This window comes from Amycolatopsis acidiphila, assembly GCF_021391495.1.
In the GTDB taxonomy this organism is placed as follows: Bacteria; Actinomycetota; Actinomycetes; order Mycobacteriales; family Pseudonocardiaceae; genus Amycolatopsis_E; species Amycolatopsis_E acidiphila.
Map to the genome: position 1 here is coordinate 336,663 of NZ_CP090063.1, position 53,839 is coordinate 390,501.

Consider the following 53,839-nt stretch of genomic DNA (forward strand, 5'->3'; position numbering starts at 1 on the left):
CTGCTGCGTGCGCAGCCGAACAACTACAGCGAGATCCTCGCCGCGTCGCCGTTGCCGGCGTCGCATCGCGTGCTGCGTCAGGCGATGGCGGTGCTGGACGGCTCGCCCGAGTACTCCCACACCGAGTGTTCGCTGGCCCGCAAGCTCGCGGTCAGCGCCCGCTCGTTGGACGCCGCCTTCAGGTCCTACCTCCACACCTCCCTGCCCGGGCACCTCTTCCACGTCCGCCTCCGCCGGGCGTTCGTCGACCTGCTCGAAGCCCAGCCCGGCCAGGTCACGGTCGATCAGGTGGCGCGGCGGTGGGGCTTCACGCCCGAGGGCTTCCGCAGGTGCTACCAACGCGAGTTCGGCGAGTCGCCAGAGGAGACGCTGCACCGGTGATGTCAAGCCGTTGACCTCCTGTTGCACCAGCTCTAGGCTGACGAATGAAACAGCCGTTCCAATGACAGAGAACATGAGACGATGGCTGAAGAAACCCAGGAGGGCGACGCCCTGCTCGGCCCGCACATCCTGCACATCCAATCCGGACATGAGCTCGCCCGGCGTCAGAGCCCGGGCCCGAGCGGTCGTCTGCTCGCGGGCAAGCTCGCAGCCGACTGCCAGGCCTCACTCGAGCTACTGCAACCACAGTCCGACTACGTGGTGCTCGTCGTGCTCACCGAGCGTGTCGTCGTCCGGCACGGTGACGCGTACCTCGAAGCCGGCAACGGCTCGCTGCTGGCCGCCGCCCCGCACCAGCGGCTCAGCATCGAGTTCGGTCCCGATTCGCTCGTACGCGTGGTGCGCATCGACCCCGCCTTCGTACACGCGCGGCTCGCGCCGCGGCTGGCCTTCCCGCCGGAGGGCCTGGTGTCGTTCGCGCCGGTGGTGACGTCGTTGCGTGGCGCCAACGACACGGTGACCAAGAGCCTCCTGCGATTCCTGACCGGCGCTCCGGGGCGGTTCACCGAACGCTCGGAGGAGGTCTTCGTCGACTGGCTGCTGCACCACCAGCAGCACACGTATTCCGGGCGGTCGCGTGACCGCGTGGAACGCGATGAGGTGGCCGCGTACGTCCAGCTGCTGATGGACAACTATCCCTTCGTCGGAAGGATGGAGTACTACGCGCGGGCCGCGGGAGTCACGCTTCGGGACCTGATCGCCGCCTTCCGGGAATCCGGCTGCCTGCCGCATGAATACCTGCGCTCGGTGCGTCTCGACTGCGTCCGCCGGCTCCTCGAGAGCGGCGAGTGCTCGTCGGTTCGCAAAGCCGTGACGGACTGCGGTTTTCGCGAGAACGTCCAGTTCCACAGGTGGTACTTCCAGCAATACGGCGAATCGCCGTGGGAAACGCTACGCCGGGCAAGATCGGAGTGATGAGTGCTGAGGGTTCCCGACGTCCTGGTCAGTGTCCGGCACAAGGGGTTTCCGGCCGCGGCGGTCGGCCACCCGGCAAGCGAGGTCTCCGCCGCGCTCGATGACTTCCTCACGCCTGTCCTCGTGGTGAAGGACAGCGCACTCCGGCACAACCTCGCGACGATGGCGCGCTTCTGCGAAGACCACGCGCTGTCGCTGTCGCCTCATGTGAAGACCACGATGTCGCCGGAGATCGCCGCCGCGCAGCTCGAGCACGGCGCCTGGGCGCTCACCCTCGCGACGCCCAGCCAGGTCAGGATCTTCCGAAGCCTTGGCGCGCAACGCATCGTCCTCGCCAACGAGCTCGTCGACCCGGCGGCGATCGACTGGATCGCCGCGGAGATGGCTGCCGACCCGGAGTTCACCTGCTATTGCTACGTCGACTCCCTCGACGGGGTCGACATCCTGGAAAAGGAGCTGGGACAACGGGAACGTCGCCGTGCGTTCCCGGTCATCCTGGAGCTCGGCGTGCCCGGCGGGCGGGCCGGCGCACGGGATCTCGACCAGCTGCGACTGATCGCCGAGCGTGTGACGGCCTCGGCGCAACTGCGGCTCGCGGGGGTCGGCGGCTTCGAAGGGGTCATCGGTGGTGCGCTCGACGCCAAGCTCCTGGCGGAGGTTCGCGCCTACCTGCGTCGGCTGCGTGACGCGGCCGACGAACTGTCGCACGAGGGCGAGTTCATCATCACCGTCGGCGGTAGTGCGTTCCCCGAGCTGGTGGCCGACGAGCTCGGACCGTCCTGGCAGCGAGGCCGCCCGATCCGCGTCGTGCTGCGCAGCGGCTGTTACGTCACCCACGACTCGCTGGCGTACCAGCAGTTCCGCGACCTGTTGGCGACCGAGTACCAGTCGTTGGCCCTGCGGCCCAGCCTGGAGCTGTGGGGGCGCGTGCTGTCCACTCCGGAACCCGGACTGGCCATTCTCGACTTCGGCAAGCGGGACACGGGTGTGGACGCGGGCTTTCCCGTGCCGCTGCACCGGATCCGCCGCGGGTCGACGGTGCTGGAACAGGCGCCACCGGGCGAGCTGACAGCGTCGAACGATCAGCACGCCTACTTCCGCGGCGAGCTGGAGGTGGGCGACCGGGTCGGGTTCGGCATCTCCCACCCGTGCACCACCTTCGACAAGTGGCAGCTGATCCCCGTCGTCGACGACTCGTACGTCCTTTGTGGAACGGTGCAGACGCTGTTCTAGCGCTCGCTGCTGTCGGACTCGGGCCACCACTGGTCGAGGATCTCCATCCGTGCGTCCAGGAGCGACGGGTCGCGCAGGTCGATGATGTGCACGCCGTTCCAGCGGCGGAACCCGATGCCCTCGAGCATTGCCCCGGCGCGCACGCTTGCCAGCTCCGCCGCCACCCGGTCGCCGGGGCAGGGGAACTCCAGCGGCGACACCCGGCTCGCGCCGATCCGGGCGTTGGGGGCGAGGATGCGCAGCGCGCTCGCGACCAGTGCGGCGCCCAGGCCGTGCCCGCGCCAGCCCTCGACCAGCTCGACCCGGCGCAGGATGACCATCCGCGGTGGCCCGGGGGAGATCTGCTTGTCCAGCTCGGGGTGCAGCTTGCCCTCGTCGGGGTCGATGACGGTCTCGGCGATGAACTCCAGTGCCCATTCGCCGAGCACGACCGAGTCGAGCAGGTTGCGTTCCTTGGTCAGGTCGGCGATGACCAGGGAGATGTCCCCGACGTGCCGCAGCTCCTCGGGGCACACGTCGAGCGGGGAGATGTCGGCGGAGGCGTGCCACTGTTCGGGTTGTTCGTCCTCGTCGTCGATCTGCCACCAGAACCGGCGATGCGACAGGTTCAACTCGATCGACAACGGGTTCGCGGGAAGGTCGGGGACCATGGCTCGTTCACCGGACCCGAGGTGCAGTTGCACGTGCATATGCATGGTCGCGGATTCCGGTCACCCGGAACGTCTTAATCGCGTTCGGGCCGTCAGTCAATGGGCGCCGACCGTGTGCCATCCCTGTCACGATAACGACAGAACGTGAATCACTGGTACCGCCAGAGGTTTGACGTAGCCGCGAGCAGGGATTTTGAAAGTCATCTCGTGTTCCTTCGCATGGCCCGTGGTTCACCTCGCGAACCGGCGCGGCGAGCAGAAATACCCGAACGGGTGAGGGTGGGTTTTTCACTGCGGACGCCCGCGCCGGTCGGCTATGTAAGTTCCTTTCGACCTGATTGTCACGACCAGCCCCCGATAACGGAGAAGACGGGTCGCATGCCGGGCCGTTCCCAGCGACACCCCGTATTCCTGCGCGAGTCTGCGCTCGGAGGGCAGCGGTGTATTCGGGGCCAATTCCCCCGCGTCGATTCGAGCGGCGATGTGCTCGGCCATCATTTCGTAGACGTAACCCGGGGTGTCGCCGGGATCGAACTTGGGAACGATCACGTGGCGAAGGTAGAACCGCCTTGAACAGCGAAAATAGCGTGGGTGAGCCGTCCTGCGGTAGGGCGCGACAATGCGCGTACGAGCAAGGCTGTGGACACCTTCCCGAATAGTCGGAGGCGTCACTCTAGCGGGTCATGGATACAAGCCCCGAAGCCGTGAATACGGAAATCGTTCAGCGTTCGGATGCCGGTTGTCCGCGCAGGATCTCGACGCGTTCGGAACCCGGCCAGCCGTTGACCCAGCTGGACCCGAGGACCTGCTTCGCGGATTTCTTCAACGGCGCCAGCAGGCGGGAAACCTCGCGATAGGACTTCGCCATCGCGCCGGCGCACACGACCGTCGCCAAGGAGATGGTGGCGGGCATGCCGTCGGCGCTCCACGGCGTATCCAGAAGTGTGTCGGCGACCGTGGTGATTTCGTCGATGTCACAGGCGATCAGGAAGTCGTCACCACCGACGTGACTGACTGTGACACTGCGGAGCTTCGTGGCGAGATCGGACAGCGCGCGCCCGAGCGAGCGGATCAGGTCGTCACCCGCCGCGAACCCCGCGGTGTCGTTGACGCGCTTGAAGGAGTCGACGTCGAGCCACGCCACGACGAAGGGATGCCCGCCCGCGAGGCGCCGGGTCACCTCGCGGGCGACGGTGTCGCTGCCCGGCAGCCGAGTCAACGGGTTGAGCGCCGCGGCCTCCTCGATCTTCACCTCGGCGACACCGCGCACCAGTTCGTGCACGAGGACGACGCCGACGCAGCGGCCCTGCGCGTCGACGACGATGACGTCGTCCCCGGTGCGGTCCAGCTCGGCGTCGGTGACCAGGTCGAGCAGTTCGAGCGCGCCGGCGCCGACCCGGATCGTGCGCGGTGGGTCGGCGAGCCGGGCCGCGGGGCGGTTGGCGTGCAGCGCGTGGCCGAAGGGGCCGGTCATCTCCAGCAGGAACCGCGCGCGGTCGATCGACCAGACCGGCCGGTTCCCGTCGTCCACCCCGACGATCCCGGTCGGCGCGTCGTGGTCGAGCAACACGTTGCGGGCCTGGTCGCAGGTGGCGTCCTCCGGCAGCGTCCGCGGCGGGTGCAGGAAGTCGTCGACGCGTGGGCCGGCAGCGGACATCCGGACCGGGCCGGGGTCGACGCTGGTCAGTCCCATCGCGGGCACGCCGCCCTCGCGCGCGGGCGCGAACAGGTTGCCCTGCACGATCCGGATGCCCAGCTGCCGCACGGTGGCCAGCTGCTCCTCGGTCTCGATGCCCGTCGCGACGAGCCGGATACCGGTGCGGGCCGCGAAATGACAGAGGGCTTCGACGAGCGCGACCGCCGGCTGGTCGCCGGGCAGCCGGTGCAGGGTGGTGCGGTCCAGCTTGATCAGGTCCGGGCGCGCGTCGGCGAGGAGGTTCAGCGGGATGTCGCCGTGGCCGACGTTGTCGAAGGCGATGCGGAATCCCAGCTCGGCGAACCGGCGGACGCCGGCGAGCAGGGCCTTGGCGGGCACGCCGTGGAAGGGCGCGCCGATCTCGAGGACGACTTCGCGAGCCCGCCGACCTGTCGTGGCCAGCGCCGCGAGCAGAGAGTCGAGCACCAGCTGCGGAGCGGCTGCCGACGCGGCGGTCAGGTTGAGGTGGAGCGGGAGCAGGGTTTCGTAGGTGGCCCCCTCGGTCACGGCGCGGGCGGCGAGCGCGGCGTCGACCTTGATGAGACGCCCTTTGCGCATCGCGTAACGCAGCAGCTCCTGAACCTTGCCCGAGGCCGGGCGGGCCAGCGCCTCGATACCGGTGATACCGCCTGTATGCAGGCTGTACACGGGCTGGAAAGCGAAGCTTACCGGCTCGACCGCGACTTCCACGTGCAGATTTTCGCCTGTCGCGGAGCTGTTTCCGCCAACCGTGGCTCGATAGTTACATATGAATAACACTCAGATAAATATTGTGGCACAGGTCACCTTCGGTAAAGGCGGCACTGACACCGGTCCAACTGGCCCCTACCGCCCGGATGAGTGGACAGCCAGGCTCGAGGGGTTGGGCTGTCACCGGGGCGAGGAGACCGCATGCCGTCTTTCATGGAGCCGTTCCGCATCAAGGCCGTCGAGCCGATCCCGTTTCCGACGCCGGGCGAGCGCCGCGAAGCGCTGGCCACCGCCGGGTACAACCTCTTCCGGGTGCCCGCGCGGCAGATCACGATCGACCTGCTGACCGACTCCGGGACCGCGGCGATGTCGGCGGCCCAGTGGTCCGCGCTGCTGTCCGGTGACGAGTCCTACGCGGGCGCGCGCTCGTTCGAACGGTTCGAAGCGGTCGTGCGGGAGCTGACCGGATACCCCGAGGTGCTGCCGGTGCACCAGGGGCGCGCCGCGGAGCGGATCGTGCTCGGCAACGTACTGGGCCTCGGCGACATCTCGGTGAGCAACACGCATTTCGACAGCACGCGCGCGAGCGTCGAGGCCGTCGGCGCGGAAGCCGTCGACCTGCCGGTGCCGGCGTACGAAGGCGTGCCCAACCCGTTCGGTGGCGACATCGACCTGGACGCACTGGCGGAACTGCTGACCGGGCGGTCCGGACAGCGGATCCGGTGCGTCGTGCTGACCGTCACCAACAACGCCAACGGCGGCCAGCCGGTGTCGCTGCTCAACATCGCCGGTACCCGCAAGCTCTGTGACACCCATGGCATCCCGCTGTACCTCGACGCCTCGCGCTTCGCCGAGAACGCGTACCTCATTACCGAGCGCGAAGCGGGCTACACGGACTCGACGCCGCGAGAGATCGCGCGGACCATGTTCGACCTCGCCGACGGCTGCTGGGCCAGCCTCAAGAAGGACGGCATCGCCAACATCGGCGGCCTGATCGCGCTTCGTGATCCGGAACTGGCGCGCCGCTGCGTCGAGCAGGTCATCGCCTTCGAGGGGTTTCCGACCTACGGCGGGCTCGCCGGACGTGACCTCGACGCGCTGGCGCAAGGCCTGATCGAGGTCACCGAGCCGGACTACCTGCGCTACCGGGCCGAGAGCGCGCGCTGGTTCGGCGAGCAGCTCGGGCTCGCGGGCCTGCCGGTGCTGCAGCCGACCGGCTGCCACGCGGTCTACGTCGACGCGGGCCTGCTGCTCGACCACATCCCGCCGCACCAGCTGCCGGCCACCGCGTTCGCCAACGAGCTGTACCTGGCGGGCGCGGTGCGGGTGTGCGAGCTGGGCACCCTGGTGTTCGGCAGGCCAGGGGATACCGGCGGCCCGGACATCCCGGCGCCACGCGAGCTTGTCCGCTTCGCCCTGCCACGCCGCGTCTACACCGCCAGTCATCTCGAGTACGTCGTCGACGTCGCCGAGGACGTCCGGTCGAAGTCGGCCCAGCTGCGCGGCTACCGGATCGTGCGGCAGGGGGGCGCGTTGCGGCAGTTCACGGCCGCGCTCGAACCGGTGTAAAAGGCCCCCGGCGTATTTGTCCGCTAACCCGCTGCAAGTTGCAGTCAGCAAACTCCACCCGTTTGTCGGTAGTGTTTTGGTCCCTAAAGACCGAAAGTATGACCCTGGAGGTGTGTGGGAGTCGACATCGCCAAGACCCTGATCGAACCGACTGCCCGGGACAATGACAGCCTTACCCCTGGAAAATTACAAACTCTTCGAGTCGAGAGACGTGGACGAGACCCGGGACGAGGTAGGAAAGATCTTCTGCCCGCACCGGCTCGACGTCGTGGGGCCGAAACCGGAACTGCATGCACGGATGCATTGCCGGCGAATGCGCAATATTGCGGTAACGTATGTCTCATACGGCTGGGATGTGCGCGTGAACCCCGGCGAGCTCGATTCGTTCTTCGCGATTCTCGTGCCGACTGCCGGAAGAGGCACTTTTCAGTGTGGTTTCGAACAGATTCAAGCACTGCCGCAACAGAAGATTGCGATCGCGTCGGCGACCGAGCCACTGCACATGCGGTTGTCGGCGGACTGCGGCCAGCTGGTGGTCCGGGTGGAACGGGCGGCCGTCGAGGCGCGGCTGTCGGAGATGATCGACGGCGCCCTGCGTGAGCCCGTCCGCTTCCAGCTCGGCATGGACGTCGCCGGCGGCTACGCGCGTAGCTGGTTCGACGCGCTCAGTTACGGCGTCACCGACCTCGGCCGCCCCGAGACCATGCTCGCGCACCCGCTCGGCATGGAGCAGTTCGAGCAGAACATCATCACCGGGCTGCTGCTCGCCCAGCCGCACAACTACACCGCGATGCTCAACGGGGACGACCGGCCCGTGCCGTCGCGGCTGCTCGGCATCGCCGTCGACCTGATGGAGGGGCACCCCGAGTGGGCGCACACGCCCGCGAGTCTCGCCCGTCAGGCCGGGGTCAGCGTGCGCGCACTGCAGAAGGCCTTCCGCGAGCAACTCGACAGCTCGCCGAGCGAATATCTCCGAGGCGTCCGGCTACAGCGGGTGCACGACGAGCTCTGCGCGGCCCAGTACGACGTGACCACCGTCGGCGAGATCGCGAGCAAGTGGGGGATGGCGCACCACGGCCGGTTCGCCGCCGTCTACCGGGAGCGGTTCGGCGAGTCGCCGAAGCAGACGCTGAGCCGGCAGCATGCACGAAAAGGATAAGAGTGTTCGTGAAACGGATCGTCGGCCATGGGGCCGGCTTCTAACGTCAAGCCCATGCTGACCCGCGAAAATGCCGCGGGGTCTCGTGTCAGATCCAGCGACAGCATGCCGATCGGACGCCTCATCCGGTCGGTTCGCCGCGAGCACGGGCTCACCCAATACGGCCTGGCGGAGGCGCTGGCCACGGTTTCGGAGAATGACAGCCTGAGTCGCGACGAGGTTGCCCGCTGGGAACGCGGCAAGCGCGTTCCCGGCCCGTATTGGCAGCAGTGGCTCAGTGCTGTGCTGGAAATCTCGCCGGACCGGCTGCGCTCCTCCGCGCGGCTCGCCAGGGAACTGAGGTGGCGGTAACTGAAATTGGCCCCCTGATTTTCTTTTCACTTCCGGGCACACTTTCTCCAGCGGGGAGAAGTATTATTTCCGGGAGTGGGAGTAAATGGGTAAAGCACTGGTGACCCTGGTCAATCCGAATCTGGTACATCCACCGATCACGCCTTATGCGCTGGATATCCTCACCACCTCGCTGGAATCCGACGGCTTCGATGTCGAGGTGGTCGACCTGACCTTCCGGCGAGACGACTGGTGGGCCGTGCTGCGTGAGTACTTCGCCGAGCGGGAACCGCTGCTGGTGGGTGTCACGGTGCGGAACACGGACACGATCTACGCGCAGCAACAAAGAGTCTTTCTCGATGATCACCGGGCGATCATCGCCGAGATCAAGGCGTTGACCGGTGCGCCGGTCGTGGCAGGCGGTGTCGGCTTCTCGTCGATGCCGTTCGCCCTGCTGGACTTCTTCGACATTCCCTTCGGCGTCAAGGGCCCAGGCGAGAACATCATCGTGCGGCTGGCGAACGCGCTGTTGTCCGGTGAGTCCCCGGAAACGGTGCCGGGACTGCTGCTGAACCGCGGCGGCGGACAGGTGGAGAGAATGGCGCTTCCGGCCGCGGTCCGGCGCGGAAAGCCGACGTTCAGCCCCTTGAACACGATGACGAGATACACCCGCAGATCCGGCGTGGCGCTCAAAGTGGACAATCTGCGCTATTACCGCGGCGGTGGTCTCGGCAATATCCTGACGAAGAACGGCTGCGCCTACGCCTGCGCGCACTGCGTCGAGCCGGACGCGAAGGGCACGCACTTCACCCGCCGGGCGGTCGACGCCGTCGTGGACGAGATGGAGCTGCTCTGTGCGCAAGGTGTATACGACCTGCATACGACGGACAGCGAGTTCAACCTGGCGATCGCGCACAGCAAGGCGGTGCTCGCGGAGGTGATCCGGCGCCGGGACACCGACCCGGCCTCACCGCTGCGGCAGCTGCGGCTGTGGATCTACGCGCAGCCGACCCCGTTCGACGAGGAGTTGCTGGACCTGCTCGTGCAGGCCGGTTGCGCGGGCATCAACCTCGCGCCCGACCACGTCAGCGAGGACCTGCTCGACGACTGGAAGGTCACCGGCCGCGGCCGTCGCTACTACTCCTTCGAAGACGTGCGCCGCGTCGTCGGGCTCACCAAGCAGTACGACCTGCCCGTCATGGTCGAGGTGCTGCTCGGGATGCCGGGGGAGACCCTCGAGACGATGACGGAGGCGGTGCGGGAGACCCTGGCCCTGGACGTCACCGTGGCGGGCTACAGCCTGGGCATCCGCGCCTTCCCGTACTCGCCGTTGGGCATCCAGCTGGCGCAGCAGTGCGACGGCAGGCAGACGGTGCCCGGTTTGCAGTCGGACACCGCTACCGAGCCGATCATCCTCAAGCCGCGTACCCAGTGCGCGAGCGTCGTCGAGTACGAGCGGCAGTTCGTGTTCGACAGCGCGGGCCGCTTCCGGCCGGTCTACTACCTCTCGCCGCTGCTGCCCGAGGACCCCGAGACGCTCGCCGCGCCGAACGGCCGCTGGGCGAGGAGTGTGCAGCTGTTGTGGGACCTCGTGCCGGAGTCGGAGTACTACCGAGTCATGCTGCCGACGCTGCCGGGCATCACCGAGGACGACAACAACTACGCCGACAACCCCTTCCTGCTGAAGCTCATCCAGCTCGGCTACACCGGCGCGTTCTGGTCCCACTGGCCGCAACGCCACGAGATCATGCACGGCGCCGCCTGAGCACCACGCACAGTAGTGAGATCTCGATTTCAATACAGGTATTCGCATGAGCGCAAGCTTTGTGTAGTGTCACCCGAGGTTGCCAAGGCAGCATGGTCACCTTCGGGTGGCCCCGGCTGCGCCGGTCGGCCGCTTCAGCGTCGAAGGGGTCGGCCGGCGAGGCCGGTTCTTCTGTCCACTTCGGACACTCATCCGCGGGTGTGGCGAGCGCCCAGCTGGGTAGCCACAAGGCATGAGATACCTCAGCGAGTTGCCATACACCCGTGAGGACTACGAGCGTGGCCTGCGGGAACAGGCCGCCACCAGGCGTGCGCGCGTGTCGCCCCGGCTGGTTCTCGACGTTGCCGTGGTCGCGGCGTGCATCGCCCTCGCCATCGTCTTCGGGGCGTTCGAGCTGTGGTGGGGCGCGGTGCTGCTGTCGGTCGTCGCCGTCGGCTGTCTGCTCGACTTCGTCCTGATCGCCGGGCCGAAACATCACCGCTGGCGTGTGCTCACGACCGAGCTGGGTATCCGGGAGCCATGACGCGGACGCGGGCGTTCCCGGACCGGCGTGCGGCTGGCCTGCGCCTGGGCGCCGAGCTGCGCCGGCGCGAGTGGCACGACCCGCTGGTGCTGGGCCTCGCCCGTGGTGGCGTCGTCGTCGCGCACGCCGTCGCGGAGACGCTCGACGCGCCGCTGGACGTGGCCGTCGCACGCAAGATCGGCGCGCCGGGGCATCCGGAGTTCGGCGTCGGCGCGGTCACCGCGACCGGCGACGCCACCTTCGACGCCCGTACGTTGCACGCGCTGCGCCTGCGCCCCGAGGACCTGCGGGAGGCCCGCGAGTCGGAGCAGGCGGAAGCGCGCCGACGGGAACAGGTCTACCTGCGCGGCCGCGACCCCGAGTCGCGCACCGGCCGGGACATCATCCTGGTCGACGACGGTCTCGCGACCGGCGTGACGGCACGGGCGGCCGCGCACGCGATCCGCGGGGACCAGCCGCGTTCGCTCGCCTTCGCCGCGCCTGTCTGCGCCCCGGAGGCGGCGGCCGGCCTGAAAGCCGACGTCGACGAAGTCGTGTGCCTCCTGGCGCCGGACGATCTCCGCGCGATCGGCGAGTGGTATGTCGACTTCGCCCAGACCTCCGACGAAGAAGTCGTCGACCTGCTCGGAAGTGGGCCAGCGTGACCGTTCCCCTTGTCATCGACGTCGGTGGCGAGTCCCTTCCCGGCGACCTCACGATACCGGCCGATGCCGTCGGGATCATCGTGTTCGCACACGGCTCCGGCAGTTCGCGGCACAGCCCACGCAACATCGCGGTCGCGCGCACCCTGCAGGACTACCGCTTCGGCACGCTGCTGTTCGACCTGCTCACCGAGGGCGAGGACGACCGGCGGTTCGACGTCGACCTGCTCACCCGGCGCCTGCTGCACGTGCTGGACGACCTGACCCGGCGCGACTCGACGGCGAACCTGCCGGTCGGCCTGTTCGGCGCGAGCACGGGCGCGGCCGCGGCGGTCGGGGCGGCCGCGGCGTGGCCGGAGGAGGTGCGGGCGGTCGTCGCCCGCGGCGGCAGGCCGGACCTTGCCGCGGCCGCCCTGCCGCGGGTGACCGCCCCGACGCTGATGATCGTCGGCGGCAAGGATCCCGAGGTGCAGCGGCTCAACGAGGAGGCGGCCGCGAGAATGGGCGGGCCCGCGGAGGTCCGGATCGTGCCCGGGGCGACGCACCTGTTCGAGGAGCAGGGCACGCTCGAGGCGGCCGCCGAAATGGCGGCGACCTGGTTCACCACGCATCTCATCTGAGGCCGACGAAGTCCGCCATCTGGAAGCACGTGTACATGAAGAAGGCGTCCGCGGGGTCCGCGCTGCCCACGTACTGCCCGAACAGCTCGAAGTTGATCGCGCCGAAGAGTTGCGTCCAGGCGATGAGCAGGCGGCTCATGTCGGCGGGCGACAGCTCGGCCTCGATCGTCTCGACGAGCCCCCGCGCCTGTTCCTGCAGCTTCTCGGGCACTGGCGGGCCCGTGAAGGCCGGCCGGAGCACGCCCGAAGTGGCGACGCCGACCAGGGCCAGCGCCACGCGCGCGGCCGGGCCGACGGTGTCCTGCGGGGCCTGGTAGCCGGGAATCGGCGAGCCATAGATCAGCGCGTATTCGTGCGGGTGTGCCAGCGCCCAGTTCCGTGCCGCCTGCCAGAGGAGCTGCCAGCGGGAACGCGGGTCCTCGCCGGTGTCGTCCGCCTTCTCCACCGCCTCGCCGATGGCGTTGTACGCGTCGATGATCAGCGCGGTGAGCAGGTGGTCGCGGCTGGGGAAGTAGCGGTAGAGCGCGGACGACACCATGCCGAGCTCTCGTGCGACGGCCCGTAGGGAGAGCCCGTGCGCGCCGACCTCGCCCAGCTGGCGCCGAGCCTCGTCCTTGATCTCCTGCGTCAGCTCGGCCCGGGCGCGGTCGCGGGCGGTCTTGATGGCGGCCATGCGAGACAGTCTGCCACGCTTTGAGAGCGCCGGACAAATTCGAGATCACGGCTCTTGACTTGGTGCGCACCGAGGTGTTCTCTGATCTCAGTTGAGAGCAGTGCTCTCCCAAGTCGAGGAGATCCGATGGACGAGGTCCGCTACATCCAGCCCCGCAAGGCCGAGCAACTGCTGCACGCCACGGTGCAGTGGTTGACCAGGCACGGCATGAGCCTGATGGGCAGCCGAGTGCTCTACGTCCGCGGCCGGAAGAGTGGCGAGCTGCGGTCGAACCCGGTCAACCTCATGGTTTTCGAGGGCAGCCAGTACCTCGTCGCGCCGCGCGGCACCACGCAGTGGGTGCGCAACCTTCGCGTTGCCGGCGAAGGCGAGTTACGGGTGGGCCGCCGGGTCGAGCGCTTCGAGCCCGTCGAGCTCGGTGACGACGAGAAGCCCGTTCTGCTGCGCGAGTACCTCAAGCGCTGGAAGTGGGAGGTCGGCATGTTCTTCGACGGCGTCGACGCCACCGCCTCGGACGAGAAGCTGCGCGAGATCGCGCCGGGCTACCCGGTGTTCCGCATCCTGCCGGCACGGTGAACGCCTTCAACGGCCGCTACCGCAGGAACCTCCGCAGTTCCTCGACGACCACCGCCGGCTGTTCCTCCGCCACGAAATGTCCGCACTCCGCGACCTCCACGCCGCGGGCGTCGGCCGCGTGGTCACGCCAGATGTCGAGCGTCGGCAGGGTGCCGAGAAGACCGGCCTGGCCCCACAACGCCAGCACCGGCATTGCCAGCTTCTCCCCGGCGGACGCGTCGTCGTGCGCGGCGTCGTCGGGGAAGGAGGCGCGGTAGTCGTCGAAGCCTGCCCGGAGCGCACCCGGCGCGGAGAACGCCTCGATGTACACCGGCGCCGCGTCGAGGCCCTGGCGTTGATAGGTCCAGCGTTCGAAGAAGTAGCCGAGATACGCCGCGATGTTGTGCCCCGCCAGCAACTCCGGCAGATCCGGCTGCAGGTGGAACAGCCAGTGCCAGTAAGCCCCCGCGGCCCCGGCGTCGAGCCGTCGCCACATCTCCCGCGTGGGAATGATGTCCAGCACCGCGAGCCTCGCGACCTCGTCAGGGCGATCGAGCGCCCAGCGGTGCGCGACGCGGCCACCACGGTCGTGCCCGACTACGCTGACCCGCTCGAAACCCAGCTGCCGCACCAGTTCCGACACGTCAGTGGCCATCGTGCGCTTGTCGTAGCCGTGGCGGGGCTTGTCGGTCAGGCCGTATCCCCGCAGGTCCGGTGCGATGACCGTGTAGGTCTCGGCCAGTGCGCCGAACACCTTGTGCCAGCAGTACGAGGTCTGCGGCCAACCGTGCAGGAGCACTACCGGCGGCCCCTCGCCGGCCCGCCGGTAGTGCATCCGTATTCCGTTGACCGTCGCCATGAAGGAGTCCATGGCTCGTTTCTAGTCCTGCCGGTCAGTGCCCGCCGTGGCCCGAACCTCCCGGGTGCAGGTGGAACTTCGCGACCTCGGGCGGGTGCACGACGAACGGCCGCATCATGCCCTCGTCCTCGTGGTCGAGGATGTGGCAGTGGTACATGAACTCGCCGGTCGCCCCCTCGAAGTGCCCGGCGACCGTCACCCACTCACCGGCCTGGACCTGGAAGGTGTCCTTCCAGCCCTCCTCGTACTTCTCGATCGGCCGCCCGTCCGGCGGCGCCTCCAGCGGCGCGGTAGTACCGCCGGCCGCCACGTCGAAACCGGCCACGTTGCCCTGCACCAGCGGGAACTGCTTCCGCGTCAGCAGTTGGAACTGCGTCAGGTGGATGTGGATCGGGTGGGTGGGACCGCCGAGGTGGATCAGGTTCCAGATGGCCCACCGGCCGTGGTCGATGAAGAACGTGGTCGTGTCGTCGAACAGGCTCGCGACCTTCTCGAACGTCCGCACCGCGCCGGTCGAGGGGTCCTTGAGCTGCAGGATCCCCGGTGCGGGCAGCGTGGGCGGCGCCTCGGTGAGTTCGCGCAGCTCCCACATCTGCGGATGCGCCTCACCCGCCGTGCCCGGCGGTACCAGCCCGACGAACACGTGGTCGTGGTCCTCGGGCACCGTCGTGCCGTGCTGCAGCCGGACGTACGACCTCGAGAGCCGCTCCGGCAGCCGGAACGGGTCGTGCCGCGCCGAGTCCTCGACCCGGAACTCCAGCAGGTCCGGCTCGGTCGGGCCCGGCACGCTCGTGTCCGTCAGCCGTAACCGCTTGCCTGCGAAGCGGCTGAAGTCGATCAGCACGTCCGCCCGCTCGGCCGGGGCGAGCGTCAGGCCCGCCGTGGGCAGTTCGGCCGGCGCCGGCAGCAGGCCGCCGTCGGTGCCGATGATCCGGACTGCCTCGTTGTGCTTCACGCCCGCCTCGTCGACCAGGTTGAGCTGGTAGAAGCGCGCGTTGGACGCATTGAGCACGCGGAACCGGTACCAGCGCGTGTCCACTTCGAGGTGCGGCCAGATGACCCCGTTGACGAGGTTGAACGGACCGGTGAACGGGATCGGCGCCCCGCTGGGCGCGACGGCGATCTTGTACAGCAGCCGGCCGGTGAGCGCGCCGGTGACCGGATCGGTGTCGAGGTTGCGGTCACACAGGATCAGCGGGATCTCATGCCTGCCGTGTGGCAGGTCGAGCGCGTCCTCCTCGGCGTCTCGGATCAGGTACATCCCGGCCAGGCCCGCGTGGACGTTGAAGCGGGTCACGGCCATGGCGTGGTCGTGGTACCACATCGTCGTCGACTGCTGGCCGTTCGGATACTCGGTCAGCTGCGCGTGATCCTGCAGGATCGCATTGTGCGCCCAGCCGTCGTTGCCGCCGTTCGTCATCGCGCCGTGCAGGTGCACCACCTGCCACGCAGGCAAGTCGGCCACGCCGTCGATGATCGAGAAGCCGGGCAGCAGGTTGCCCTGGGCGTCGCGGTAGCCGCCGGGCACGTTGCCCGGCGCCTGCGCGATCGGCCCCTGCACGGCGACCAGCGGCATGCGGCCGTCGACGTCGTTGGTCCACGCGACCCGCAACCGCTTGCCGCTGCGGACTTCGATGGTCGGTCCGGGAAACTCCCCCTCGTAGGCCCAGACCTCCGTCTCGGGCAGTTGCGAGTGCAGCCGGACCTGCGTGCGGCGGGCCCGGACGGTGATCTCCTCCTGGCGCCACCACAGATGCGGTCCGATGACCGACGGGATGCGCAGCGGGTCGAGGAACTTGGTGAGACCGAAGTCAGGTGCGGTGACCTGCGTCGGCTGGACGATGACCTCAGTCATCGGTGTCCTCCCTGTTTTTTCACGCAGGGGAGTACCTGTTGCCACGCAACGATTTGCTCCCCCGCCCCCAGTGCGGCCGCCGGGAAGCGGCCGTATTCGGCAAGAGGCGGTCCGCCGCCGCCCAGATACGTGGGGCGGGCTATCCGGCGTGATCGGTGAAGTCGACGAGGACGAGCGCCTGGTCGTCGTGCCGCTTCGGGCGAGGCCAGCGATCACCGTCCGGATCACTGCTCTCGGCTTCCCGTACCGCTTCCAGAACGGCGAGCAGGCCGCGCTCGCGGGCAGTGGTCAGGACGTGCGGCCAGTCGAAGAGGCCGTAGTCGTCGATCCCGACGGACACGCCGTCCGACGCCAGGACCACCGCGTCCAGCGCGGTCCGCGGCCAGCTGCGGCACAGGGCGTATGAGGCCGCCGCGGGATCGGCCTCGGCCACCCAGAACCCCTCCGGCTGGTTGCGCAACGCCTGGACCTCGGCGGTCGTGTTGAGCTGTCCTGCGCCGCGCAGCAGGGCGAGGCGGTCGTCGGTGAGCGGGTCGGCGCCGGCGGGGCCGAACGCGACGATCGGGCTGTCGGCGAGCACAAGTCCATCTACGTGGTCACTGCTCCACCGGAGCATGGCGACTGTGCTCGACGGCGACGCTGCCACGCGCAGGTCGTGCGTTCCCGCGACGGTCGCGATGGCGTCGGCCAGCAACAGCCTCAGGTCCCCGTCCGGCTTCGCCCGCAGTGCGCCGGCCAGTTCCTCCGCGAGCAACCCCGCGTACCAGCCTCCCGAGGGCAGCTCGGGACTCGGCGAGGTGGCGCCGTCCAGCAGTACGACCGCCTGGTCGAGGACGACCACGTGATCCTCGGTGGGCCTGGGCTTCCCGTCGACGCCGACGCCTGCCTGCTCGGCGACCTTGATCGTGGGCACGTCGTGAGCGTACGTCCGTCAACCAAGGTTGACATGGCGATAGTGTCAACGTAAGTTGACACTATGACTGAGGCAACCGACCTGGCCGCCCGCGCGGGCGATCGCGACCCCCGGGTGGGGCTGCGGGCCGTCGCCGCCCTGCGCCGGCTGCTGGAGCAACTCGAGGCCGTGCAGGTGCGCAGCGCGCGTGTGCAGGGCTGGTCCTGGCAGGAGATCGCCGCCGAGCTCGGGGTGAGCCGGCAGGCCGTGCACAAGAAACACGGAGGCAACTGATGTTCGAGAGGTTCACCGGGGATGCCCGCGAGGTCGTCGTCGAGGCGCAGCGCGACGCGGCGGAAGTCGGCGCTGCCGAGATCACGTCCCTGCACCTGCTGGCCGCGATGATGCGGGCGCCGGAGAGCAAGGCGTCACGGCTGCTGACCAGCCTCGGCGTGTCGGTCGACGACGTCGCCGCCGAGGCGGGTCGCGTCCGTCGCCGCGGCGGTATCAGCGAGGCCGACGCCGAGGCGCTGGGCGAGTTCGGCATCGATGTCGAACGGATCATCGACCGGATCGAGGAGGTCCACGGCCCGTCGGCACTGGCGGGTACCGGCCGGAGCGCGAAACGCAAGCACATCCCCTTCGCGGACGACTCGAAGAAGACCTTGGAGCTGACGATCAAGGAAGTGGTGCGGGCGGGCGGGAAGGAGCTGGGGTCCGAGCACATCCTGGTCGCGCTGACCGTCCTGCGCGGCCCCGCCGCCGACGTGCTGGCCCGCTTCGACGTGGATGCCCCCAGGCTGCGACAGGCGCTCTCCTGAACGGTCCGTGGGGTTTGTGGACCGTATGCAGCCCGAGTTCAGCTCTTCATGGCCGGATGGCGCCACACAACGAACGGCAGAAACGCTTGCGTGAGCGGGCCGATCGCGGCGGCGTAGAGCACCGTCCCCACTCCGACGCTCCCGCCCAGCAGCCAGCCCGCCACCAGTACGGCGACCTCGAGCCCGGTGCGGGTCAGCCGGACCGACAGCCCGGTCCGTGCGCTCAGGCCCGTCATCAGGCCGTCGCGCGGGCCGGGCCCGAGGCGGGTCCCGACGTAAGCGGCGGTGGCCAGGCCGTTGAGGACGATGCCGCCGGCCAGCAGTGGGATCTGCGACCAGAGGCTGTGTTGCGGCGGCAGTACCGCGCGCACGAGGTCGACGGTGACCGAGATGACGACGACGTTGAGCACGGTGCCGATTCCCGGCCGCTGCCGCAGCGGGATCCAGAGCAGGAGCACGCCGGCCGACGCGATCGCGACGACCGTGCCGAACGTGAGCCCGGTGCGCCTGGTGAGGCCGTCGTGCAGTACGTCCCACGGATCGAGACCGAGGCCCGCCCTGGTCATCATCGCCATGCTGGCGCCGTACAGCGCAAGCCCCAGTAGCAGTTGGGGGAACCGGCGCACGGGACTGACGCTCACCCGCACCGGATCGAGTTCGATTGAAGCCACTTGACGATAATGCGGCGCCATTGGCCTGGTTATCCAGAGCCAATGTGCAACTATTGGTCTTATGAACACCTACGGCGGGCGGATATCGGGCCAACGGTTGGCCACCTTGCTGGGATCGTGGCGCCGTGGCTCCCGGCAGGGGGCGGTCGCGCTCGCCTCGGCCATCGAGCTCCAGGTGCTCGACGGTCACCTGCCCGTCGGCACCCAGCTGCCGGCGGAACGCGAGCTCGCCGAGGCGCTCGGCGCGAGCCGCACGCTGATCGGCGCGGCGCTGGACCGGTTGCGCGAGAACGGTTTGGTCGCGAGTCGCCGCGGCGCCGGGTCGTGGGTCACGTCGCCGCGCAGCGAGGGCTCGGCGCCGATCTACCCGACGGAAACCGAGGACATCGACCTGGTCTGCGCCTCGGCGCCCGCGGTCCCCGGCATGATCAATGCCGTCGACGCCGCGCGGCGGCTGCTGGTCGACGAGCTCGGCGGCACGGGCTACGGCGAGCGCGGTCTGCTCGTGCTGCGGGAGCGGCTCGCGCAGCGCTACACCGAGCGTGGCCTGCCGACGTCGCCGGCGCAGATCATGATCACCAACGGCGCGCATCACGCGTTCGTGCTGGCACTGCGGATGCTCGCCAATCCCGGGGACCGGGTGCTCGTCGAGCAACCGACGTATCCGAACACGCTGGAAGCCATCCGCGCCGCGCACGCACTGCCCGTACCCGTCGCGCTCGGCGAGGACGGGTGGGACTTCGAGGGCATCGAAGCGGCGCTGCGGCAGGCGGCGCCGCGGCTGGCGTACCTGATCCTCGACTTCCACAACCCGACCGGCCTGCGCATGGACGACGCGGGCCGGGAACGGCTCGCGGCGCTGCTGACGAAGGCGCGGACATCGGTGGTCGTCGACGAGACGCTCGTCGAGCTGGACTTCACGAATGCTGTCGCGCCAAGGCCTTTCGCCGCCGGGGACTGGTCGATCCTCGTCGGCACGTCGTCGAAATCGCACTGGGGCGGGTTGCGCATCGGCTGGATGCGCGCGTCGGAGGACGTGCTGGCGCGCCTGTCCTCGGCGCGGTTCGGGCTCGACCTCGGCTCGCCGGTGTTCGAGCAACTGGTGCTTTCGGAGCTGCTCGCCGATCCGGAGCCGTTGCGCCGCCGGCGCGAAGGCATTCGGCAGCAACGGGATGCGCTCGCCGACGCCGTCCGCGCCTACTGTCCAGAGTGGACATTCCGGTTCCCCGGCGGTGGTTTTTGGTTGTGGTGCAAGCTTCCGGAGCCGATGAGCACCCGGCTGGCGGTCGCCGCGGCGAGCCGCGGCGTGCTGCTGGCGCCGGGCTCGCGCTTCGGCGCCCACGGCGGCCTCGAACGCTGGATCCGCCTGCCGTTCTCGCAACCGCCCGACCGCCTCGACGAGGCGATGCGGCGCATCAGCCTCGCCGCGGAATCAGTCCGAGGCGGCACGCAGGCCGTCCCCGTGACATGAGAACAGCCGGTGCGCCGGATGAGTCGCTCCAGGGAAAGAGGTGGTCATCCGGCGCACCGGCTGTCGTTGCGCCGCCCGGGCCTGCCGGCACCGCCCCTCGACGTGCCGGCAGACCCCGCGGCTAGGCGCGCATCGGGCAGTTGCCCCTGCTCGGCGCGGTGAGCAGGAGCGCCCGAGGCGTGCCCGATTCCGGCGTCGCGGGGGCAACGCGGCGCCGGAACCCGAGCCCGAACCGGCCGGGCGCGATCGGCCGGTCGGGAAGCATGGTGGTGTGCACGAAAAAGCCCCTCGGTCAAAGGAATGCCCGCGAAGTTGATCTTGTTTTGGGCGCGGGTCGCCTGCGGAACCGAGGCGGGGTCAGTCAGGAGAGGTGGTCGGCAACGCCGCGTCACGGCTGTTGTCGACCTGCGCGTGCCGGCGGGGAACGCCGATCGACGCGAGTTGTGCGACGCCGGTGCGGGCACCGAGGATCGCCGGCGAGTGCTTGGAGTTGCCGCCGCCGTCGTGTGCGGCGACGGCGCTACAGGACTGACCACCCGGCGCGCTCGGCGCCGGCACGGGCTGGTTGTTCTTTGCCTGCACCAAGTGGTCGGAGGCCGGCGCCTGCGTCTTCGGCGCGACGGCGGGCGAGGGCAGCTGATCGTGTTTCACCGGTTGCTCGGCCACGACCGTCGCCGGCAGGGCCGGCGCGCTGCGCGGAGCCGGAGCGGCGGCCGGCACCGTCTCCTGCGGCACGGTCGCGATGCGCGTCTCGGTCTTGGTCACGGTGCTCGCGGTCGTCTCCTGCTGCTTCGGAGCCGACGTGAGCGGCGCGATGAGCGTGGAGGCGACCGGCTGGACGACGGCGTCGGTCGTCGCCGTCACGGTGGTGGTGAGCGTGTCGACGCTGCTGGTGACAGTGTTCACGGTCGTGTTCACCGTGGTCGTGACCTGGTCGACGGTGCTCACGAGGGTGGTCAGCGTGGTGTCGAGCAGACCGCCGAGGAGCCCGCCCTGCGCGGGAGCGTGCTCGTGATGCTTCGCGGGGGTGTACTGGTCCCCCTGCGGTGCCTCGTCGGCGGACGCGGTGAGGCCGCCGAGCAGTCCGGCGAACAGCCAGCCGGCGACGGCGAAGCCCGCGGCCAGGAGCACCTTGGCCCAGAGCGGGACGGCGCGGTGCGTGGCTTCTGCGTCCGTCACCGCCATCACCACCATCCGGGCCTCGGCTCAGTCCGGGTGAGCTCTGAGTTGATCTTGTCGACGTGTCATTCGACCTGGTCATCCACCACGTGGAGCCGGCCCATTTCTAGCATCGCTGGCGAGTGTTTCACCTCGAAAGCTTCCGATCCACCCCAGACGGCCGAAAAGAGCTACCGGCTTGCGTGCATCTAACCAGAGAATGATCACTCTGGGTATCGCACTTTGCAGCGCCGATGTTGCACGGCGCCTGAGTATGATTACTCAACTATGGACTGACCTGCGTCTTTGCGGAGCCGTGCTGCGGTCCGTCGCGTCGTAACTCCGTGGAGTGGCGAAGCGGCGAGACGGAGACGCGGACGATGGCAGAACTCGATTTCGGCGAGTTGCTCAGCCGGGCGGCGGAGGGTGACGAGGTGGCGTGGCGCATTCTCGTGCGCGCGCTTTCCGCCCTGGTGCTGAGGATCGCCCGGTCCTACCGGCTGGGTGAGGCCGACGCTTTCGACGTCTGTCAGAGCACCTGGCTGAAGCTCGCGCAACTGCCCACCGGCCTGCGTGACCCGGCGCGCCTTCCATCCTGGCTCGCGACGACGGCGCGGCGCCAGGCGCTGCGGATCCTGACCGCGCGCCGCCGCGAGATTCCCTGCGCCGACCAGGAACCGCATGACGCGGAGCGGTCGCCGGAGGCCGCGACGCTGACCGTGGAACGGGACCGTGTGCTGTGGCAGACGATCGAGCGCCTGCCGGAACGGCACCGCGAGCTGATGCACCTGCTCGCGGACCCCGCAGGGCTCACCCACGTGGAGATCGCGGCGAAACTGGGCGTCGCGCCCGGCACGATCGGCCCGCTCCGCCGCCGTGCGCTCGACCGGCTCCGCCGTGCCCTGGAGGCGCAGGGCTACGACCACGCCTGACGCACACAGACCGCGTGCGAACGCGGCTCCGCTCGTGAAGCCTCGCCGGATCAGCGCAGCTTGTGCAGTCGCGTGATGCCCTCGTCGAGCACTTCGTCCCGCTTACAGAAAGCGAACCGCAGTAGGTGCTTCCACTCGTCCGGGTGATCCGTGAAGACACTGACCGGAACGGCCACCACCCCGACGCGTTCGGGCAGCTGCCACGCGAGCTGGGTGGCGTCCGAATAGCCCAACGGCCGGACGTCCGCGCAGACGAAGTAGGTGCCCAAGCTCGGATGCACGGTGAACCCGGCCTCCACCAGCCCGGCCGACAACCGGTCGCGTTTGACCGCCAGTGACTCCCGGAGCCCGTCGACCCAGGCCAGCTCGTTGTCCAGCGCGTGCGCGACCGCCGGTTGCAACGGTCCGCCCGACACGAAGGTGATGAACTGCTTCGCCGCCTTCACCGCTGCGACCAGTTCGGGCGTCGAGCAGACCCAGCCGATCTTCCAGCCCGTGCAGTTGAACGTCTTGCCCGCACTCGAGATCGACACCGTCCGGCTGCGCATGCCCGGGAAGTCGGCCAGCGGACGGTGCTCGGCGTCGTCGTACACGAGGTGCTCGTACACCTCGTCGGTGATCGCGATGATGTCGTTCTTCACGCACAGTTCCGCGATCGCCGACAGTTCGGCCTCGGTGAACACCGTGCCCGTCGGGTTGTGCGGGGAGTTGACCAGGATCGCCCTCGTCGCGGGCGTGACCGCGGCCCGCAGCGCGGGCACGTCGAGCAGGAACCGGCCGTCCGCGCCTTCGACGAGGGAGACCACCCGCCGCGTCGCGCCCGCCATCGCGACCGCCGCCGGATACGAGTCGTAGTACGGCTCGATCACGATCACCTCGTCGCCCGGCTCGGTCAGGGCGAGCACGGCCGCGGTGATGGCCTCCGTGGCGCCGGCCGTGACGAGGATCTCGGTGTCCGGGTCGTACTCGAGCCCGTAGCGCGCCCGATGCCGTGCGATCGCCGCCCGGAGTTCGGGACGGCCCGGACCTGGTGGGTACTGGTTCGCCCCGCCGTACAAGGCGTTCTTCGCGGCTTCGAGCATGCCCGCGGGACCGTCGGTGTCCGGGAAGCCCTGGCCTAGGTTGATCGATTCGGTGCGGACCGCGAGCGCCGTCATCTCGGCGAAGATGGTCGAGGTGAAGGGTCGCAGGCGAGGAACGAGAGCTGGTACGCGCATAATTCCCGATCCTCACGGACAATGGGGGTGTGGAGCAAACAACCCTCGCCGACCCACCCGGTGGCCTGGCCGACGAGCAGGCCAAACGGCGCGGGCTGCGCAAGATGAAACTGGTCGCCCTGTCCTTCCTGGTCGGGGCGACGGTCGTGTTCGCGCTGACCAGCTGGGCCGAGGCCGCCGGCTGGTCCGGCTGGGTCGGGTACGTCCGGGCCGCTGCGGAGGCCGGCATGGTCGGCGCGCTGGCCGACTGGTTCGCCGTGACCGCGCTGTTCCGGCATCCGCTTCGGATCCCGATCCCGCACACCGCGATCATCCCGCACAAGAAGAACGCGCTGGGCAGCAGCCTGGGCGACTTCGTGGGCGCGAACTTCCTGTCCGAGCAGGTGGTGCGGGACAAGCTGCGCCGGGCGGAGATCTCCCGACGGCTGGGGGAGTGGCTGTCCCAGCCCGACAACGCCGAGCGCGTCACCTCCGAACTGGCGACGGTCGTGCGCGGCCTGGTCACGGTGCTCCGCGACGAGGACGTGCAGGCCGTGATGGAGCAGGCCGTCGTGCGCCGGGTGGTCGACCAGCCGTGGGGGCCGCCGCTGGGCAAGTTGCTCGAGCAGGTCTTCGCCGACGGCGCGCACTACAAGCTCGTGGACCTGATGTGTGACCGCTCGTACGAGTGGGTGCGTGACAACCACGCCACCGTGCTGCGCGTCGTGTCCGAACGCGCGCCGACCTGGTCGCCGAAGTTCGTGGACGCGATGCTGGCGGACAAGGTGTACGGCGAGGTGCTGTCGTTCGCGTGGGCGGTGAAGACGGACGTGAACCACCCGATGCGGCTGGCGCTGGACAAGTTCCTCGGCGAGTTCGCGCAGGACCTGCAGAAGGACGCCGACACCATGGCGCGCGCGGAGCAGGTCAAGCAGCAGATCCTCGAGCACCCGGACGTGCAGAAGCTGATCGGCTCGGCGTGGACCACCGCGAAGGGCATGCTCCTGGCCGCGGCCGAGGACCCGTCGAGCGAGCTGCGCCGCCGGGTGCGCGAAGGCCTGTGCTCGCTGGGCGAGCGCCTCATCACCGACGAGGGTATGCGGTCCAAAGTGGACGGCTGGGTCGAGGGCGCGGCGGCGTACCTGGTCACCAACTACTCGAGCGAGATCACCACGATCATCACCGACACCGTGGAACGGTGGGACGCCGAGGAGACCTCCCGCAAGATCGAGCTACAGGTCGGCCGGGACCTGCAGTTCATCCGCATCAACGGCACTGTCGTCGGCGCGCTCGCGGGCCTGGTGATCTACTCGATCGCGACCGCGATCTTCTAGAGCAGCACCCACCCGCCGTCGACGCACAGGGTCTGCCCGGTCATGAACCCGCTGTCCGGGCTGAGCAGGAAGCTGACCGTGCCGGCGATGTCGTCGGCCAGGCCGCGGCGTTGCAGCATCTGGTTGTCCAGCACGCGCCGGCTCACGTCCTCCTGGTCGGGGAACGACTCCAGCTCCTCCTCGGTCTGGATCGCGCCCGGCATGACGGCGTTGACCCGGATGCCGCGGGAGCCCAGCTCGCGGGCGAGCGCGCGGGTGAAGCCGAGGATGCCGGCCTTCGTCGTCGTGTAGTGCAGTGACTGGGGGGCGCCGAGCTTCGCCTGCACGCTGCTGATGGTGACGATCGCGCCGCCGTCCTGCCCGTGCGCGCCGCCGAAAGCCCGGCGGCAGCACAGGAACGCACCCTTGAGGTTCACCTCGGACACCTTGTCCCAGGCCGCTTCGCTGATCTCGTCCCACGGCAGCCGCCCGGTGGCGGCGGCGTTGAGGACGAGCGCGCTGACCGGTCCGAGCTGCTGTTCGCAGTCGCTGAACATCTCGTCGACCGCGTCGGCGTCGGTTATGTCCGCCGCGAAGACGGCCGCCTCGCCCCCCGAGGACCGGATGTCCTCGGCGACCTCCTTGGCGTGCGCCAGCATATCGCCGTCGGGATAGCTGTTGATCGCGACGGCCATGCCGTCCTTGGCCAGGCGGCGGGCCGAAGCGGCGCCGATCCCGCGGGACGCGCCGGTCACCAGTGCTACGCGCATGGGACACCTCCGGAGAAGCGATGGGGAAGAAGACCGCGGGCGGGTACCGGGGCGGCATAGAGCAGGCCGCCGGTGCCATCGGTGTCGGCAGTCGTGATGTACAGGGTGGACAGGTTGGGGCCGCCGAAGGCGCAGCTCGTCGGGCAGGTCGCAGGCACTCGGACGACCGCAGTCGTCTCGCCGGTCTCCGGGTCGATGCACCACACCTGGCCCGATCCCCAGACCGCGAGCCAGATGTCACCGCTCTCATCGACCGTCAGGCCGTCGGGCAGGCAGGGCCCGTCGGGCAGACGCCGCACCAGCCGTGGCATGTCGAGCTCGCCCGAGTCGAGGTGGAACTCCCAGGCCGTGACGGTTCCGGCCGTGCTGTCGACGTGGTAGAGCTCGTCTCCCGCCGGGGACCAGTCGATGCCGTTGGACATGGCGAGCTTTTCCAGATGTGTCGTGACTCCGTTGCCGTCGAGGCGGTACAACGCCCCACGCCGGCTGCCGTCGCGGACGGCGGATCCGGCCCAGCAACGGCCTTTCGCGTCGATACCGCCGTCGTTCATCGAAACCGGTGCCGCCACGACATCTGCGAACTGCTCGACCCGGCCGGATTCCGCGTCCAGCCAGCCGAAGCCGTTCGTCGTGACGGCCAGCAGTTCCGCGCCCGGGCCCAGTTCCACGGCTGTCACCCGGGTGGAAAGCCCGACGCAGCTGTGCGTGCCGTCGGGATCGAGAGTGTGCAGCCGCTGCCCGGCAACGTCGAGCCAGCGCAGGCCGACCCCCTCGGCCCAGAGGGGCGACTCGCCCAGCTCGGCCTTCGCCGTTGAAACAGGACTGGCCTCGATCACGACTTCGCAGGGAGACGGTCCGGCCAATGTCACCACCCTGGTCGGTTTTCTCAGTGAAATCAGAGTTTCACGCTAGCAGAGGGGCGACGTAATCCACAGGGGTTGGCGGCTGGGCCGCTCGGGTGAATGTGTCCACCTGGTATGACCTGCGGTTTCGCCAGGTTGTCCACAGTTAGAAGGGTTATCCACAGGCCCGTCTGTGGGTAACTCGTTCGGGGTCAGTTTCGCTCACGCCATGACCGGGCCTTCTGGCGATTCCCGCAGACGCGCATCGAGCACCAGGTCCGCGAGCGGTTGCGCGACTGGTCGAAGAAGGCCCACCGGCAGTCGTCCGCCGGGCAGATCTTGACCCGGTCCCATTCGCCGAGCACGGCCAGCCGGGTGGCGGCGGCCAGTACGGCGCCGACCGCTCCCGGCGCGGTCAGGGCCGGAGCGTCGGCCGCGAGTTCGATCTGGACGGAAACCGTGAGTGGCTTGGCTTCGGCGTCGGGGTCGCCGACCGCCGCACGCAGTGCTTCGCGGGCGACACGAGCCTCGTGCAGGGTGTCCGCGGCGAGCCGGCGCTCTGCGGCCCACTGACGCCAGGTCGCGGCCTGACGCAGCACGTCGGTGTCCTCGTCCACGTCGAGGGTGTTGAGGAAGTCCACGACGAGCGAGGCATCCGCGGATGGGCCGGTCACTTAACCAGTGTAGGGCGAATGCGGGTTGCGCCCGGTTTGTCGTAACCCGCATACTCCCCTTCACTGGTTATCGAGAGGAGTGGACATGAGTGAGATCCCGACCTTCCGCTGCGTCGTCCTCGACTGCCCCGATCCGCGAGCGCTCGCGGATTTCTACGCCGCGCTGCTCGACTGGGGCGAGCCCGAGGCGGATCCCGACGGGCACTGGGTCGATCTGCCCGGCCCGGGCGGCGTGAAGATCTCCTTCCAGTGTGTCGAGAACTACCGCCCCCCGCAGTGGCCGGGGCAGGACGTGCCGCAGCAGTTGCACCTCGATCTGGGCGTCACCGACCTCGTCGCCGGCCGGGAGCGGGCGCTTTCGGTGGGCGCGAAACTGCTCGACGACCGGGGCACGACCTTCCACGTCTACGCCGATCCCGTGGGACATCCGTTCTGCCTTTGTGCCTGCTGAGCGACTATGCACACGGTGTATAGACAGGCGCTATACACTGTGTGTATAGTGCCGGGCATGTCGATCGGACACACACTTCTCGGCCTGCTGGAAAGCGGGCCACGGCACGGCTACGAGCTGAAGCGTGCCTATGACGAACGCTTCGGCCTGGAGCGCCCGCTGCACTACGGGCAGGTCTATGCGACCCTCGCGCGGTTGTTGCGCAACGGGCTCGTGACGGAGTCCGGAGTGGAGCCGGGCGGCGGGCCGGAGCGCAAGAGCTACGCGATCACCGATGCCGGCGTGACGGACATCGAGAAGTGGCTCGGCACGCCCGAGAAGCCCGAGCTCTACCTGCAGAACACGCTGTACACCAAGGTCGTTCTGGCGTTGTTGTCCGGCCGCGCCGCCGACGACGTGCTCGACACGCAGCGGGCGGCGCACCTGAAGACCATGCGCGAGCTGACCGCCCGCAAGACGAACGGCGACCTGGCGGACGCCCTGATCTGCGATCACGCCCTGTTCCACCTGGAAGCGGACCTGCGCTGGCTCGAGCTCACGGCCGCCCGACTGGGCGAGCTCGCCGAGGAGGTCCGCACGTGATCGACCTGACCGGCGTCACCACGGAACCCTCCCGCCCGGTTCGCCGGGGCTTCACGAGTGCCGGCACCAGCATCGAGGTGGCGTCACCGCGTCCCGAGCTGTCCTCCCCCGAGCCTGCCAGCCTCGAGGAGGCAATCGCATGACCTCCCTGCTGACGGCCGCCGCACTGCACAAGTCGTTCGGCCCCACCGAGGCCCTGATCGACGCGAGCTTCGAGATCGACGGTGGCGAGGTGGTCGCCGTGATGGGGCCGTCGGGCTCCGGCAAGTCGACGTTGCTCCACTGCCTGGCCGGCATCGTCCGTCCCGACGGCGGGTCGGTGCTCTACCAGGGCAAGGACCTCGCCGACCTGTCCGACGCCGAGCGCACCGCCCTGCGCCGGGACGAGTTCGGGTTCGTCTTCCAGTTCGGTCAGCTCGTGCCCGAGCTCAGCTGTCTGGAGAACGTGGCGTTGCCACTGCGCCTGGCGGGCATGCGCCGCAGGAAGGCCGAAGCCATCGCGACCGAGACAATGGCGCGACTGGAGGTCGATGCGCTCGGGCCCAAACGGCCGGGTGAGGTGTCCGGTGGCCAGGGGCAGCGCGTCGCGATCGCCCGCGCGCTGGTCACCGGGCCGAAGGTGATCTTCGCCGACGAGCCGACCGGCGCGCTCGACTCCCTCAACGGCGAGCGCATCATGCGGCTCCTGGTGGGCGCGGCCAAGGATTCCGGCGCCGCCGTCGTCCTGGTCACCCACGAAGCGCGCGTCGCCGCGTACTCCGACCGCGAGGTCGTCGTGCGTGACGGCAAGACCAGGCAGCAGGTGGCGGTGGCGTGAACCGTCTCATGGACCTGGCCCTCGGGGTCCGGCTGGCCGTCGGGGGCGGCCGGACCCTGAAGGCGGCACTGCTCCGGCTCGTGCTGACCACCATCGGGATCGGCCTGGCCACAGCGGTCCTGCTGCTGGTGGTGACAGCGGCATCTGCCCTGAGTGACCGCGGGGACCGGCTCGCGGCGCGGGAGCCCGACACGACGGCGACCCAGGCCACCCCGCTCTACCTCGTCGGCGGGCAGCAGGTCGACTGGGACACCACCGTCGACTACGTCGAACCAGCCGGGCCCGGTGCGCCCGTCCCGCCGGGTCTCGCGGCGCTCCCGGGCCCGGGCCAGATCGTCGTCTCCCCGGCGCTCGCGGCGAAGATCGCGGCAGATCCGAAGACCCGCGCGATGTTCAGCCAGCAGATCGTCGGCACCATCGGCCGGGACGGGCTGGCGGGGCCGAACGAGCTGCGCGCGTACGCGGGTGCCACTGGGCTGCGGACCTCGCGCGACGTGGAGTCCGTGTACGGCTTCGGCAAAGCGTCCGGCGTGGAGAACCTGCCACCACAACTGATCATGCTCGGCACGATCGGCGTACTGGTCCTGCTCATCCCCATGCTCGTCTTCGTCGCGAGCTCCAGCCGGATCGCCGGTGCCGAACGGGAACGACGGCTGTCCGCGTTGCGGCTCGCCGGCGCCGGTGCCGCCCAGGTCCGGCGGATCGCAGCCGCGGAGGCCCTGGTCGGAGCCGCGTTCGGTGCATTGCTGGGATTGCTGCTGTTCCTCGTCGTGCGGCCGTTCGCGGCGAGCGTGGAGGTGTCGGGGGTGGCGGTGTTCCCCGCCGACTTCGTGCCGATGTGGCAGCTGGTGGTCGTCGTCTTCGTGCTCATCCCGGTCATCACCGTCGGCACGGCCTGGCTGGGGCTGCGCGGGCTGATCGTCGAGCCGCTCGCGGTGTTCCGCCGGTCCACGCCCGTCCGGCGCCGGTTGTGGTGGCGCCTGCTGCTCGTCGTGCTCGGCGTACTCCTGCTGCTCCCGGACAAGCTGTTCGGCATGACCGCCCGCCCGAGCGCCCTCCTGCCGTTCGTCCTGCTCGGCACGGTCCTGCTGCTGATCGGCGTGCCGACGTTCCTGCCGTGGGTCACCGAGCGCGTGGTCGGCCGCCTCCGCGGCGGCTTCCCGGCGTGGCAGCTGGCAGTGCGGCGGCTCCAGTTGGACAGCGGCACGCCGAGCCGGGTGATCGCGGGCGTCGTCGTGGTGCTCGCCGCGGTGATCGCCCTGCAGACGCTGCTCGGGTCCGTGAACGCCAACGCCCAGCAGGCCAACGCGAGCTACTACGACCCCACGGTCGCGATCATCTCCGTCGATCCCTCGGCTCGGGACGAGGCAATCGCCGCTGTCGGGAAGGCTCCCGCCGTCAAGGGCGTGTATCCCGAGAACTGGGTCTCGCTCGGCGGACCGAGCGGATCCGCGAGCATGATCGTCGCGCCGTGCCCGCTGCTCGAACACGACTATCGCCTGCCGAGCTGCTCCGACGGCGACGTTTTCAGGTTGAACGACTCGCCACCCGGCGCGTCTTACCAGGTCCGGGAGGGGGAGGGTGGGTCCTTCACCGTCCCCGCGGCCGTCAAGACCGCGCACTCGGCCGAGTCGAGCGCGGAGGTGGACCTTCTTGCCACGCCAGGTGTCGCACCCGGCGTCCCGGTCGGCTACCTGGACCTGAAGGCGCTGATCGATCCCACGGTGCCGGATGGCTTCGATCAGCTACGGGCCGCGGTGGCCACGCTGGAGTGGCGGGCGTCGGTGGTCGGCGGCCCCGGAGCGGACAGCACCGGATCCGAAACCGTCCAGGCCATGCAAGGGCTGCTCTACGCGGGTGCGCTGCTGACCATGGTGCTCGCGGGGATCAGCATGCTCGTGATGATCGTCGGGCAGATCAGTGAGCGGCGGCGGCCACTGGCGGCGATGAGTGCCGCCGGTGTGTCGCGGGGCGTCCTCGGCCGCTCCCTGCTGTGGCAGAACGCGATCCCGGTCGTGTTCGGAGTGCTCGTCGCGGTCGGCGCGGGTGTCGGGATCGCGGCACTGATGCTGCGGGTGCTCGCATCTGACGTCCACCTGCTGCTCAACGGGCCGTTCATCGTGTTGATGGCCTGCGCGGCGGTGGTACTGGTGGTCGCCGTGACGGGAGCCGCGCTGCCCGGGCTGCGCTCGGCGACGAAGCTGGAGGCGCTGCGGATGGAATGATGCGTACTCTGGCAGAGTGATTTGTCCGAAATGTCAGAACGTGATGCGAACCGTCGACAAGAACGGCGTGCACCTCGAACAGTGCGAGGGGTGCCGGGGCATCTTCCTCGACCGCGGTGAGCTCGAGCAGATCGCGGGAGCGGAAAGCGCTTACTACGGCTCTCCGGCACCGTATCCGGGGCCGGCCCCCAGCGGGGTGGCGCCGCCCTACCGGGGTGGCCACGATGATTCGCCCGGTCCGTACCGCGGGCACGGTGACTCGCCGCGCCCGTTCCGAGGTCACAGTGATTCGCCGAGGCCGTACCGCGGCGGCTATGGCGACTCGTCCCGGCCGTACCAGGGCGGCGGCGCGTACTACGGCGACTCGCCGCGGCCCTACCGAGGGCACCGCAAGCGCAGTTTCCTCGAGAACCTGTTCGACTAGATGCTCGACCCGCGGATCTGCCCGGCCTGCGGTGACCGTGCGGACGTACCGCTCGTCGAGGGGACGACGAGGATGTGCGACCGCTGCGGTCACCGCTGGCCGTTCCGGCGGCTGCCACTGTTCGCGCTGACCGGACCCAGCGGCGGTGGGAAATCCACGGTCGGTCCGGCGCTGGCCGCGCGCCTCGCCGGCCGGGCCGTGGTGCTCGAACAGGACGTGCTGTGGACCGCCGGCCTGCGTGACGACGTCGACGGCCACCCGGCCTTCCGGGCCACCTGGCTGCGGATGGCCGCGATGATCGCCCAGAACGGCCGGCCCGTCGTCCTGTGTGGCACCGTCGTGCCGCCCGAGTTCGAGGCGCTGCCCGAACGCGCGTTGTTCTCGGACATCCACTACCTCGCCCTGATCGCCGAACCCGAGGTGCTTGCTGAACGCCTCCGCGCGCGTCCGGCCTGGCGTGAGTGGGACGAGCCACGCATTGCCGAAACCCTCGGGTTCAACGACTGGCTCCGCAAGCACGCCGAGGTCCTCCAGCCGCCCGTTCGACTCTTCGACACCAGCGCTACGCCCCTCGAAGCTTCCGTGGACCACACGGTCTCCTGGTTCGACGACCTGTCTACTGTGGACCCGGTTCACGAGTCGACGTGGCGTCGCACCCGATCGGAGTAGCCGATCGGCCACTCGCGCCCAAACCGCGGGAACGCCGCCCGGATCGTGACCCAGGTCTCGCCCGAAGGTTGCAAGCAGGGCGCTTGCAGCAGCTAGCAGTTGGGCGTACATTGAGAGATGTCGCGAGGAGATGAGCCGGATGGCAGACGAGGGAGACAACCTCGACAGCTCGCAGGCGGGGCCGATGGAGAAGGTCGGTCACATCGCTTCCGACATCGGCGAGTACATCCGCCAGCAACGCAGCAACGCGAAGATCTCGTTGCGGCAGCTGTCGAAGCTCGCCGGAGTGTCCAACCCGTACCTGAGTCAGATCGAGCGGGGGGTCCGCAAGCCGAGCGCGGAGATCCTGCAGCAGATCGCGAAGGGTCTGCGGATTTCCGCCGAAGCGCTCTACGTGCAGGCCGGCATCCTCGATCTGCCCACCGGGGGACCGGTGCCGGACGCGGTCCGCGCGGACACCGAACTCACGGAGCGGCAGAAGCAGGTCCTGCTCGATGTGTACGAGTCGTTCCGCCGCGAGAACAACCACAGCAACTCCACCACGCCAGACCTTCCCACGAAGGAGAGTGAACATCATGCCGAGCACCCGGACCGATGACGTGCGCAAGGTCGTGAACAGCGCTGTGGAGCAGCTCCGCACGCCGCTGCTCGCCGCGCTCGGCGCCGGCAACCTGGCCGGCCAGGCGGTCTCCGAGGCCGTCGGCAAGGCCAAGGAGCGGGTCACCGAGAGCGGTGAGGTCGCGCGCAAGAACATCGAAGAGCTGCCCACCGAGGTGACCACGCTGCGCGAGAAGCTGGACCCGGTCGAGCTGCGCAAGCTGGTCGACGACTACACCGAGGCCGCGCTCAAGCTGTACAACAAGCTGGCCGAGACCGGCGAGCAGGCCTGGGACAAGTTCCTCGCCGAGCCGCGCGTGAAGGCCGTCCTGGACCAGGTCGAGGGCGTCAGCACCGAGGCCCGCGAGAAGGTCGAAGAGGTCCTGGGCCTGGCCGCGAAGAAGACCCGCACCGGTGGCGCGAAGGTCGCCGTGGAGAGTTCCGAGGTCGCCTCGAAGATCGAGGACGCCGAGGAGACCGTGGCCCCGAAGGCCGCGCCGAAGTCCACTCCGGCCAGCAAGCCGGCGAGCACCACCCGCCGCACCACGACGACGGCGGCGAAGAAGCCCGCCAGCGGCTCCACCACCCCCAAGAACAGCAAGTAAGCAGTTCTGTCCGGACGGTCCGGTCGGCGCATCCCGTGTGCCGGCCGGACCGTTCGTGGCATTCTGGTCACAGGGGACAGGTCAGGCGGGGGCGAAGGGACGTAGGCTGGACAGGTGCCGTTCATCGCGCAATGGATCATGCTGGTCATCGGTTGGGCCGGGACCCTCGCCGGGCTCGCGGCCTTCTTCCACGCCCTCCTGCAGCGATCGGACGCGTTCACCGCGGCGGACCGCAAGACCAAACCGATCTGGCTCGCCATCACCGGCGCCGGCACCGTGGCCATGGGCCTGTTCGGCTTCGGCGGAGCGGGCACCCTGTTCTGGCTCGCCGGGATCGTCGCGGTCCTGGTCTACCTCGTCGACGTGCGCCCGAAGCTGATCGAGGTCCAGCGCCGCGGCAAGAACTGGTAGCCGCCGGCACCGCCCTTCAGGGACGCGTTGCGCACCGCGGCTAATCTCGGTGCCATGAGGAACTGGACCATCTCGGGGACCCTGACCGTAGAACCCGCCGAGCAGCGCACCGACCTCCTCGCGGAGCCGGTCGCCAAGGCGCTGGCCGCGCTCGAAAGCCCCGATGCCGGCGTCGTCGAGATAGACCCGGAGCTGGCGGACACCGGCGCATTCTGCGAGGCGTACTCCTCGCCCATGTCGGCCTCCGCGAACTGCGTGGTCGTGGCCGGCAAGCGTGCGGGCGAGGTCCGCTACGCCGCCGCGCTCGTGCTCGCCACCACCCGCGCCGACGTCAACGGTGTGATCAAGCGTCGCCTCGACGTGCGCAAGGCGTCGTTCGCGCCGATGGACGAGGCGGTCGAGCTGACCGGCATGGCCTACGGCGGCATCACCCCCGTAGGGCTTCCCGCGGACTGGCCCATCCTGATCGACAAGGCGGTCGCGGATTCGCCCGAGCTCGTGATCGGCAGCGGCATTCGCGGGGGCAAGCTGCTGGTGACCGGCGAGCTGCTCGCCTCGCTGCCGGGTGCCGAAGTCATCGAGGACCTCGCCAAGCCCGTCGCGTGACCGTCCTCGTCCGCACTCCCGGCGACCTCGACATCGCCGCGATCCGCCGCATCGCCGACGGCGAGCAGGTCCAGCTCGACGAGCAGCTGCTCAAGGCCGTCGCCGCGCAACGCGAGGTCGTGCTCGCCGCGCTCACCGAGGGTGCACACCCTGTATACGGGGTGAACACGGGCATGGGACGGCTCGCGGGCACGGCGCTCACTTCCGAACAGCAGTCCGAACACCAGTCACGGCTGCTGGTCGGACGGGCTGTCGGCGGGCCGCCCTGGCTGCCCGCACACGACGTGCGTGCACTGTTCGCGATCCGCCTGCGCGACCTCCTCGAACCGGAAACCGGGGCGAGCGCGGACGCGGCGTGCTTCCTGGCCGACCGGCTCAACGACGGGTTCGTCCCCGCCGTGCCGGCTACCGGCAGCGGTTCGGCCGGAGAGATCATCCCGTTGTCACACGCGTTTCAGACCTTCCTCGGACTCGGCACGATGCTCGATGGAACGTCTGCGGCCGAGGCTCTGGCGAGCCGCGGGATCGAGCCTTATCGGCCGGGTCCCAAGGAGGGCACCACCTTCATCCAGGGCGCGCCCATCGCGACCACGCACGCGATCCTCCGCGCCCCGACGGGCGAGAACCTCGTCGAGCTCCAGATCCTCGCGACCGCACTGACCATCGACGCCCTCGGCGCGCCGCGCGGCATCTACCGGCCCGACCTGGCCGGGCTTGATCCCATCCTCGCGGACGTGCTCGCCCGCATCCGGACCCTGACCGACGGCGGCGCGCCGCGGCCCCTCGTGCAGGCGCCGGTATCGGTCCGCGTGGGACCGCAGGCCCTGGCGTATACGCGTCGCATATTGGCTGCACTCAACGAGTCCGCCAGGCGCACGCTCGCCGCTCCGACCGACTCGCCGTCGTTCCTCGACGGCGAGTTCACCTCGACCGCGGGGTTCCACGCCGCCGAACTCGGACTGCGGATGGACGCCGCGTCGGCGGCTCTCGCGCACGTCGGGGAAATCAGCGTGCAGCGGATGCACCGGCTGCTCGACGAGCGCTTCAGCGGCCTTCCCGCGCAGCTCACGCCCGACCCGGGACCGCAGGCGGGGCTCGCGCCGCTGCACAAGCGCGCGGTCGGCGAACTGCACGCACTTCGCCGGTTGGCGTCCCCGGCCTCACTCGGGTCCATCGACACCTCGGCGGGCCAGGAGGACGTCCAGGTCTTCGCCCTCGAAGCCGGGGAGCAGCTGCGCGCCGCCCTCGAACACCTGCTCGTGATCACGGCCTGCGAACTGATCGCCGCGCACCAGGCACACGTCCTGCGTGGCGAACCGGGCGCCCCCGCGCTACGCGACAGTTACCGCTGGATCGGCGAAGTCGTGCCCCCGGTCGCCGAGGACCGTTCGCTCGGACCCGAGCTCACAGCACTTGTGGCTGCTGCGCGCTCTCGACCGTCAGTCCCTTCGGCACCGCCCACCGGGTGATCAGGGAAAAGATCCCCTCGCAGAGCAGCGCGAGCACGATCACCGCGACGCCGCCGGCCAGGATCTCGCCGTAGCCGGCCCGGCCCTGCGCGAAGCCGTCCACGATGTAGCGGCCGAGGCCACCCCCGTCGTTGACGATCGCGCCGATCGCGACCGTTGCCACCAGCTGCAGGAAGGCGACCCTGGCGCCGGCCAGGATCACCGGCAGCGCGAGCGGCAGTTCCATCCGGAACATGATCTGCCTCTCGGTGTAGCCCGTGCCGCGGGCGGCGTCCACCGCGTCGGCGTCCACCGAGATCACCCCGGCGTAGGTGTTCGTGAACAGCGGCGGGAGCGCGAGCGCGACCAGCGCGATCAGCAGCGGCCAGAAATCGGTGTTCACGTCCCAGCGGCTGGCGAGGAACCAGAACAGGATGATCAGCCCGAAGCTCGGGATCGCCCGGCCGATGTTGATCACGCTGCTCGCGAGGAACGCGCCGCGCCGGTAGTGCGCGAGCCACAGCGCGGGCGGGATCGTCAGCGCGGCCGCGACGACCAGCGACAGCGCGGAAAAGCTCAGGTGCTCGACCGTCCGATAGGGAATGCCGGCCGGGTCGCTCCAGCTCCACCGGTTCGGCTGCCCCAGCCAGTCCCAGGCCTCGGCGAAGATGTTGCTCACGCGCGCACCTTCTTCCGCGCCCACGGGGCGAGCGCCCGCTCCGACAACCAGAGCAGGAAGTCGACCACGACGGCCAGCACGATGGACAGCCCGATCCCGACGATGATCGCCGTCGGGTTGGGGGTGGTGGTCTGGATGCCCTGCCGGATGAAGAACCCGAGGCCGCCCATGCCGAGCATCGAGGTGACCGTGACCAGCCCGATCGTCGTCACCGCCGCGACCCGCAGCCCCGCGATCACGACCGGCAGCGCCAGTGGCAGCTCGACGCTCACCAGCAGCCTGGCCCGCGTGAAGCCCATGCCGACCGCGGCCTCGCGCACGTCGGCAGGCACCTGCTGGATGCCGGTGACGATGTTGCGCAGCAGGATCAGCAGGGTGTACGTCGCGAGCGGGATGACCGCCGTGGTGAACGACAGCCCGAAGAACGGCACCAGGAGCGCGAACGCGCCCAGGCTGGGGATCACGTACAGCGCGCCCGCCGTGGACAGTGCGACCGGGTAGAACCAGCGCCAGCGCAGGGACAGCACGGCCAGCCCGACCGACACGACCAGCCCGATCGCGAGCGCCGTCGCGGTCAGCGCGAGGTGCTCACCGAGCCGCTGCAGGATGTTGTCCGCATTGCGTTCGACCCACCGCCACTCGAACAGCGGCCGATCGGACTCGGCCAGCACGATTGCGCCCACCGGGCGAGCATAGTTCGTCAAGGGGGCTGATTTCTCAGGATGTGGTTTCTGTCGGTGGGCGCGGCTAGGGTCGTCTCGTCACACGAACTGGAGGGTGAAGGATGCGCTGGACTAGGGGCTTCAAGGCGGGAGTGGTGATCGCCGCCGCGGTGCTGGGCCTGGCCGCGTGTGGTGGCGGGAACGACCAGTCGGCCGCGCCGAGCAAGGGCGGGAGCCCGATCGTCGTGGCTTCGTTCAACTTCACCGACAGCCAGATCCTGGCCGAGCTGTACTCGCAGGCGCTGGAGGCCAAGGGCTATCCGGTGACGCGGAAGTTCAACATCGGCTCGCGCGAGCTGGTCTACCCGTCGCTGAAGTCGGGTGAGCTGCAGTTCATCCCGGAGTACCAAGGCGCGGCGATCAGCAGCGGGTTCAACGAGCAGGCGCCGACGGACGCGAACTCCGAGCACGCCAAGCTCGCCGAGCTGTTCAAGCCCTCGGGCGTCGGGCTGCTCAACTACGCGCCCGCCGAGAACAAGAACACCTACATCGTGAAGTCCGACCTGGCGAAGCAGCAGGGGCTGACCAAGATCAGCGACCTGAAGAAGCTGGACAAGGTGGTGCTCGGTGGTCCGCCGGAGTGCGGTACCCGCGCCAACTGCTTCGTCGGCTTCCGTGACACCTACAAGCTGAACGTCACGTTCCAGAGCATCCAGGAGGCGGGCCCGCGCCTGGAGCAGCTGAAGTCCGGCGCGGTGACGGTGATCCCGGTCGACTCGGTGAGCCCGCCGACCGCGGACCCGGACTACACGGCGCTGCAGGACGACATGAACATCGTCTCGACCGAGAACATCGTGCCCGCCGTCACCCAGAAGGTGCTCGACGAGCGCGGGGCGGACTTCGCGGCGGTGGTCAACGCGGTGAGCGCGAAGCTGACCACGCCCGAGCTGCGCGATCTGAACAAGCAGGTCGACGCGGACGGCGACACGGTGGCGGACGTCGCGAAGGACTGGCTGTCCAAGCAGGGGCTCGCCTGATCACTAGAGTCGCGGTCGACGACCACGACGGAATCGGGGAGTGAGAATGGCTCAGGTCACGGCCACCGCGGAACGGACGATCGACGCGCCGGCCGAGAAGGTACGCGAGCTCGTCGCCGACTATGCCGGCGTCCGGCCCAGAATTCTGACCGAGCAGTACCGGGACTACGAGGTCACCGAGGGCGGCAAGGGTGCGGGCACCAAGGCGAAGTGGAAGCTGCAGGCCACTTCGAAGCGTGTGCGCGACGTCGCGGCGACCGTGACCGAGCCGGAGCCCGGCAAGCTCGTCGAGACCGACGCGAACTCCAGCATGGTGACCACGTGGACCGTGCGAGAGGCCGGCAACGGCAGCGTCGTGCGCATCGAGACGACCTGGCAGGGCGCGGGCGGCATCGGCGGGTTCTTCGAGAAGACCTTCGCCCCGGCCGGTCTGAAGCGGATCTACGACGGAGTGCTCGGGAAGCTCGCCGAGCTGGCCTGAGGGCGGGTGTCCGAGCCGGGAAGCGGTGATTCGCTCCCCGGCTCGGACCGGTCCCGCAGGTGAGCTGTGTGCCACGGGTAAGCCGGGCCACAAAGCGGAATCCGCGCCCCGGTTCGGGGTGTTGTACCTCGGTGAGCGTGGGTAGTCCCCACGGAACATCGACGTAGGGAGTCCAACGGTGAGCACCACGACCACCGCGACCGAGGTTCGCCTCGCGTCCCGCCCGGAGGGTTGGCCGACAGCGGCCGACTTCGAGGTTGTCGACACCGAGGTCCCGAGCCCGGGCCCGGGGCAGCTCCTGGTGCGCAACCTGGAGATCAGCGTCGACCCGTACATGCGCGGCCGGATGAAGGCGGCCAAGTCCTATGTCGAGCCGTACAAGGTCGGCGAGGCCATGCTCGGCGGCGCGATCGGCGAGGTTGTCGAGTCCACTGTGGATGAATTCCGCCCTGGCGACATCGTGCTGCACGGGCTCGGCTGGCGCACGCACGCCGTCGTCGACGCTCGCCAGGCCACGAAGGTCGACCCGGACGCGGCGCCGCTGAGCGCGTACCTCGGCGTGCTGGGCATGACCGGTTTGACCGCGTACGCCGGTTTGCTCGACGTCGCGCAGCTCAAGGAGGGCGACACCGTCTTCGTCTCCGGCGCGGCCGGAGCGGTCGGTTCCGTCGCGGGACAGCTCGCGAAGCTCAAGGGCGCCGAGCGGGTCATCGGCAGCGCGGGTTCCGACGAGAAGGTCCGGCACCTCATCGAGGACCTCGGCTTCGACGCCGCGTTCAACTACAAGAACGGCCCGGTCGCGGATCAGCTCGCCGAGGCCGCGCCGGACGGCATCGACGTGTACTTCGACAACGTCGGCGGTGAGCACCTCGAGGCGGCCATCGGGAACGCGAACCTGCACGCCCGGTTCGCGATCTGCGGCATGATCTCGGCCTACAACGCCACCGAGCCGCCCGCCGCGCCACGCAACCTGGGGATGATCGTCGGCAAGCGGCTGACCCTGCGCGGCTTCCTCGTCGGCGACCACCTCCACCTGCGGGAACGGTTCCTCGCCGAGATCGCCCCGCTGGTCAGGGACGGGCGCCTGCGCCATCACGAGACCGTGGTAGAAGGCATCCGCAACGCGCCACAGGCTTTCCTCGACATGCTCGCCGGCGCGAACACCGGGAAGATGCTCGTCCGGCTCTGAACCCCGGCGGCCGGGCCTCCCGTCGGAAGCCCGGCCACTTCGGCTCAGCCTCGCGGGAGGACCAGCGGGAGCACCGTCGTCAGGGTGCGCCAGTCGGCGCTGGCGATGCTGGCGTGGTGCGAGGCCAGCAGGTGCACGCGGTCGGTCGCCTGCTGAACGGTCGGGTTGGTGCCGTCGATCGCGGGCGACACGTTCTGGGCGTCGGTCATGATCAGGAAGTAGTGGTTGGCGTCGTACCAGGACGTGTCGATGCCGCCGTCGATGTACGCGCCGGCATCACCGTCGAAGAACACGAACCACGGCCGGATCGACGTGTCGGCGTACTGGGTCCGCGGGTCTCCGGACTTGGCGCCGAGGACGCTGGCGAACGCGGTCGCGTTGGCCAGCGTGCCCGCGGCCTTGAGGTTCTTCAGGTAGGTCGCGTACTCGACGTCGGTGTGCAGGGTGTCCGTCGGGTTGGACTGCTCGACCGTGCCGGGGATGACCTCGAGGATCATCTTGCCGTCGAGCGCACTTCGCGTGGGCCAGGCGTTCGCACGGGCCGCATCGTCCAAAGTGGAGTAAGAGCCGATGAGGTCGGCCGGCTTGAACAGGGCGTTGCCCGCGTTGGCCTGCACGTATGCGTCGAACTCGTCAGGGCCCATGCCGTCGCGGTCGTCGAAACCGAGCTTCAGCTCGACCTTGACGACGACCGGCCCGGCGCTCGGGTGGGCGGCGAGCCACGTCCGGATGTCGGCGAGGCAGGTGCCGAACGACTGGTCCCGGTTGCCGCCGTACAGGTTCGAGGCGGGCACGCAGTTGTTGTCGTTGCCGAGCGGGTTCTCGTGGCTGACCTGCCAGGTCTTGGTCAGGATGTTGTCCCAGACGTCCAGTTCGATCAGCGAGCTGCCGGCGTCGAGGCCCTGGGCGAGATAGCTGTAGGCATCCTTCGTGTACGTGTTGTGCACACCGACCGTCGTTGCCTCCGACAGCTTGAGCGTGCCGGTATCGGCCGCCATGGCCTGCGGCGCGGTGAGCAGTGCCGCGGCCAGCAGGAATCCCAGTGCTCGGACCAACCTCATCGGGGTCTCCTTCCCGTCGGGAAAACCCTGGCCGACGCGCGTTACGAGAAAATGGTTCACGTCTGACGGGAAGGTAGTACTACAGGGAACGTACGCGTTAGAGCCGTTCGTAGGGTGACGACCGGACGCCGTGCGTGGTCGAGCATCGACGGCATGACGACGCTGCAAGTGCGGGTCCGGCCGGTCGAGCGGGTGGCCTACCGGGTGGGCGCGATCCTGTTCCTGAGTGGTCTGGTCCACCTCGTCGTGCTGGTGGCCTCCGGCACCACGTGGGAGGGACCGCTGTCGTACCGGAAGGCGATGACGTTCGGGCTCTCCTTCGGGCTCACGCTGGCGACGCTCGCGTGGGCGACGTCCTTCCTGCGCATGAACGAAAGGACGCGGACCACGCTCCTCGGCGCCTTCACCGTGGTGAGTGTCGTCGAGGTCGCGCTCGTGACGATGCAGGTGTGGCGCGGCGTCCCGTCCCACTTCAACTTCGAGACCGGCTTCGACACCCTCGTGTCGATGACGCTCGCGCTCGGCGGCGCGGTGATCATCGTGACCGTCGCCGGGTTCACGGCCGCCGCGCTGCGCTCGACGAGCGGGCTGTCCCCGAGCATGCTGCTCGCACTGCGGTTCGGGCTGGTCGTCCTGATCGGCGCCCTGGCCGTCGGCGCGATCATGATCGCGGACGGGGTGCGCGTTTCCCGCGGCGGTGACCCACAGCTGGCGTACACCACCGCGGGCGCGTTGAAGCCCGTGCATTTCGTGGCCATGCACGCGATCCTCGTCGTCCCGGCCCTCGCGTGGCTGATGCGCTTCACGACCTGGCCGGAACGCCGCCGGACCCGCGTCATCCAGGCGACGGCCGTCCTCTACGCGATCGCCGTCGCGGGGACCTGGGTGGTGTTCGGCTAGAAGACCACCGTGCGGTTGCCGTGCACCAGGACACGGCTTTCCAGGTGCCAGCGCAGGCCGCGGGCGAGCGTGACCTTCTCGATGTCGCGGCCCTTGCGGACCAGGTCGGACACCGTGTCCCCGTGGTCGACGCGGATGACGTCCTGCTCGATGATCGGGCCCGCGTCGAGGTCCGCCGTGACGTAGTGGCAGGTGGCGCCGATCAGCTTGACGCCGCGCCGGTGCGCCTGGTGGTACGGCCGCGCCCCGATGAACGACGGCAGGAAGCTGTGGTGGATGTTGACCGCGCGCCCGGCCCACGCCACGCACAGGTCGGGCGGCAGGATCTGCATGAACCGCGCCAGCACGACCGCGTGCGGGTCGTGCTCGTCGACCAGCTTCCGGAGCTCCGCGAACGCCGCCGCCTTGTCGCCGGCCGGAAAAGGCACGTGGTGGAACGGAATGCCGTGCGCTCGCGTGATCCCCGCCAGCGAGTCGTGGTTGCCGATCACCGCGCGCACGTCGACGTCGAGCTCGCCCGACGCCACCCGGCCCAGCAGGTCGTACAGGCAGTGCCCGTCCTTCGACACCAGGATCACCACGCGGCGGCGGACCCCGGTGTCCTCGACCCGCCAGTTCGACTCCGCCGACAGCGACGACGCGACCTCCGCGAAACGGGTCCGCAACTCGTCGACGCCGAACGGCAGCGAGTCCGCGCGCACCTCCTGGCGGGTGAAGAACCAGCCGGTGTCCTGATCGGTGTGGTAGGCCGCTTCGACGATCCAACCGCCGGCGTCCGCGAGGAACGAGGACACCCGCGCGACGATGCCGGTGCGGTCTGGGCAGCCGAAGGTGATCACATAACGTCGTTCGGACACCCTGTCATCTTCCCCGGTGCAGCTCAGGGCGATGCGAGGGGCTCCAGCAGCGCCGTTTCCCCGGTGACCACGGCGCTGCTCGGCCGGCCCCAGACCCGCCGGTAGACCGCGTCCGCCGGACCGGCGATCGTCACGTCGGCCTCGACCTCGTCGGGGCTGATCGACGGCGGGGCGCCGGGCGCCAGCCGGACGGCCCAGGTGCGGGCGGCGTCGGTCGCGTGCAGCAGCACGGTGCCCTCGAACTCCGACTTCGACCAGTCCTGGCGCGTCGGCACCATCCACGCGATCAGCTCGTCGATGCCGTCCGCGGCGAACTCGGGGTCGAAGACCAGGGTTGGCTCGGCGTTCAGCGCGTGCTCGCCGTCCAGCCGGTGGATGGCGGCCTCATGCGCCTGCCGCCGCGCCCACGAGCCCGCCACCTGCGGGTATCGCGTGAACGGCAGCCAGGCCGGCGCCTGCGCGTCGGTGAGGTTGTCGAGCATGGTCGTGCGCCGGCCGTCCCACCAGGCCAGCAGCTCGTCCCAGTCCTCGGGCGGGCGATCGGGCTTGACGTCCTTTCCGCTCGGATCGGCCAGCGCCTTGACCACCCAGGACTGGACCCGGCCGAGATGACCGACCAGGCGGCTAACGGTCCACCTCGGGCACGTGGGCACGGTGGCCTCCGGGCCGGCTGCCAGTGCTGCCGAGCGCAGGGCATCGCAATGGGTCCGGATCGCCGTCAGAAAGTCCTCGTGCCGCATGCCGCGAGCGTATCCGGCGCACGAGCTCGATCGCGCCCACCAGGAGCAGGCCGATCGCGAACGACAGCACCAGCCCCTTGCCGGGCGAGTCGGCGAACGCCATCCCGCCCACACAACCGATACACACGCTGTATACCGCCCATATACACGTGCCGAGCACGTCGAGCGCGACGAACCGGGACCACGGCACGCCCATGCTGCCGGTCGCCAGGCCGCTCGCGACGCGCCCGCCGGGCAGGTACCGGGCCGCGACGATCAGCAGCGCGTTGTGCCGGTCCACCTGCGTCTGCGCCCACTCGTAGCGGGCCTGCCCGCGTTCACCGCGTTGCAGCCGGGCGAGCATCCGCGGCCCCGCACGGCGGCCGATCCAGTGGGACAGGCAGTCGCCGGCCAGCGCGCCGAGCGCGGCCGTCGCGACCAGCAGGGCCAGCCGCGGCAGGTCGGGCCCCAGCAGCACCGCGACCGTCACCACCGTGGTCTCGCTGGGCATGAACGGCAGCAGCGCGTCGAGCGCGGACACCGCGAACACGATCAGCCACAACCACGGCGAGGCGAGTGTCCCCCGGAGCAGCTCGCTGATGCTGTCCAGCAGCTCAAACATGAGCGGCCTGACGGATGCCGCGAGGCCGTGCGGAGGTGAGGACCGACCGGACACTCGCTTCGGCCCGCGCGGCCAGCTCGCGCCGGTCGCCGTCGGGCTCGAACGCGTCGTGCGCCGTCACCCGGACCTGCAGGTCGCTCGCCTGAGTCACCCGCCGCAGCGAAGCGAGCAACGTGTCGTCGCCGACGAAGGACGCCACCGTGCTCGGCTCGTCGCCCTGCAGGTATTCGAAGGTCAGCGGCCGGATCGGCGCCCGCGCGTCGATGGCCGCCTGGAACGGGGCCCGGCGGAACTCGCCGCCACCGCACCGGCCGCACCACGTCGTGCCCTCGGGGAACACCAGCACCGACCTGCCGGAACGCAGTGCGCCCGCCAGGTCGGCGACGACGGCAGGCAGTCCCCTCAGCTCGTTCCGGCCGATGAACATGGTCCCGCACCGCCGGGCGAGCCCGCCGATGAGCGGCCAGCGGCCGACCTCGCGCTTGGCAAGGAACGCGGTCGGCTCGATCGCCAGCGCGGTGACGATGTCCAGCCAGGACAGGTGGTTCGCGACGATCAGCGAACCACGCGCATCGGGCGCGGCGAGCCGGTCGTTGTCGGTCGCCACCTCGACCCCCAGTTCCGTGAGCAGCCGCCGCGCCGGCGGACGAAGGCCGCCGTTTCGCACGGCGGAACCCGCGCCCGCCAGCACCGTGAGCGCCCCGCGCCACCGCCGCACAGCTTGCATTGTGGTCACGTCAGGTCGCGTTGAGGTGACGCAGCGCGGTGTACACGGTGAACAGATGGCCCACGGGTTCATCCGGCGTCCTCGAAGAAGTACCGCCGGTACCGCTCGCCGACCTGGTCGAACGACAGCAGGGTGAAGAAGTCCGCGACGGCGAACTCGGGGTCGTGTGCGGGCGGCCCGCAGACCCACGCGCCGAGCCGGAGGTAGCCGCGCAACAGCGGGGGCACGGCCGCGTAGGTCGGCCGCTGTCGGGTGCGGGGCAAGGGAATCCACGGCCGGTGCGGTTCGACGCGCAGCTCCGGCGGAGCGAGGTGCTTGGCCCGGGTCAGCTCCCAGGTGTTCGCCGCCGCGACGCCGCCGTCGGCCAGCGACACCGAGGCGCAGCCGGCGAGATGGCGGTAGCCGGCCGACTGCACGTACCGGCCCATCGTCGCCCACATCAGGTTGATCACCGCGCCGCTGCGGTGCTCGGGATGCACGCAGGACCGGCCGATCTCGACGAGCTCCGGCCGCACCGGCGGGAGCGCGTCGAGCGCGAATTCTCCTTGTGCGTAAAGCCGTTCGCCGCGTCCAGGCAGCAGCATCCGGTAGGTCCCGACCACTTCGCCGTCGTGCAGCACGGCAAGGTGCTCGCAGATGTCGTCGAACTCGTCCCGGTCCTCCGTCGTGCCGAACTCGGCCGAGAACACCTGCTGCCGCAGGTTCTGACAAGCGGCGACGAGCGCCGGATCGGTGGTGACCACCGCCTGGTACCGGGTGTCGATGAGCGTTGTCATGGGCTGATCGTGGACCCGTCGATCAGTCCCTCACCAGGCATTTCGGGCTATATCGGGGAGAAGTCGGGGATCGCCCGTACCGGTGACCCTCGGGAAAAGGTGGGGCTGTCCCTATTCACAGCGGTGCGACCGTGTGCCACGGCACGGTCAGCTCGCCGAGCCGCCAGCGCCGTGGGCCGTCGAGCACCGGCCACCCGCGGGCCCGCAGCAGGTCGATCGTCCGCAGCCAGCGGAAGCGTACGCCGAACGCCTGGTGCGGCGCCGCGGCCGTCCAGCAACTGTCCAAAAGCGACAGGAATTCGTGGACCGGCTCGCCGGGAACGTTGCGGTGGATGAGCGCCTTCGGCAGCCGTTCGGCCACTGTGGACGGTCGGTCGAGGGTGCTGAGCTTGTAGGACACCGTCAGGCTCAACGGACCGTCCGGCGAGAGGGCCACCCAGGAGCTGAGCCTGCCGATCTCGTCGCAGGTGCCCTCGACGAGCAGTCCGCCGGGCGCCATCCGGTCGAGGATCAGCTTCCACGCGCCGGGCACCTCGTCCTCGGCGTACTGCCGCAGCACGTTGAACGCGCGGACGACGACGGGCCTAGCGTCCGCGAGCTCGAACCCGCCCTGGCGGAAGTCCAGCCACGGTGGCTCGGCAAGGGGCAACGCGGCCGCGACCCGTTCGGGATCGAGCTCGAGACCGAGTACCCGAACCCGCGCACAGATCGTATGCAACCTGTGTGCGAGCTCCATGGTCGTGATGCCGGACGCGCCGTACCCGAGGTCGACCACCAGGGGGTCCGCCGCGTGGCGCAGGAGGGCGGCGACGCGTGGCGAAGCGGTGAGCCAGCGGTCCACCCGGCGCAGGCGGTTGGGGTTGGTGGTTCCTCGGGTCGGGGTGCCTAGGAGTTTTCCGCGAGCCACTGCGCGGACAACTCGACCTCGCGCTTGAGCAGCTTGGTGATCTGGTCCGCGACGAAGCCCTCGAGCTTGCCCCCGACGAGCGGGATGCGGATCTTCACCTCCCCGTTCGCGCGCAGCACGGTCTTTCCGCCCTCGGCTCTGAGTTCGGTGCGGACGTTGATCTCGCCGGGCACGCCGCTCACCGTGCCCCTGGCTATCCCGGTGTACCCCTCGCCCGTGCGGGTCCAGTTCTCCTGCCGGTCCACGGCAAGGTCCCCGCTGTGCAGGCTGCGCACGATCGACGGCAGCTTGTCGGCACCTACGCCCTGGCGCAGGCTGAAGCGGACGCCCTCCGCGGTCGGCGTGTAGTCGAGCAGGGCCGCGTTCTCGCCGCCGGCCTCGGCCAGCCGGGCCCGCAGCGCCGGCTCGCTCGTCTGGGCGGCGAACACCTCGTCAACGCCTTGCGAGAACACGGCGTGGTGCTCGATACGGGATGCCATGACCGGAGACAGTACCGTTTGACCCCGTGACACCAGTCGAAACCCGGACCGCCCTGGCCGAGCACACGACGCTGCGCCTGGGCGGCCCCGCCCGCCGGTTCGTCGTCGCCGAGACCACGGAAGACCTGCTCAGCGCGGTCCACGCGGCCGAGGACCGGGTGCTCCTGCTCGGCGGCGGCTCGAACCTGGTGGTCGGCGACGACGGGTTCGACGGCACGGTGGTCAAGATCGCGACCCGCGGCTGGCGCGTCGACGGCGAGACCGTCGAGGTCGCCGCCGGGCAGAACTGGGACGAGTTCGTCGCCGCGATGGTCGAGGCGGGCCTCGGCGGCCTCGAATGCCTCTCCGGCATCCCCGGCTCGGTGGGCGCGACCCCCATCCAGAACGTCGGCGCCTACGGCTGTGAGGTCGCCGACCTGCTGACCTCGGTCGAGTGCTACGACCGGCGCACCGGCGAGACCGGCACGATGAGCGCCACCGACCTGGGGTTCGCCTACCGGACCAGCGTGCTCAAGGGCACGGACGCCGGGATCGTGCTCAGCGTCCGGTTCGCCCTGCGCGGCGACGGCCTGTCCGCCCCGGTCCGCTACGCCGAGCTGGCCCGGACGCTCGGCGTCGAACTCGGCGCCCGGGTGCCCGCCGCCGACGCCCGGCAGGCCGTGCTCACGCTGCGGCGGGGCAAGGGCATGGTCCTCGACGCCGCCGACCACGACACGTGGAGCGCGGGCTCCTTCTTCACCAACCCGATCGTGCCGGAGGCCGAGCTGGCGCCGGTGCTGGCGCGGATCGCGGAGGCAGTGGACACGCCGGTGCCGCAGTACCCGGCAGACGGCGGGGTGAAGCTCTCCGCCGCGTGGCTGATCGAGCGCGCCGGCTTCCGCAAGGGCCACGAGGGCCCCGGCGGCCGGGTCACGCTGTCGACGAAGCACACCCTGGCGCTGACCAACCGGGGCGACGCCAGCACCGCCGACCTGCTCGCGCTGGCCGCGGAGGTCCGCGACGGCGTCCGCGCGAAGTTCGGCGTGACCCTCCACCCGGAACCGCTGCTGATCAACTGCTCACTCTGAGCGGAACGTCCGGGAGCCGTTGAGCTGCGCACGCGGCTTGAGCACGATCGAGTCCAGGTTCACGTGTGACGGCCGGGTCGCCGCGAACGCGATCACCTCGGCGACGTCCTGCGGGGACAGCGGCGTGACGCCCTGGTAGACCTTCGCCGCGCGCTCGGTGTCGCCGCCAAACCGGTTGGCCGAGAAGTCCGTCTCGACCATGCCCGGGATGATCTCGGTGATCCGCACCGGGTCGCCGAGGTGCTCCGAGCGCAGCGTCTGGTGCAGCGCCGCCTGCGCGTGCTTGGCCGCCGTGTAGCCCGAACCGCCGTCGTACACCTCGTGCCCGGCGATCGAGGTCACAGTGATCACGTGCCCGTCGCCGGAGGAGATGAGCTTGGGCAGCAACGCCTTCGTGAGCCGCAGCGTGCCCAGCACGTTGGTCTCCCACATCCAGCGCCAGTTGTCCTCGTCGGCGTCGACGACGCGCTCGAGCCCGCGGGCACCGCCCGCGTTGTTCACCAGGACGTGGCATTCTGGAATCCGCTGGACAAAAGCGGCAACCGAGGCGGGGTCGGTGACGTCCAGTGAGTGGGCGGTACCGGACAGCTCGGCGGCCAGCTTCTCCAGGCGGTCGAGCCTGCGGGCGCCGAGCACGACGTGGAAACCGGCCGCGGCCAGGGCGCGAGCGGTGGCTTCGCCGATACCCGCGCTGGCCCCGGTGATGACTGCGGTTCGTTCGCTCATGCCGCCCATACTCCCAGCGGGGGACAGCCGGATATCGCGGGGAGCCGGGTGCCGTGGACGCCTGGATACGACTGGAATGCGGGAGGCAGCACCTGATGGACAGACGCGTGGTGGTCAAGGCCGCCCTGGTCGCGGGCGTGGGAGCGGTCGTGGCGGCGTGCAGCGGTGGCGGGGAGGACGGGGGCCGGCCCGACGGGGGCGGGCAGCCGACCGAGAGCAAGCCTGTCGCGAAGCTCACCGCGGAACCGGCCGTCGACGCCAAGGACGTGCCGGTCCGCCGGCCGATCACCGTGCGGGTCGCCGACGGCGCCCTGACCTACGTCAAGGTCACCAACGCAGACGGCAAGGCCGTCGCGGGCTCGTTCAACGCCGACCGCACGGTCTGGACCAGCAGTGACGTCCTCGGCTACGGCAAGACCTACACCTACGCCGCCACGGCGACCGGCGCCGACGGCAAGCCCGCGCAGTTGAGCGGCAGCTTCAGCACGCTGACCCCGAGCCAGCAGATCCGGGTGACCGTCAACCCGGCCGACAACGCCGAGGTCGGCGTCGGGATGCCGGTCAGCGTCAAGTTCACCGGCGACGTGGCGAACAAGGCCGAGGTCGAGAAGGCGCTCGCGATCGAGACGAGCAAGCACGTCGAGGGCTCGTGGGGGTGGCTCTCCGACCGGCAGGTGGACTTCCGGCCGAAGGAGTACTGGCCGGCGAACATCCAGGTGAACGTAGGCGCGAAGCTGTACGGCATCGACCTGGGCGGAGGCGCCTACGCGCGGGCCGACGTGAGTACGAAGTTCAAGATCGGGCGCAACCAGGTCGTGAAGATCCACACGACCGACCACCTGATGCACGTCTACCGCGGCGGCGCGAAGGTCAAGAGCTATCCGTGCAGCAACGGCCTCGACGCCGACGTGAACCGCAACACGCCCAACGGCACGTTCGTCGTCATGAGCAAGGAGCCGAGCGCGATCTTCGACAACGCGCGCTACGGCTACACGAACGTCAACAAGAAGTGGGCCTGCCGGATCTCCAACCACGGCGAGTTCATCCACGAGAACCAGGACAACGCGGCGAACATCGGCAAGGTCAACACCTCGCACGGCTGCGTCAACCTGCTCGAAGCGGACGCGAAGAACTTCTTCGACTCCGCGCTGATCGGCGACCCGGTCGAGATCACCGGTTCCCGGCTCGGTGGTCCGGTCAATTCGGACGTCATGGACTGGCTCGTGTCCTGGTCGGCCTGGCAGGCCAAGTCCGCGGTGTAGCCCTGGTGCCCTTTGGGGAAGATGACAGGGGTCCGCCGGTGTTGCGTAGAGGGGCGGGCCCTCCGCTTCCTGGCGGCCGACACACACGGGAGTGAACCAGGGTGACGATCTTGCTGCGCGGATCTCGACGGACTTCGACGATTTGGCCGCGCAGGGTCGCGGTGCTGTCCGTGCACACCTCACCGCTGGAACAACCGGGCACCGGCGACGCCGGCGGGATGAACGTATACATCACGCATACAGCCGTGGAAATGGCGCGGCGCGGGATCTGCGTCGAGGTGTTCACCAGGGCGACCTCGTCGGACCAGCCGCCCGTCACGGAGCTCGCGCCCGGCGTGCTCGTGCGCCACATCCCCGCGGGCCCCTTCGAACCGCTGGGCCGCGACGAGCTGCCCGCCCAGCTGTGCTCGTTCACCTCGGGCGTACTGCGGGCGGAGGCGTTCCACGAGCCCGGCTACTACGACCTGATCCACTCGCACTACTGGCTCTCCGGCCAGGTCGGCTGGCTGGCGCGCGACCGCTGGGGGGTGCCGCTGGTGCACACCGCGCACACGCTCGCGAAGGTCAAGAACGCCGCGCTCGCCGAAGGTGACAAGCCCGAGCCGCGCACGCGGGTGTTCGGTGAGGAGCAGGTGGTCGCCGAGGCGGACTGCCTGATCGCCAACACTCCCGTCGAGGCCCGGCAGCTGGTCAGCCTCTACGACGCCGACCCGCACGCGGTGCACACCGTCGAACCGGGCGTCGACCTCGAACGCTTCACGCCCGGGTCGCAGCGCGCCGCCCGCGAGACGCTCGGCCTGCCGCAGGACGCGGTCGTGCTCGCCTTCGCCGGGCGCATCCAGCCGCTCAAGGCGCCCGACGTGCTGCTGCACGCGGCCGCGCGGCTGCTGGAGCAGAAGCCGGAGCTGCGGAAGCGGCTGGTCGTGCTGGTCGTCGGCGGCCCGTCGGGGACGGGGCTCGAGCAGCCGCAGGCGTTGCGCGAGTTGGCCGTCGCGCTCGGCATCCAGGAGCAGACGCGGTTCCTGCCGCCACAGCCCGGTGAGGTGCTCGCCGAGGTTTACCGCGCCGCCGACGTGGTGGCGGTGCCCAGCTACAACGAGTCGTTCGGGCTGGTCGCGCTGGAAGCGCAGGCGTGCGGGACGCCCGTGGTCGCGGCCGAGGTCGGCGGGCTGCCGGTGGCCGTGGCGCACGGCGTGTCCGGTTTGCTGGTGCCGTCGCACTCGGCGCAGGACTGGGCCGGCGCGCTGGCGAGTGTCGCCCTCCGGCCGGATCGGCGGGCCGAGCTCGCGGCCAATGCCGTGCACCATGCCCGGCGGTTCTCCTGGGAGCGCACCACCGGCGCGCTGCTGGACACTTACGCGGCGGCAGCGCACTCGTTCCGAAACGCCCTACGGCCGGAGGTTGCGGTTTGAGCATCGACCAGGTGATCCAGTCCACCCTGGACAAGGCGGAGCTGAAGTACGACAGGAAGGGCGAGGGCCGGTACTTCGTGACCCTGCCGGGCACGAAGAAGCTGCAGACGAACTGCTGGCTGATCATGCGGGAGCACGCCTTCGCGGTGGAGGCCTTCGTGTGCCGGCACCCGGACGAGGCGCACGAGGAGGTCTACCGGTTCCTGCTGCGCCGGAACGCCAAGCTGTACGGCGTGCACTACACGGTGGACGCACTGGGCGACATCTACCTCGTGGGCAAGCTGGGCCTGACCACCGTGACCGAGGAGGAGCTGGACAAGCTGCTGGGCCAGGTGCTCGAAGCCGCGGACGGGGACTTCAACACGATCCTGGAGATCGGCTTCGCGACCTCGATCAAGCGCGAGTGGGACTGGCGCGTCTCCCGCGGCGAGTCACTAGCGAACCTGGAAGCCTTCAAACACCTGGTGGAACCGGCCCGCCCGCACACCCCCGGCACCCTCACCGACTGACAACGCAACCCTCCGCCCGCGCCCGTGCACACTTGGCCCAGCCGTGATGGGGGTCCAGGGGGCGAAGCCCTCCTGGCGGGGGTCTGGGGGTTCGACCCCCAGAAGGGAGGAGTGATCGCCGACGCAGGGGAGTGCGAAGCGCGAACATGCTCGGCGGGAGGCGGGACGGCTCGAGGGAGGGGGAGTCGCGAACTCGAGCCGCCCCGCTGACGCTCCCGCCGCTGTGGACCCGGTGGCGAGGGGGAGTGCCAACGGGGCCGGCGGGGCCGCAGCTCGGCAGGGGGGAGACGAGCTGCGGTCGTACCCCGTCACCGCTGGGGAGTGCGTGGAATCCAGCGGTGCGGGACGTAAGTCAACTTGTCAGATATCCACCAGTAATCACAAGACTACTCGATACTCCATTCGAGTGAACTTCATAACGTGTGTTAACAGAACGCAGCAAGTGTCACTTCCCGCGCTGCTTCTGGGGGGCGTTTCCCCGCGCCGATCGATCCCGTTACCGATTGGTAACGCACTGTGTGTAGAGCACCCTGTGGGGCGGCCCCTGGTGCCGGTCCGGGTGACGTTCTGGCACGCTTGGCGCATGGCCGAACTTGGGACGTTGGTGCTGCTCCGGCACGGGCAGAGCACCTGGAACGCGGAGAACCTGTTCACCGGCTGGGTCGATGTGCCCCTGTCCGGGCAGGGCGAAGCCGAGGCGCGGCGCGGCGGCGAACTGCTCGCGGAGACCGGCCTGCTGCCCGACGTGGTGCACACCTCCCTGCTCCGCCGGGCGATCTCCACCGCGAACATCGCGCTCGACGTCGCCGACCGGCACTGGATCGACGTCCGCCGCAGCTGGCGGCTCAACGAGCGGCACTACGGCGCACTGCAGGGCAAGAACAAGAAGCAGGTGCGCGACGAGTTCGGCGAGGACCAGTTCATGCTCTGGCGCCGCTCGTACGACGTGCCGCCGCCCCCGATCGAGCGCGGCAGCGAGTTCAGCCAGGACGGCGACGCGCGCTACGCCGACCTCGGCGACACGGCACCGCTGACCGAATGCCTCAAGGACGTCGTCGCGCGGCTGCTGCCCTACTGGGAGTCGGCCATCGTGCCGGACCTGCGCGCGGGCCGGACAGTGCTGGTCGCCGCGCACGGCAACTCGCTGCGCGCGCTGGTGAAGCACCTCGACGGCATCTCCGACGACGCGATCGCCGGGCTGAACATCCCGACCGGGATCCCGCTGCGCTACGACCTCACCGAGGACCTGAAGCCGGTCACCGCCGGCGGCACCTACCTCGACCCGACCGCGGCGAAGGAAGCCGCCGCGGCGGTCGCCGCCCAAGGACGCTGACGGCCTGCGGCGGGGGTGAGCCCCCGCCGCACAGCCTCAGACCAGGCCCAGCTCCCGCGCCCTGGCGCCGGCCTGGAAGCGGGACGTCGCGCCCAGCGCCGCCATCAGCTCGGCCACCCGGCGCCGGTACGTCCGCAGCCCGAGGCCCAGCGTGCGTGCGGCGGTCTCGTCCTTGCACCCCGACGCCAGCACCTCGAGTATCCGCGGTGCCAGCACGCGGATCTCGGCGAACCGCATCTCGAACACCTCGAGCTCGGTCGCCGCGCGCCAGGCCGCGTTGAACAGCGAAGTCACGCTCTGCACGACCTCGGGCCGCGTCACGACGCTGTAGCTCCGCTCGCCGGCCGAAAGGTCACCGGCGAGGATCGCGAGCCGCCGGTCGAGGATGATCGTCTCGTTGATCTCGTCCGACGTGATCCGGATCTGCGCGCCGAACCGCTTGCGCTCCCGCAGGTGCTGGACCTGCCCGGGGTCGAGCAGCACCGCCGGCCGGTACAGCTTGCGGACCGTCCGGTCGGTCGCCTCGGACTCCGCCACCTGCCGGGACGCCGTCCAGGTGTGCATGTCGTTGGCGGCGCAGGCGACGTCACCGGCGGCCGCGAACAGATGCGCCGTGCGGGCGAACAGCTCGGCCTCGCCGCGTACCGTCACGACCTCTCCGGTGACCTCCATGACTCCAGTGTGG

The 53,839-nt window shown here is 69.6% G+C and carries 63 protein-coding genes (1 of these 63 running past the window's edge); 37 read left to right on the plus strand and 26 right to left on the minus strand.

What is annotated here, in order from left to right; all coding sequences use genetic code 11:
- From LWP59_RS01705 to LWP59_RS01715, 3 genes are all read left to right on the plus strand, one after another.
- Positions 1-381, plus strand: partial view of an AraC family transcriptional regulator gene (locus LWP59_RS01705; RefSeq protein WP_144632914.1) — the 3' end only. It extends 588 nt beyond the left edge of the window; 381 of the gene's 969 nt are visible here — the last part of the coding sequence; its start codon lies beyond the left edge, outside the window; its stop codon occupies positions 379-381.
- 81 nt (positions 382-462) lie between these two features.
- A complete protein-coding gene (locus LWP59_RS01710) occupies positions 463-1,356 on the plus strand; it encodes an AraC family transcriptional regulator (RefSeq protein WP_144632916.1) in 894 nt (297 codons plus the stop codon).
- 3 nt (positions 1,357-1,359) lie between these two features.
- Positions 1,360-2,589: an alanine racemase gene (locus LWP59_RS01715; RefSeq protein WP_144632918.1), complete on the plus strand. Its 1,230-nt coding sequence runs from the start codon at positions 1,360-1,362 to the stop codon at positions 2,587-2,589.
- On the opposite strand, the gene LWP59_RS01720 is transcribed toward LWP59_RS01715, so the two are convergent.
- The 3 genes from LWP59_RS01720 to LWP59_RS01730 all read right to left on the minus strand — a co-directional run bounded on the left by LWP59_RS01720 (position 2,586) and on the right by LWP59_RS01730 (position 5,625).
- On the minus strand, positions 2,586-3,278 hold the full coding sequence (locus LWP59_RS01720) for a hypothetical protein (RefSeq protein WP_144632921.1): 693 nt from the start codon (positions 3,276-3,278) through the stop codon (positions 2,586-2,588). The two genes, LWP59_RS01715 and LWP59_RS01720, sit on opposite strands and share 4 nt — an antisense overlap.
- A gap of 249 nt (positions 3,279-3,527) precedes the next feature.
- Complete coding sequence (locus LWP59_RS01725; RefSeq protein ID WP_229857975.1) at positions 3,528-3,788, minus strand: GntR family transcriptional regulator; 261 nt, start codon at positions 3,786-3,788, stop codon at positions 3,528-3,530.
- A gap of 172 nt (positions 3,789-3,960) precedes the next feature.
- Entirely contained in the window at positions 3,961-5,625 is a 1,665-nt protein-coding gene (locus tag LWP59_RS01730; RefSeq protein ID WP_144632923.1) for a GGDEF domain-containing protein, read from the minus strand.
- Positions 5,626-5,826: 201 nt separating this feature from the next.
- On the opposite strand from LWP59_RS01730, the gene LWP59_RS01735 reads away from it, so the two are divergent.
- The 7 genes from LWP59_RS01735 to LWP59_RS01765 all read left to right on the plus strand — a co-directional run bounded on the left by LWP59_RS01735 (position 5,827) and on the right by LWP59_RS01765 (position 12,232).
- Positions 5,827-7,194, plus strand: coding sequence for a tryptophanase (locus tag LWP59_RS01735; RefSeq protein ID WP_144632925.1), 1,368 nt, complete (start codon positions 5,827-5,829; stop codon positions 7,192-7,194).
- Positions 7,195-7,357: 163 nt separating this feature from the next.
- Positions 7,358-8,353 (plus strand): AraC family transcriptional regulator, encoded by a 996-nt coding sequence (locus tag LWP59_RS01740; protein WP_144632927.1) that lies wholly within the window; start codon positions 7,358-7,360, stop codon positions 8,351-8,353.
- A gap of 54 nt (positions 8,354-8,407) precedes the next feature.
- Positions 8,408-8,704 (plus strand): helix-turn-helix domain-containing protein, encoded by a 297-nt coding sequence (locus tag LWP59_RS01745; protein ID WP_144632929.1) that lies wholly within the window; start codon positions 8,408-8,410, stop codon positions 8,702-8,704.
- Between the two features lie 85 nt (positions 8,705-8,789).
- The gene (gene tsrT / locus LWP59_RS01750; protein ID WP_144632931.1) at positions 8,790-10,448 is read left to right on the plus strand and encodes a tryptophan 2-C-methyltransferase; all 1,659 of its coding nucleotides are present in this window, start codon (positions 8,790-8,792) and stop codon (positions 10,446-10,448) included.
- Between the two features lie 232 nt (positions 10,449-10,680).
- The gene (locus tag LWP59_RS01755; RefSeq protein WP_144632934.1) at positions 10,681-10,971 is read left to right on the plus strand and encodes a hypothetical protein; all 291 of its coding nucleotides are present in this window, start codon (positions 10,681-10,683) and stop codon (positions 10,969-10,971) included.
- Positions 10,968-11,615, plus strand: coding sequence for a phosphoribosyltransferase (locus LWP59_RS01760; RefSeq protein WP_144632936.1), 648 nt, complete (start codon positions 10,968-10,970; stop codon positions 11,613-11,615). The genes LWP59_RS01755 and LWP59_RS01760 overlap by 4 nt, the downstream gene beginning before the upstream one ends.
- Positions 11,612-12,232: a dienelactone hydrolase family protein gene (locus LWP59_RS01765; protein WP_144632938.1), complete on the plus strand. Its 621-nt coding sequence runs from the start codon at positions 11,612-11,614 to the stop codon at positions 12,230-12,232. Before LWP59_RS01760 ends, LWP59_RS01765 begins: the two co-directional genes overlap by 4 nt.
- Here LWP59_RS01765 and LWP59_RS01770 read toward each other — a convergent pair.
- Complete coding sequence (locus LWP59_RS01770) at positions 12,225-12,905, minus strand: TetR/AcrR family transcriptional regulator (protein ID WP_144632940.1); 681 nt, start codon at positions 12,903-12,905, stop codon at positions 12,225-12,227. The two genes, LWP59_RS01765 and LWP59_RS01770, sit on opposite strands and share 8 nt — an antisense overlap.
- 126 nt (positions 12,906-13,031) lie before the next feature.
- Here LWP59_RS01770 and LWP59_RS01775 point away from each other — a divergent pair, with 126 nt between their 5' ends.
- Positions 13,032-13,481, plus strand: coding sequence for a nitroreductase family deazaflavin-dependent oxidoreductase (locus LWP59_RS01775; RefSeq protein WP_144632942.1), 450 nt, complete (start codon positions 13,032-13,034; stop codon positions 13,479-13,481).
- 16 nt (positions 13,482-13,497) lie between these two features.
- Here LWP59_RS01775 and LWP59_RS01780 read toward each other — a convergent pair whose 3' ends face one another.
- From LWP59_RS01780 to LWP59_RS01790, 3 genes are all read right to left on the minus strand, one after another.
- The gene (locus LWP59_RS01780) at positions 13,498-14,331 is read right to left on the minus strand and encodes an alpha/beta fold hydrolase (protein ID WP_144632945.1); all 834 of its coding nucleotides are present in this window, start codon (positions 14,329-14,331) and stop codon (positions 13,498-13,500) included.
- 22 nt (positions 14,332-14,353) lie between these two features.
- Positions 14,354-16,174, minus strand: a complete 1,821-nt coding sequence (locus LWP59_RS01785) for a multicopper oxidase family protein (protein ID WP_144632947.1) — start codon at positions 16,172-16,174, stop codon at positions 14,354-14,356.
- A 139-nt stretch (positions 16,175-16,313) separates the two neighbouring features.
- A complete protein-coding gene (locus LWP59_RS01790) occupies positions 16,314-17,087 on the minus strand; it encodes a hypothetical protein (protein WP_144632949.1) in 774 nt (257 codons plus the stop codon).
- A 63-nt stretch (positions 17,088-17,150) separates the two neighbouring features.
- On the opposite strand from LWP59_RS01790, the gene LWP59_RS01795 reads away from it, so the two are divergent.
- Both LWP59_RS01795 and LWP59_RS01800 read left to right on the plus strand, forming a co-directional pair.
- Positions 17,151-17,360, plus strand: a complete 210-nt coding sequence (locus LWP59_RS01795) for a helix-turn-helix domain-containing protein (RefSeq protein ID WP_144632950.1) — start codon at positions 17,151-17,153, stop codon at positions 17,358-17,360.
- A complete protein-coding gene (locus tag LWP59_RS01800; protein ID WP_144632952.1) occupies positions 17,360-17,887 on the plus strand; it encodes a Clp protease N-terminal domain-containing protein in 528 nt (175 codons plus the stop codon). The genes LWP59_RS01795 and LWP59_RS01800 overlap by 1 nt, the downstream gene beginning before the upstream one ends.
- A gap of 38 nt (positions 17,888-17,925) precedes the next feature.
- Here the strand turns inward: LWP59_RS01800 and yczE are convergent, their stop codons facing one another.
- Positions 17,926-18,558, minus strand: coding sequence for a membrane protein YczE (yczE, locus tag LWP59_RS01805; protein ID WP_229857973.1), 633 nt, complete (start codon positions 18,556-18,558; stop codon positions 17,926-17,928).
- A 61-nt stretch (positions 18,559-18,619) separates the two neighbouring features.
- Between yczE and yczR the strand changes: the two genes are divergently transcribed.
- Positions 18,620-20,029, plus strand: a complete 1,410-nt coding sequence (yczR, locus tag LWP59_RS01810) for a MocR-like transcription factor YczR (protein ID WP_186383023.1) — start codon at positions 18,620-18,622, stop codon at positions 20,027-20,029.
- A gap of 121 nt (positions 20,030-20,150) precedes the next feature.
- Here the strand turns inward: yczR and LWP59_RS01815 are convergent, their stop codons facing one another.
- On the minus strand, positions 20,151-20,306 hold the full coding sequence (locus LWP59_RS01815; protein WP_186383024.1) for a hypothetical protein: 156 nt from the start codon (positions 20,304-20,306) through the stop codon (positions 20,151-20,153).
- A gap of 80 nt (positions 20,307-20,386) precedes the next feature.
- A complete protein-coding gene (locus LWP59_RS01820) occupies positions 20,387-21,208 on the minus strand; it encodes a hypothetical protein (protein ID WP_144632956.1) in 822 nt (273 codons plus the stop codon).
- A gap of 359 nt (positions 21,209-21,567) precedes the next feature.
- Between LWP59_RS01820 and LWP59_RS01825 the strand changes: the two genes are divergently transcribed.
- A complete protein-coding gene (locus LWP59_RS01825; protein WP_144632958.1) occupies positions 21,568-22,119 on the plus strand; it encodes an RNA polymerase sigma factor in 552 nt (183 codons plus the stop codon).
- A gap of 50 nt (positions 22,120-22,169) precedes the next feature.
- On the opposite strand, the gene LWP59_RS01830 is transcribed toward LWP59_RS01825, so the two are convergent.
- Complete coding sequence (locus LWP59_RS01830; RefSeq protein ID WP_144632960.1) at positions 22,170-23,336, minus strand: pyridoxal phosphate-dependent aminotransferase; 1,167 nt, start codon at positions 23,334-23,336, stop codon at positions 22,170-22,172.
- Positions 23,337-23,365: 29 nt separating this feature from the next.
- Here LWP59_RS01830 and LWP59_RS01835 point away from each other — a divergent pair, with 29 nt between their 5' ends.
- The gene (locus tag LWP59_RS01835; RefSeq protein ID WP_144632963.1) at positions 23,366-24,649 is read left to right on the plus strand and encodes a DUF445 domain-containing protein; all 1,284 of its coding nucleotides are present in this window, start codon (positions 23,366-23,368) and stop codon (positions 24,647-24,649) included.
- On the opposite strand, the gene LWP59_RS01840 is transcribed toward LWP59_RS01835, so the two are convergent.
- From LWP59_RS01840 to LWP59_RS01850, 3 genes are all read right to left on the minus strand, one after another.
- Positions 24,646-25,398, minus strand: coding sequence for an SDR family NAD(P)-dependent oxidoreductase (locus tag LWP59_RS01840; RefSeq protein ID WP_144632965.1), 753 nt, complete (start codon positions 25,396-25,398; stop codon positions 24,646-24,648). The two genes, LWP59_RS01835 and LWP59_RS01840, sit on opposite strands and share 4 nt — an antisense overlap.
- Complete coding sequence (locus LWP59_RS01845) at positions 25,389-26,261, minus strand: SMP-30/gluconolactonase/LRE family protein (protein ID WP_186383025.1); 873 nt, start codon at positions 26,259-26,261, stop codon at positions 25,389-25,391. The genes LWP59_RS01840 and LWP59_RS01845 overlap by 10 nt, the downstream gene beginning before the upstream one ends.
- A gap of 191 nt (positions 26,262-26,452) precedes the next feature.
- Positions 26,453-26,914, minus strand: a complete 462-nt coding sequence (locus tag LWP59_RS01850; protein ID WP_144632969.1) for a CGNR zinc finger domain-containing protein — start codon at positions 26,912-26,914, stop codon at positions 26,453-26,455.
- Between the two features lie 85 nt (positions 26,915-26,999).
- Between LWP59_RS01850 and LWP59_RS01855 the strand changes: the two genes are divergently transcribed.
- From LWP59_RS01855 to LWP59_RS01910, 12 genes are all read left to right on the plus strand, one after another.
- On the plus strand, positions 27,000-27,365 hold the full coding sequence (locus LWP59_RS01855; RefSeq protein ID WP_144632971.1) for a VOC family protein: 366 nt from the start codon (positions 27,000-27,002) through the stop codon (positions 27,363-27,365).
- Positions 27,366-27,422: 57 nt separating this feature from the next.
- On the plus strand, positions 27,423-27,947 hold the full coding sequence (locus tag LWP59_RS01860) for a PadR family transcriptional regulator (protein ID WP_144632973.1): 525 nt from the start codon (positions 27,423-27,425) through the stop codon (positions 27,945-27,947).
- Positions 27,944-28,090, plus strand: a complete 147-nt coding sequence (locus LWP59_RS01865) for a hypothetical protein (protein WP_186383026.1) — start codon at positions 27,944-27,946, stop codon at positions 28,088-28,090. The genes LWP59_RS01860 and LWP59_RS01865 overlap by 4 nt, the downstream gene beginning before the upstream one ends.
- Entirely contained in the window at positions 28,087-28,764 is a 678-nt protein-coding gene (locus tag LWP59_RS01870) for an ABC transporter ATP-binding protein (RefSeq protein WP_144632975.1), read from the plus strand. The genes LWP59_RS01865 and LWP59_RS01870 overlap by 4 nt, the downstream gene beginning before the upstream one ends.
- Positions 28,761-30,989 (plus strand): FtsX-like permease family protein, encoded by a 2,229-nt coding sequence (locus tag LWP59_RS01875; RefSeq protein WP_144632977.1) that lies wholly within the window; start codon positions 28,761-28,763, stop codon positions 30,987-30,989. Before LWP59_RS01870 ends, LWP59_RS01875 begins: the two co-directional genes overlap by 4 nt.
- Positions 30,990-31,032: 43 nt before the next feature.
- A complete protein-coding gene (locus LWP59_RS01880; RefSeq protein ID WP_229857981.1) occupies positions 31,033-31,413 on the plus strand; it encodes a TFIIB-type zinc ribbon-containing protein in 381 nt (126 codons plus the stop codon).
- Positions 31,414-32,082 carry an AAA family ATPase gene (locus LWP59_RS01885; RefSeq protein WP_144632981.1) on the plus strand — a complete coding sequence of 223 codons (669 nt, stop codon included), beginning with the start codon at positions 31,414-31,416 and terminating at the stop codon, positions 32,080-32,082.
- A 184-nt stretch (positions 32,083-32,266) separates the two neighbouring features.
- Positions 32,267-32,680: a helix-turn-helix domain-containing protein gene (locus LWP59_RS01890; RefSeq protein WP_144633067.1), complete on the plus strand. Its 414-nt coding sequence runs from the start codon at positions 32,267-32,269 to the stop codon at positions 32,678-32,680.
- On the plus strand, positions 32,658-33,284 hold the full coding sequence (locus tag LWP59_RS01895; RefSeq protein ID WP_144632983.1) for a hypothetical protein: 627 nt from the start codon (positions 32,658-32,660) through the stop codon (positions 33,282-33,284). The genes LWP59_RS01890 and LWP59_RS01895 overlap by 23 nt, the downstream gene beginning before the upstream one ends.
- 114 nt (positions 33,285-33,398) lie before the next feature.
- Positions 33,399-33,695 carry a DUF2516 family protein gene (locus LWP59_RS01900; protein WP_144632985.1) on the plus strand — a complete coding sequence of 99 codons (297 nt, stop codon included), beginning with the start codon at positions 33,399-33,401 and terminating at the stop codon, positions 33,693-33,695.
- Between the two features lie 54 nt (positions 33,696-33,749).
- Positions 33,750-34,301: a YbaK/EbsC family protein gene (locus LWP59_RS01905; RefSeq protein ID WP_144632987.1), complete on the plus strand. Its 552-nt coding sequence runs from the start codon at positions 33,750-33,752 to the stop codon at positions 34,299-34,301.
- Entirely contained in the window at positions 34,298-35,770 is a 1,473-nt protein-coding gene (locus tag LWP59_RS01910) for an aromatic amino acid lyase (protein WP_229857971.1), read from the plus strand. The genes LWP59_RS01905 and LWP59_RS01910 overlap by 4 nt, the downstream gene beginning before the upstream one ends.
- Here the strand turns inward: LWP59_RS01910 and LWP59_RS01915 are convergent.
- Together LWP59_RS01915 and LWP59_RS01920 are read right to left on the minus strand one after the other, a co-directional pair.
- On the minus strand, positions 35,706-36,452 hold the full coding sequence (locus LWP59_RS01915) for an ABC transporter permease (RefSeq protein WP_144632989.1): 747 nt from the start codon (positions 36,450-36,452) through the stop codon (positions 35,706-35,708). The genes LWP59_RS01910 and LWP59_RS01915 overlap by 65 nt on opposite strands.
- Entirely contained in the window at positions 36,425-37,111 is a 687-nt protein-coding gene (locus tag LWP59_RS01920) for an ABC transporter permease (RefSeq protein ID WP_144632991.1), read from the minus strand. Before LWP59_RS01920 ends, LWP59_RS01915 begins: the two co-directional genes overlap by 28 nt.
- Positions 37,112-37,212: 101 nt before the next feature.
- Here LWP59_RS01920 and LWP59_RS01925 point away from each other — a divergent pair, with 101 nt between their 5' ends.
- The 3 genes from LWP59_RS01925 to LWP59_RS01935 all read left to right on the plus strand — a co-directional run bounded on the left by LWP59_RS01925 (position 37,213) and on the right by LWP59_RS01935 (position 39,797).
- Complete coding sequence (locus LWP59_RS01925; RefSeq protein ID WP_144632993.1) at positions 37,213-38,127, plus strand: ABC transporter substrate-binding protein; 915 nt, start codon at positions 37,213-37,215, stop codon at positions 38,125-38,127.
- Between the two features lie 46 nt (positions 38,128-38,173).
- Positions 38,174-38,608, plus strand: coding sequence for an SRPBCC family protein (locus LWP59_RS01930; RefSeq protein WP_144632995.1), 435 nt, complete (start codon positions 38,174-38,176; stop codon positions 38,606-38,608).
- Between the two features lie 178 nt (positions 38,609-38,786).
- Positions 38,787-39,797: an NADP-dependent oxidoreductase gene (locus LWP59_RS01935; protein WP_144632997.1), complete on the plus strand. Its 1,011-nt coding sequence runs from the start codon at positions 38,787-38,789 to the stop codon at positions 39,795-39,797.
- 44 nt (positions 39,798-39,841) lie between these two features.
- Here the strand turns inward: LWP59_RS01935 and LWP59_RS01940 are convergent, their stop codons facing one another.
- Positions 39,842-40,858, minus strand: a complete 1,017-nt coding sequence (locus tag LWP59_RS01940; RefSeq protein ID WP_144632999.1) for a phosphatidylinositol-specific phospholipase C domain-containing protein — start codon at positions 40,856-40,858, stop codon at positions 39,842-39,844.
- Between the two features lie 153 nt (positions 40,859-41,011).
- Here LWP59_RS01940 and LWP59_RS01945 point away from each other — a divergent pair, with 153 nt between their 5' ends.
- Positions 41,012-41,758, plus strand: a complete 747-nt coding sequence (locus LWP59_RS01945) for a hypothetical protein (RefSeq protein ID WP_186383027.1) — start codon at positions 41,012-41,014, stop codon at positions 41,756-41,758.
- Here the strand turns inward: LWP59_RS01945 and purU are convergent.
- The 7 genes from purU to LWP59_RS01980 all read right to left on the minus strand — a co-directional run bounded on the left by purU (position 41,755) and on the right by LWP59_RS01980 (position 46,845).
- Positions 41,755-42,615, minus strand: a complete 861-nt coding sequence (gene purU / locus LWP59_RS01950) for a formyltetrahydrofolate deformylase (protein WP_144633001.1) — start codon at positions 42,613-42,615, stop codon at positions 41,755-41,757. The two genes, LWP59_RS01945 and purU, sit on opposite strands and share 4 nt — an antisense overlap.
- A gap of 23 nt (positions 42,616-42,638) precedes the next feature.
- Positions 42,639-43,355 (minus strand): maleylpyruvate isomerase family mycothiol-dependent enzyme, encoded by a 717-nt coding sequence (locus LWP59_RS01955; RefSeq protein WP_144633003.1) that lies wholly within the window; start codon positions 43,353-43,355, stop codon positions 42,639-42,641.
- Positions 43,240-43,956 carry a DedA family protein gene (locus LWP59_RS01960; protein ID WP_144633005.1) on the minus strand — a complete coding sequence of 239 codons (717 nt, stop codon included), beginning with the start codon at positions 43,954-43,956 and terminating at the stop codon, positions 43,240-43,242. Before LWP59_RS01960 ends, LWP59_RS01955 begins: the two co-directional genes overlap by 116 nt.
- Positions 43,949-44,683, minus strand: coding sequence for a lysophospholipid acyltransferase family protein (locus LWP59_RS01965; RefSeq protein ID WP_229857966.1), 735 nt, complete (start codon positions 44,681-44,683; stop codon positions 43,949-43,951). The genes LWP59_RS01960 and LWP59_RS01965 overlap by 8 nt, the downstream gene beginning before the upstream one ends.
- Positions 44,684-44,751: 68 nt before the next feature.
- Positions 44,752-45,459, minus strand: a complete 708-nt coding sequence (locus LWP59_RS01970) for a GNAT family N-acetyltransferase (protein WP_144633009.1) — start codon at positions 45,457-45,459, stop codon at positions 44,752-44,754.
- 115 nt (positions 45,460-45,574) lie between these two features.
- Positions 45,575-46,366: a methyltransferase domain-containing protein gene (locus LWP59_RS01975; RefSeq protein WP_144633011.1), complete on the minus strand. Its 792-nt coding sequence runs from the start codon at positions 46,364-46,366 to the stop codon at positions 45,575-45,577.
- Positions 46,345-46,845: a DUF2505 domain-containing protein gene (locus tag LWP59_RS01980; RefSeq protein WP_144633013.1), complete on the minus strand. Its 501-nt coding sequence runs from the start codon at positions 46,843-46,845 to the stop codon at positions 46,345-46,347. Before LWP59_RS01980 ends, LWP59_RS01975 begins: the two co-directional genes overlap by 22 nt.
- 26 nt (positions 46,846-46,871) lie before the next feature.
- On the opposite strand from LWP59_RS01980, the gene LWP59_RS01985 reads away from it, so the two are divergent.
- Entirely contained in the window at positions 46,872-47,912 is a 1,041-nt protein-coding gene (locus LWP59_RS01985) for a UDP-N-acetylmuramate dehydrogenase (protein WP_144633015.1), read from the plus strand.
- On the opposite strand, the gene LWP59_RS01990 is transcribed toward LWP59_RS01985, so the two are convergent.
- Entirely contained in the window at positions 47,904-48,638 is a 735-nt protein-coding gene (locus tag LWP59_RS01990; protein ID WP_144633017.1) for an SDR family NAD(P)-dependent oxidoreductase, read from the minus strand. The two genes, LWP59_RS01985 and LWP59_RS01990, sit on opposite strands and share 9 nt — an antisense overlap.
- 92 nt (positions 48,639-48,730) lie before the next feature.
- Between LWP59_RS01990 and LWP59_RS01995 the strand changes: the two genes are divergently transcribed.
- From LWP59_RS01995 to LWP59_RS02010, 4 genes are all read left to right on the plus strand, one after another.
- The gene (locus LWP59_RS01995; RefSeq protein WP_191334846.1) at positions 48,731-49,900 is read left to right on the plus strand and encodes a L,D-transpeptidase; all 1,170 of its coding nucleotides are present in this window, start codon (positions 48,731-48,733) and stop codon (positions 49,898-49,900) included.
- 113 nt (positions 49,901-50,013) lie between these two features.
- Positions 50,014-51,312 (plus strand): D-inositol-3-phosphate glycosyltransferase, encoded by a 1,299-nt coding sequence (mshA, locus tag LWP59_RS02000; protein ID WP_186383664.1) that lies wholly within the window; start codon positions 50,014-50,016, stop codon positions 51,310-51,312.
- Positions 51,309-51,821 carry a type III secretion system chaperone family protein gene (locus LWP59_RS02005; RefSeq protein WP_144646363.1) on the plus strand — a complete coding sequence of 171 codons (513 nt, stop codon included), beginning with the start codon at positions 51,309-51,311 and terminating at the stop codon, positions 51,819-51,821. The genes mshA and LWP59_RS02005 overlap by 4 nt, the downstream gene beginning before the upstream one ends.
- 583 nt (positions 51,822-52,404) lie before the next feature.
- A complete protein-coding gene (locus tag LWP59_RS02010) occupies positions 52,405-53,154 on the plus strand; it encodes a phosphoglyceromutase (protein ID WP_144646151.1) in 750 nt (249 codons plus the stop codon).
- A gap of 36 nt (positions 53,155-53,190) precedes the next feature.
- On the opposite strand, the gene LWP59_RS02015 is transcribed toward LWP59_RS02010, so the two are convergent.
- On the minus strand, positions 53,191-53,826 hold the full coding sequence (locus LWP59_RS02015; protein WP_144646153.1) for a helix-turn-helix domain-containing protein: 636 nt from the start codon (positions 53,824-53,826) through the stop codon (positions 53,191-53,193).
- Positions 53,827-53,839 lie beyond the last annotated feature (13 nt).

Excerpts from the sequence above, each read along its gene's own strand:
- LWP59_RS01905 (WP_144632987.1), top strand. The coding sequence starts at position 33,750 with ATGAGGAACTGGACCATCTCGGGGACCCTGACCGTAGAACCCGCCGAG.
- LWP59_RS01795 (WP_144632950.1), top strand. The coding sequence starts at position 17,151 with ATGACTGAGGCAACCGACCTGGCCGCCCGCGCGGGCGATCGCGACCCC.
- LWP59_RS01970 (WP_144633009.1), bottom strand. The coding sequence starts at position 45,459 with ATGACAACGCTCATCGACACCCGGTACCAGGCGGTGGTCACCACCGAT.
- LWP59_RS01710 (WP_144632916.1), top strand. The coding sequence starts at position 463 with ATGGCTGAAGAAACCCAGGAGGGCGACGCCCTGCTCGGCCCGCACATC.
- LWP59_RS01855 (WP_144632971.1), top strand. The coding sequence starts at position 27,000 with ATGAGTGAGATCCCGACCTTCCGCTGCGTCGTCCTCGACTGCCCCGAT.
- LWP59_RS01735 (WP_144632925.1), top strand. The coding sequence starts at position 5,827 with ATGCCGTCTTTCATGGAGCCGTTCCGCATCAAGGCCGTCGAGCCGATC.
- LWP59_RS01870 (WP_144632975.1), top strand. The coding sequence starts at position 28,087 with ATGACCTCCCTGCTGACGGCCGCCGCACTGCACAAGTCGTTCGGCCCC.
- LWP59_RS01720 (WP_144632921.1), bottom strand. The coding sequence starts at position 3,278 with ATGCACGTGCAACTGCACCTCGGGTCCGGTGAACGAGCCATGGTCCCC.
- LWP59_RS01990 (WP_144633017.1), bottom strand. The coding sequence starts at position 48,638 with ATGAGCGAACGAACCGCAGTCATCACCGGGGCCAGCGCGGGTATCGGC.
- LWP59_RS01860 (WP_144632973.1), top strand. The coding sequence starts at position 27,423 with ATGTCGATCGGACACACACTTCTCGGCCTGCTGGAAAGCGGGCCACGG.
- yczR (WP_186383023.1), top strand. The coding sequence starts at position 18,620 with ATGAACACCTACGGCGGGCGGATATCGGGCCAACGGTTGGCCACCTTG.
- LWP59_RS01955 (WP_144633003.1), bottom strand. The coding sequence starts at position 43,355 with ATGCGGCACGAGGACTTTCTGACGGCGATCCGGACCCATTGCGATGCC.
- LWP59_RS01930 (WP_144632995.1), top strand. The coding sequence starts at position 38,174 with ATGGCTCAGGTCACGGCCACCGCGGAACGGACGATCGACGCGCCGGCC.
- LWP59_RS01895 (WP_144632983.1), top strand. The coding sequence starts at position 32,658 with ATGCCGAGCACCCGGACCGATGACGTGCGCAAGGTCGTGAACAGCGCT.
- LWP59_RS01825 (WP_144632958.1), top strand. The coding sequence starts at position 21,568 with ATGGCAGAACTCGATTTCGGCGAGTTGCTCAGCCGGGCGGCGGAGGGT.
- LWP59_RS01780 (WP_144632945.1), bottom strand. The coding sequence starts at position 14,331 with ATGGACTCCTTCATGGCGACGGTCAACGGAATACGGATGCACTACCGG.
- LWP59_RS01965 (WP_229857966.1), bottom strand. The coding sequence starts at position 44,683 with ATGCAAGCTGTGCGGCGGTGGCGCGGGGCGCTCACGGTGCTGGCGGGC.
- LWP59_RS01925 (WP_144632993.1), top strand. The coding sequence starts at position 37,213 with ATGCGCTGGACTAGGGGCTTCAAGGCGGGAGTGGTGATCGCCGCCGCG.
- LWP59_RS01840 (WP_144632965.1), bottom strand. The coding sequence starts at position 25,398 with ATGCGCGTAGCACTGGTGACCGGCGCGTCCCGCGGGATCGGCGCCGCT.
- LWP59_RS02015 (WP_144646153.1), bottom strand. The coding sequence starts at position 53,826 with ATGGAGGTCACCGGAGAGGTCGTGACGGTACGCGGCGAGGCCGAGCTG.
- LWP59_RS01770 (WP_144632940.1), bottom strand. The coding sequence starts at position 12,905 with ATGGCCGCCATCAAGACCGCCCGCGACCGCGCCCGGGCCGAGCTGACG.
- LWP59_RS01890 (WP_144633067.1), top strand. The coding sequence starts at position 32,267 with ATGGAGAAGGTCGGTCACATCGCTTCCGACATCGGCGAGTACATCCGC.
- LWP59_RS01945 (WP_186383027.1), top strand. The coding sequence starts at position 41,012 with ATGACGACGCTGCAAGTGCGGGTCCGGCCGGTCGAGCGGGTGGCCTAC.
- LWP59_RS01775 (WP_144632942.1), top strand. The coding sequence starts at position 13,032 with ATGGACGAGGTCCGCTACATCCAGCCCCGCAAGGCCGAGCAACTGCTG.
- LWP59_RS02010 (WP_144646151.1), top strand. The coding sequence starts at position 52,405 with ATGGCCGAACTTGGGACGTTGGTGCTGCTCCGGCACGGGCAGAGCACC.
- LWP59_RS01980 (WP_144633013.1), bottom strand. The coding sequence starts at position 46,845 with ATGGCATCCCGTATCGAGCACCACGCCGTGTTCTCGCAAGGCGTTGAC.
- LWP59_RS01740 (WP_144632927.1), top strand. The coding sequence starts at position 7,358 with ATGACAGCCTTACCCCTGGAAAATTACAAACTCTTCGAGTCGAGAGAC.
- LWP59_RS01830 (WP_144632960.1), bottom strand. The coding sequence starts at position 23,336 with ATGCGCGTACCAGCTCTCGTTCCTCGCCTGCGACCCTTCACCTCGACC.
- LWP59_RS01960 (WP_144633005.1), bottom strand. The coding sequence starts at position 43,956 with ATGTTTGAGCTGCTGGACAGCATCAGCGAGCTGCTCCGGGGGACACTC.
- LWP59_RS01800 (WP_144632952.1), top strand. The coding sequence starts at position 17,360 with ATGTTCGAGAGGTTCACCGGGGATGCCCGCGAGGTCGTCGTCGAGGCG.
- LWP59_RS01755 (WP_144632934.1), top strand. The coding sequence starts at position 10,681 with ATGAGATACCTCAGCGAGTTGCCATACACCCGTGAGGACTACGAGCGT.
- LWP59_RS01745 (WP_144632929.1), top strand. The coding sequence starts at position 8,408 with ATGCTGACCCGCGAAAATGCCGCGGGGTCTCGTGTCAGATCCAGCGAC.
- LWP59_RS01940 (WP_144632999.1), bottom strand. The coding sequence starts at position 40,858 with ATGAGGTTGGTCCGAGCACTGGGATTCCTGCTGGCCGCGGCACTGCTC.
- LWP59_RS01785 (WP_144632947.1), bottom strand. The coding sequence starts at position 16,174 with ATGACTGAGGTCATCGTCCAGCCGACGCAGGTCACCGCACCTGACTTC.
- LWP59_RS01760 (WP_144632936.1), top strand. The coding sequence starts at position 10,968 with ATGACGCGGACGCGGGCGTTCCCGGACCGGCGTGCGGCTGGCCTGCGC.
- LWP59_RS01885 (WP_144632981.1), top strand. The coding sequence starts at position 31,414 with ATGCTCGACCCGCGGATCTGCCCGGCCTGCGGTGACCGTGCGGACGTA.
- tsrT (WP_144632931.1), top strand. The coding sequence starts at position 8,790 with ATGGGTAAAGCACTGGTGACCCTGGTCAATCCGAATCTGGTACATCCA.
- LWP59_RS01880 (WP_229857981.1), top strand. The coding sequence starts at position 31,033 with ATGCGAACCGTCGACAAGAACGGCGTGCACCTCGAACAGTGCGAGGGG.